Annotated in this window: 49 protein-coding genes, 1 pseudogene and 1 riboswitch (2 of these 51 running past the window's edge); of the genes and pseudogenes, 20 read left to right on the forward strand and 30 right to left on the reverse strand. The window is 70.1% G+C overall.

The genetic code is table 11. From position 1 onward, the window contains the following. Both PH203_RS23085 and rarD read left to right on the forward strand, forming a co-directional pair. Nucleotides 1-679: the 3' portion of an SDR family oxidoreductase gene (locus PH203_RS23085; RefSeq protein WP_289922304.1), read on the forward strand. It extends 176 nt beyond the left edge of the window; 679 of the gene's 855 nt are visible here — the last part of the coding sequence; its start codon lies off the left edge, out of view; the stop codon is at nt 677-679. Between the two features lie 128 nt (nt 680-807). Next, nucleotides 808-1,842, forward strand: coding sequence for an EamA family transporter RarD (rarD, locus tag PH203_RS23090; protein WP_354671256.1), 1,035 nt, complete (start codon nt 808-810; stop codon nt 1,840-1,842). An 80-nt stretch (nt 1,843-1,922) separates the two neighbouring features. Here the strand turns inward: rarD and PH203_RS23095 are convergent. Beyond that, nucleotides 1,923-3,083: pseudogene (locus PH203_RS23095) on the reverse strand (MFS transporter); the annotation flags it as partial. Nucleotides 3,084-3,179: 96 nt separating this feature from the next. Between PH203_RS23095 and PH203_RS23100 the strand changes: the two are divergent. From PH203_RS23100 to PH203_RS23110, 3 genes are all read left to right on the forward strand, one after another. Further along, a complete protein-coding gene (locus PH203_RS23100; RefSeq protein ID WP_289922308.1) occupies nt 3,180-3,686 on the forward strand; it encodes a helix-turn-helix domain-containing protein in 507 nt (168 codons plus the stop codon). A 38-nt stretch (nt 3,687-3,724) separates the two neighbouring features. Beyond that, nucleotides 3,725-4,192: a VOC family protein gene (locus tag PH203_RS23105; RefSeq protein WP_289922310.1), complete on the forward strand. Its 468-nt coding sequence runs from the start codon at nt 3,725-3,727 to the stop codon at nt 4,190-4,192. A 193-nt stretch (nt 4,193-4,385) separates the two neighbouring features. After that, nucleotides 4,386-5,336: a M28 family metallopeptidase gene (locus PH203_RS23110; RefSeq protein WP_289922311.1), complete on the forward strand. Its 951-nt coding sequence runs from the start codon at nt 4,386-4,388 to the stop codon at nt 5,334-5,336. A 90-nt stretch (nt 5,337-5,426) separates the two neighbouring features. On the opposite strand, the gene PH203_RS23115 is transcribed toward PH203_RS23110, so the two are convergent. After that, on the reverse strand, nt 5,427-7,235 hold the full coding sequence (locus PH203_RS23115; protein ID WP_289922312.1) for a tetratricopeptide repeat protein: 1,809 nt from the start codon (nt 7,233-7,235) through the stop codon (nt 5,427-5,429). 218 nt (nt 7,236-7,453) lie between these two features. On the opposite strand from PH203_RS23115, the gene PH203_RS23120 reads away from it, so the two are divergent. Both PH203_RS23120 and PH203_RS23125 read left to right on the forward strand, forming a co-directional pair. Beyond that, entirely contained in the window at nt 7,454-7,978 is a 525-nt protein-coding gene (locus PH203_RS23120) for a DUF6668 family protein (RefSeq protein WP_289922314.1), read from the forward strand. A 90-nt stretch (nt 7,979-8,068) separates the two neighbouring features. Then, nucleotides 8,069-8,653: an NAD(P)H-dependent oxidoreductase gene (locus tag PH203_RS23125; protein WP_289922316.1), complete on the forward strand. Its 585-nt coding sequence runs from the start codon at nt 8,069-8,071 to the stop codon at nt 8,651-8,653. 39 nt (nt 8,654-8,692) lie between these two features. Here the strand turns inward: PH203_RS23125 and PH203_RS23130 are convergent, their stop codons facing one another. From PH203_RS23130 to PH203_RS23150, 5 genes are all read right to left on the reverse strand, one after another. Beyond that, nucleotides 8,693-9,568, reverse strand: a complete 876-nt coding sequence (locus PH203_RS23130) for an ABC transporter permease (RefSeq protein WP_289922318.1) — start codon at nt 9,566-9,568, stop codon at nt 8,693-8,695. Then, entirely contained in the window at nt 9,555-10,565 is a 1,011-nt protein-coding gene (locus tag PH203_RS23135) for an ABC transporter ATP-binding protein (protein ID WP_289922320.1), read from the reverse strand. Before PH203_RS23135 ends, PH203_RS23130 begins: the two co-directional genes overlap by 14 nt. A 33-nt stretch (nt 10,566-10,598) precedes the next feature. Further along, nucleotides 10,599-11,831 carry a sigma-E factor regulatory protein RseB domain-containing protein gene (locus PH203_RS23140; protein WP_289922322.1) on the reverse strand — a complete coding sequence of 411 codons (1,233 nt, stop codon included), beginning with the start codon at nt 11,829-11,831 and terminating at the stop codon, nt 10,599-10,601. Nucleotides 11,832-12,064: 233 nt separating this feature from the next. Next, nucleotides 12,065-13,072: a CHRD domain-containing protein gene (locus PH203_RS23145; protein WP_289922324.1), complete on the reverse strand. Its 1,008-nt coding sequence runs from the start codon at nt 13,070-13,072 to the stop codon at nt 12,065-12,067. A gap of 117 nt (nt 13,073-13,189) precedes the next feature. After that, nucleotides 13,190-14,200, reverse strand: a complete 1,011-nt coding sequence (locus tag PH203_RS23150; RefSeq protein WP_289922326.1) for a polyprenyl synthetase family protein — start codon at nt 14,198-14,200, stop codon at nt 13,190-13,192. Between the two features lie 208 nt (nt 14,201-14,408). On the opposite strand from PH203_RS23150, the gene PH203_RS23155 reads away from it, so the two are divergent. The 3 genes from PH203_RS23155 to PH203_RS23165 all read left to right on the forward strand — a co-directional run bounded on the left by PH203_RS23155 (nt 14,409) and on the right by PH203_RS23165 (nt 18,794). After that, on the forward strand, nt 14,409-15,911 hold the full coding sequence (locus PH203_RS23155; RefSeq protein ID WP_289922327.1) for a peptide MFS transporter: 1,503 nt from the start codon (nt 14,409-14,411) through the stop codon (nt 15,909-15,911). A 28-nt stretch (nt 15,912-15,939) separates the two neighbouring features. Then, nucleotides 15,940-17,958, forward strand: a complete 2,019-nt coding sequence (locus tag PH203_RS23160; RefSeq protein WP_289922328.1) for a CocE/NonD family hydrolase — start codon at nt 15,940-15,942, stop codon at nt 17,956-17,958. Nucleotides 17,959-18,165: 207 nt separating this feature from the next. Continuing rightward, a riboswitch (cyclic di-AMP (ydaO/yuaA leader) is annotated at nt 18,166-18,342 on the forward strand. A gap of 5 nt (nt 18,343-18,347) precedes the next feature. Continuing rightward, nucleotides 18,348-18,794 (forward strand): transglycosylase SLT domain-containing protein, encoded by a 447-nt coding sequence (locus PH203_RS23165; RefSeq protein ID WP_289922329.1) that lies wholly within the window; start codon nt 18,348-18,350, stop codon nt 18,792-18,794. An 18-nt stretch (nt 18,795-18,812) separates the two neighbouring features. Here the strand turns inward: PH203_RS23165 and PH203_RS23170 are convergent, their stop codons facing one another. Further along, nucleotides 18,813-19,625 (reverse strand): HAD family hydrolase, encoded by an 813-nt coding sequence (locus PH203_RS23170; RefSeq protein WP_289922330.1) that lies wholly within the window; start codon nt 19,623-19,625, stop codon nt 18,813-18,815. A gap of 400 nt (nt 19,626-20,025) precedes the next feature. Between PH203_RS23170 and fahA the strand changes: the two genes are divergently transcribed. From fahA to PH203_RS23185, 3 genes are all read left to right on the forward strand, one after another. After that, complete coding sequence (fahA, locus tag PH203_RS23175) at nt 20,026-21,246, forward strand: fumarylacetoacetase (RefSeq protein WP_289922332.1); 1,221 nt, start codon at nt 20,026-20,028, stop codon at nt 21,244-21,246. A 391-nt stretch (nt 21,247-21,637) separates the two neighbouring features. Then, nucleotides 21,638-22,579: a M56 family metallopeptidase gene (locus PH203_RS23180; protein WP_289922333.1), complete on the forward strand. Its 942-nt coding sequence runs from the start codon at nt 21,638-21,640 to the stop codon at nt 22,577-22,579. Nucleotides 22,580-23,144: 565 nt separating this feature from the next. After that, a complete protein-coding gene (locus PH203_RS23185; protein ID WP_354671257.1) occupies nt 23,145-23,537 on the forward strand; it encodes a hypothetical protein in 393 nt (130 codons plus the stop codon). Between the two features lie 133 nt (nt 23,538-23,670). Here PH203_RS23185 and recQ read toward each other — a convergent pair whose 3' ends face one another. Then, on the reverse strand, nt 23,671-25,662 hold the full coding sequence (recQ, locus tag PH203_RS23190; RefSeq protein ID WP_289922474.1) for a DNA helicase RecQ: 1,992 nt from the start codon (nt 25,660-25,662) through the stop codon (nt 23,671-23,673). 240 nt (nt 25,663-25,902) lie between these two features. On the opposite strand from recQ, the gene PH203_RS23195 reads away from it, so the two are divergent. Continuing rightward, nucleotides 25,903-26,487, forward strand: a complete 585-nt coding sequence (locus tag PH203_RS23195) for a hypothetical protein (protein WP_289922334.1) — start codon at nt 25,903-25,905, stop codon at nt 26,485-26,487. Between the two features lie 77 nt (nt 26,488-26,564). Here PH203_RS23195 and nuoN read toward each other — a convergent pair whose 3' ends face one another. Genes nuoN through PH203_RS23265 form a run of 14 tightly spaced genes read right to left on the reverse strand, consistent with a single transcriptional unit; the run spans nt 26,565 to nt 42,660 of the window. Further along, nucleotides 26,565-28,214 carry an NADH-quinone oxidoreductase subunit NuoN gene (gene nuoN, locus PH203_RS23200; RefSeq protein WP_289922335.1) on the reverse strand — a complete coding sequence of 550 codons (1,650 nt, stop codon included), beginning with the start codon at nt 28,212-28,214 and terminating at the stop codon, nt 26,565-26,567. Further along, nucleotides 28,211-29,782 carry an NADH-quinone oxidoreductase subunit M gene (locus PH203_RS23205; protein WP_289922336.1) on the reverse strand — a complete coding sequence of 524 codons (1,572 nt, stop codon included), beginning with the start codon at nt 29,780-29,782 and terminating at the stop codon, nt 28,211-28,213. Before PH203_RS23205 ends, nuoN begins: the two co-directional genes overlap by 4 nt. A 5-nt stretch (nt 29,783-29,787) precedes the next feature. Beyond that, complete coding sequence (nuoL, locus tag PH203_RS23210; protein WP_289922337.1) at nt 29,788-31,752, reverse strand: NADH-quinone oxidoreductase subunit L; 1,965 nt, start codon at nt 31,750-31,752, stop codon at nt 29,788-29,790. 14 nt (nt 31,753-31,766) lie between these two features. Further along, a complete protein-coding gene (gene nuoK / locus PH203_RS23215; protein ID WP_004927567.1) occupies nt 31,767-32,066 on the reverse strand; it encodes an NADH-quinone oxidoreductase subunit NuoK in 300 nt (99 codons plus the stop codon). Next, nucleotides 32,063-32,911: an NADH-quinone oxidoreductase subunit J gene (locus tag PH203_RS23220; protein ID WP_289922338.1), complete on the reverse strand. Its 849-nt coding sequence runs from the start codon at nt 32,909-32,911 to the stop codon at nt 32,063-32,065. The genes nuoK and PH203_RS23220 overlap by 4 nt, the downstream gene beginning before the upstream one ends. Further along, nucleotides 32,908-33,558, reverse strand: a complete 651-nt coding sequence (gene nuoI / locus PH203_RS23225) for an NADH-quinone oxidoreductase subunit NuoI (protein WP_289922341.1) — start codon at nt 33,556-33,558, stop codon at nt 32,908-32,910. The genes PH203_RS23220 and nuoI overlap by 4 nt, the downstream gene beginning before the upstream one ends. Beyond that, nucleotides 33,551-34,918: an NADH-quinone oxidoreductase subunit NuoH gene (gene nuoH / locus PH203_RS23230; RefSeq protein WP_289922342.1), complete on the reverse strand. Its 1,368-nt coding sequence runs from the start codon at nt 34,916-34,918 to the stop codon at nt 33,551-33,553. Before nuoH ends, nuoI begins: the two co-directional genes overlap by 8 nt. Further along, complete coding sequence (locus tag PH203_RS23235; protein ID WP_289922343.1) at nt 34,915-37,419, reverse strand: NADH-quinone oxidoreductase subunit G; 2,505 nt, start codon at nt 37,417-37,419, stop codon at nt 34,915-34,917. Before PH203_RS23235 ends, nuoH begins: the two co-directional genes overlap by 4 nt. Next, nucleotides 37,416-38,768, reverse strand: coding sequence for an NADH-quinone oxidoreductase subunit NuoF (gene nuoF, locus PH203_RS23240; protein WP_289922344.1), 1,353 nt, complete (start codon nt 38,766-38,768; stop codon nt 37,416-37,418). The genes PH203_RS23235 and nuoF overlap by 4 nt, the downstream gene beginning before the upstream one ends. Next, on the reverse strand, nt 38,765-39,652 hold the full coding sequence (gene nuoE / locus PH203_RS23245) for an NADH-quinone oxidoreductase subunit NuoE (RefSeq protein ID WP_289922345.1): 888 nt from the start codon (nt 39,650-39,652) through the stop codon (nt 38,765-38,767). Before nuoE ends, nuoF begins: the two co-directional genes overlap by 4 nt. After that, nucleotides 39,649-40,977, reverse strand: coding sequence for an NADH-quinone oxidoreductase subunit D (locus PH203_RS23250; RefSeq protein WP_289922346.1), 1,329 nt, complete (start codon nt 40,975-40,977; stop codon nt 39,649-39,651). Before PH203_RS23250 ends, nuoE begins: the two co-directional genes overlap by 4 nt. Continuing rightward, a complete protein-coding gene (locus PH203_RS23255; RefSeq protein WP_289922347.1) occupies nt 40,974-41,735 on the reverse strand; it encodes an NADH-quinone oxidoreductase subunit C in 762 nt (253 codons plus the stop codon). Before PH203_RS23255 ends, PH203_RS23250 begins: the two co-directional genes overlap by 4 nt. Further along, entirely contained in the window at nt 41,732-42,286 is a 555-nt protein-coding gene (locus PH203_RS23260; RefSeq protein ID WP_003998928.1) for an NADH-quinone oxidoreductase subunit B, read from the reverse strand. Before PH203_RS23260 ends, PH203_RS23255 begins: the two co-directional genes overlap by 4 nt. A gap of 14 nt (nt 42,287-42,300) precedes the next feature. Continuing rightward, nucleotides 42,301-42,660 (reverse strand): NADH-quinone oxidoreductase subunit A, encoded by a 360-nt coding sequence (locus PH203_RS23265; RefSeq protein WP_007383963.1) that lies wholly within the window; start codon nt 42,658-42,660, stop codon nt 42,301-42,303. Nucleotides 42,661-43,375: 715 nt separating this feature from the next. Here PH203_RS23265 and PH203_RS23270 point away from each other — a divergent pair. Continuing rightward, on the forward strand, nt 43,376-44,197 hold the full coding sequence (locus PH203_RS23270; RefSeq protein ID WP_289922350.1) for a C40 family peptidase: 822 nt from the start codon (nt 43,376-43,378) through the stop codon (nt 44,195-44,197). A gap of 76 nt (nt 44,198-44,273) precedes the next feature. On the opposite strand, the gene PH203_RS23275 is transcribed toward PH203_RS23270, so the two are convergent. After that, nucleotides 44,274-46,115 carry an FAD-dependent oxidoreductase gene (locus PH203_RS23275; protein WP_289922351.1) on the reverse strand — a complete coding sequence of 614 codons (1,842 nt, stop codon included), beginning with the start codon at nt 46,113-46,115 and terminating at the stop codon, nt 44,274-44,276. Between the two features lie 120 nt (nt 46,116-46,235). After that, the gene (locus PH203_RS23280) at nt 46,236-47,537 is read right to left on the reverse strand and encodes a geranylgeranyl reductase family protein (protein ID WP_289922475.1); all 1,302 of its coding nucleotides are present in this window, start codon (nt 47,535-47,537) and stop codon (nt 46,236-46,238) included. A gap of 106 nt (nt 47,538-47,643) precedes the next feature. On the opposite strand from PH203_RS23280, the gene PH203_RS23285 reads away from it, so the two are divergent. Both PH203_RS23285 and PH203_RS23290 read left to right on the forward strand, forming a co-directional pair. After that, nucleotides 47,644-48,150: a GNAT family N-acetyltransferase gene (locus PH203_RS23285; protein ID WP_289922352.1), complete on the forward strand. Its 507-nt coding sequence runs from the start codon at nt 47,644-47,646 to the stop codon at nt 48,148-48,150. Nucleotides 48,151-48,296: 146 nt separating this feature from the next. Continuing rightward, a complete protein-coding gene (locus PH203_RS23290) occupies nt 48,297-48,611 on the forward strand; it encodes a PASTA domain-containing protein (RefSeq protein ID WP_289922354.1) in 315 nt (104 codons plus the stop codon). 89 nt (nt 48,612-48,700) lie between these two features. Here the strand turns inward: PH203_RS23290 and PH203_RS23295 are convergent, their stop codons facing one another. The 5 genes from PH203_RS23295 to PH203_RS23315 form a co-directional block, all read right to left on the reverse strand. Continuing rightward, complete coding sequence (locus tag PH203_RS23295; protein WP_289922355.1) at nt 48,701-49,396, reverse strand: demethylmenaquinone methyltransferase; 696 nt, start codon at nt 49,394-49,396, stop codon at nt 48,701-48,703. 61 nt (nt 49,397-49,457) lie between these two features. Further along, nucleotides 49,458-49,922, reverse strand: coding sequence for a hypothetical protein (locus tag PH203_RS23300; RefSeq protein ID WP_289922357.1), 465 nt, complete (start codon nt 49,920-49,922; stop codon nt 49,458-49,460). A gap of 7 nt (nt 49,923-49,929) precedes the next feature. Next, nucleotides 49,930-51,129: a cyclic dehypoxanthinyl futalosine synthase gene (mqnC, locus tag PH203_RS23305; protein WP_289922359.1), complete on the reverse strand. Its 1,200-nt coding sequence runs from the start codon at nt 51,127-51,129 to the stop codon at nt 49,930-49,932. Between the two features lie 91 nt (nt 51,130-51,220). Next, on the reverse strand, nt 51,221-51,958 hold the full coding sequence (locus tag PH203_RS23310; protein WP_289922360.1) for an A24 family peptidase: 738 nt from the start codon (nt 51,956-51,958) through the stop codon (nt 51,221-51,223). Beyond that, nucleotides 51,955-55,005: a BTAD domain-containing putative transcriptional regulator gene (locus tag PH203_RS23315; protein WP_289922363.1), complete on the reverse strand. Its 3,051-nt coding sequence runs from the start codon at nt 55,003-55,005 to the stop codon at nt 51,955-51,957. The genes PH203_RS23310 and PH203_RS23315 overlap by 4 nt, the downstream gene beginning before the upstream one ends. 522 nt (nt 55,006-55,527) lie before the next feature. Between PH203_RS23315 and PH203_RS23320 the strand changes: the two genes are divergently transcribed. The 3 genes in view from PH203_RS23320 to PH203_RS23330 are tightly spaced (at most 60 nt apart) and all read left to right on the forward strand, a layout consistent with a single transcriptional unit that may run on beyond the window. After that, complete coding sequence (locus PH203_RS23320) at nt 55,528-56,013, forward strand: hypothetical protein (RefSeq protein ID WP_289922364.1); 486 nt, start codon at nt 55,528-55,530, stop codon at nt 56,011-56,013. Further along, the gene (locus PH203_RS23325) at nt 56,001-57,071 is read left to right on the forward strand and encodes a hypothetical protein (RefSeq protein ID WP_289922366.1); all 1,071 of its coding nucleotides are present in this window, start codon (nt 56,001-56,003) and stop codon (nt 57,069-57,071) included. Before PH203_RS23320 ends, PH203_RS23325 begins: the two co-directional genes overlap by 13 nt. 60 nt (nt 57,072-57,131) lie before the next feature. Next, nucleotides 57,132-57,671: the 5' portion of a hypothetical protein gene (locus PH203_RS23330; protein WP_289922367.1), read on the forward strand. It continues 480 nt past the right edge of the window; only the first 540 of its 1,020 coding nucleotides appear in the window; it begins with the start codon at nt 57,132-57,134; the stop codon falls past the right edge of the window.

The following is a 57,671-nucleotide window of genomic DNA, read 5'->3' on the forward strand; positions in this document are numbered from 1 at the left end:
CTTCGACAGCGTCTTCGCCGCCGGCGACAAGGTGCTGCTGATCTCCGGCAACGAGTTCGACAAGGGCCGCGTGGGCCAGCACAAGGTCGTCATCGAGGCCGCCAAGGCCGCCGGTGTCGCCCTGTTCGCCTACACCAGCGGCCCGGGCACCCTGACGGCCGCGCTCGCCGACGACCACCGCGGTACCGAGGAGGCGCTGCTCGCCTCCGGTCTGCCGTACACCCTGCTGCGCAACGGCTGGTACCACGAGAACTACACCGAGAACCTCGCCCCCGTCCTGCAGTACGGCGCCGTCACCCAGGCCGCCGGTGAGGGCCGGGTCTCCTCCGCCTCGCGCGCCGACTACGCGGCCGCCGCCGTCGCCGTACTGACCGGCGAGGGTCACGAGAACCAGACGTACGAGCTCGGCGGCGACGAGGCGTGGAGCTTCGCGGAGTACGCGGCGCAGCTCAGCGAGCAGACCGGCAAGGAGATCGTCTACAACTCGGTCTCGGTCGAGGAGTACACCGGCATCCTGGTCGGCGCCGGGCTGCCCGCGCCGATGGCCGCCGTCTTCGCGGGCGTCGACGCCTCGATAGCCGAGGGTCAGCTGGTCGTCACCTCCGGCGACCTTGCCCGGCTGGCCGGCCGGCCGACGACCCCGCTGTCCGAGGCGATCACGGCCGCACTCAAGGGCTGACACTCCCCCCTGAGGCCTTTGGGTGCCCCAGCCCCCGGCTGTCATGACCGTATGGCGATACGGGCATGACAGCCGGGGGCTCTCGGCGCTACCTTCGTGCGGGCACCATGACGCGCGAAGGAGGGCCCGTGAGCGGGAAGCCGAGGGGCGAGCGGCACATAGGACTGCTGAACGGGTTCGCCGCGTATGGGATGTGGGGGCTGTTCCCCCTGTACTTCCCGTTGCTCAAGCCCGCCGGGCCCGGCGAGGTGCTCGCGCATCGGATGGCCTGGTCCTTCGTCGTCGTGGCGCTCGCGCTGGTCGTCCTGCGGCGGTGGCGGTGGGCCGGGGAGCTGCTGCGGCAGCCACGGCGGCTGGCGCTCGTGACGGTCGCCGCGACCGTGATCGCCGTCAACTGGGGCGTCTACATCTGGGCCGTGAACAACGACCGGGTCGTCGAGGCCTCGCTCGGTTACTTCATCAACCCCCTGGTCACCATCGCGATGGGCGTGCTGCTGCTGAAGGAGCGGCTGCGGCCCGTGCAGTGGGCGGCCGTCGGCGTGGGGGCGGGGGCCGTGGTCGTGCTGGCCGTCGGGTACGGGCGACCGCCCTGGATCTCGCTCATCCTCGCCTTCTCCTTCGCCACCTACGGGCTGGTGAAGAAGAAGGTCAACCTCGGCGGGCTGGAGTCGCTGGCCGCCGAGACCGCCATCCAGTTCCTGCCCGCGCTCGGGTATCTGGCATGGCTCGGGTCCCAGGGCGACGCCACCTTCCTCACCGAGGGCGCCGGGCACACCGTCCTCCTCGCCGGGACCGGACTCGTCACCGCGCTGCCCCTCGTCTGCTTCGGGGCCGCCGCGATCCGCGTGCCGCTCTCCACCCTCGGTCTGCTGCAGTACCTCGCGCCGGTCTTCCAGTTCCTGCTCGGTGTCCTCTACTTCGGCGAGGCCATGCCGCCCGAGCGCTGGGCGGGCTTCGCGCTGGTCTGGCTGGCGCTGTCGCTGCTCACCTGGGACGCCCTGCGTACGGCACGCAGGGCCAGGATGGAGATCAGCAGGCCGGCCGCCACCATCGCGACGGGCACCACAAGCGCCGTTCGAAATGCGGAGAGCGTCTCCTCGGGACCCGTCGATCCGCTCGACGCCGATCCCGTCGCTGCCGATCCGGTCGACGCCAAGCCGTAGACGGCCGTCACCGCCGAGATCCCGATCGCCGAGCCGAACTGCGACGACGTGTGCAGCAGCCCGCTCGCCAGCCCCTGCTCGGCGTCGCCCACCCGCTCGGTCGCCGCGATCGTCAGCGGCCCGTAGGCCAGCGCGAAGGCGGTGCCCGCGACGAACAGTGTCGGCAGCATCGCGAGATACGGCCAGTCCATGCCGACCGGCAGGAAGAGCCCGTACGCCGCCACCGCCAGCACGAACCCGGCGACGACCACGCGCGCGTGCCCGAAGCGGGCCACCAGGCGCGGGGTGAGGGTGGGCGCCAGCACGGCGTCGCAGCCCATGATCACCAGGGCGATCGCGGTCTGGAGCGCCGACCAGCCGCGCAGTTCCTGCAGGTACAGCGTCACCACGAACTGGAAGCCGAAGAAGGCCCCGACGAACAGCAGCATGCCGAGATTGGCCCGCGCCACAGGCCCCTCGCGCAGGATCCCGAGCCGGACCAGCGGGTTCGGGCAACGGCGTTCGACGGCCACGAAGAGCACGGCGAGCACGAGCGCCGCGAGCGCCGACGCCGCCGTGAGCGGCCAGTCGTCCAGGTCGTGTTCCAGTCGTACGACGGTGTAGGCGGCCAGCAGCATGGCGCCGGCGACGGTGATCGCGCCCGGGAGGTCGAAGCCGCGTAGGCCGGTGTGCGCGAGCTGTCCGTCCTGGTGCGGGATCAGCCGTACCGCTGCCGCCAGCAGCGCGGCCGCCATCAGGACCGGGGCGAAGAACACCCAGCGCCAGCCCAGCGAGGTCAGCAGGCCGCCGATCACCAGGCCGAGCGAGAAGCCGCCGGCGGCGGTGCCGGCGTACACGAGGAGGGCCTTGTCGCGTTGCGGGCCCCTCTCGTACGAGGTCGTGATCAGGGACAGGGCGGCCGGGGTCATGAACGCGGCGGCCATTCCGGTGACGAAGCGGGCGACGACCAGCATCCAGCCCTCGGTCGCGAAGCCGCCGAGGCCGGAGAAGGCGAGGAAGACCGCCAGCCAGAGCAGGAACATCCGGCGGCGGCCGAGCAGGTCGGCGGCGCGGCCGCCGAGGAGGGTGAAGCCGGCGTAGCCGAGGACGTAAGAGCTCATCACCCAGGCCGCGGTGTCCGTCGCGAGTCCTAGGTCGGATCTGATCGACGGGATCGCGATCGCCATCATGGCGATGTCGGCGCCCTCCAGGAAGATCGTTCCGCAGAGGACGAGTAACAGCGCCCACGCGCGCGTGCCCATGGCAGTGCTCCAGGGTTGGGGAATGGAGGGTGGTTACGCGGGTGAGGGTCGGTTCCCTCTTGTAACCACCCCCAGCCTCCGGCAGCATCGACGGCCATGGAAGAAGGCACTTCGAAGTCACCCGGTTACTGCGAGAGCACCGTGGACTATGGCGACGCCGATCCCTTCCAATGGGACACCCGCGAGGACTGTCAGGTGAGGCAGATCCTCGACCGCATCGCCGACAAATGGTCCCTCCTCGTCATCGCCCTGCTGGAGAACCGGCGGCTGCGGTTCACCGAACTACGACGGGAGATCGACGGGATCAGCCAGCGCATGCTGACGGTCACCCTGCGGCAACTGGAGCGGGACGGGCTGGTGAAGCGGACCGTGCATCCGGTGGTGCCGCCGCGGGTCGAGTACGAACTGACGCCGCTGGGCGGGACGTTGCACGCGACCATCCAGTCGCTGGTGACGTGGACGGAGACGCATCAGGGGGAGATCGTGGCGGCGCGGGAGGAGTACGACCGGCGGGAGGTACGCGACGGGCAGGAGACGGGTGACCGGCGGGAGGTACGCGACGGGCACGAGACGGGTGACCGGCGGGCGGCCGGGGCCATTTAGGACGGGCGTTGGCCTGGAGAGCCGCTATAAGTGGCCGCATGACTGCATCAGCGCCCGCACCCGTTCACTGGAAACTCGTCATCGACGCCGGCAACCCGCAGGCCCAGGCCGACTTCTGGGCCGCCGCACTGCACTACGAGGTCGAGGACAACGACGCCCTCATCCAGCGCCTGCTGGAGCTCGGCGCCCTCCCCCGCGAGGCCACCGTCGAGTTCCACGCCCGGCTCGCCTTCCGGGACCTGGTCGCCGTACGGCATCCGGACGATCCGTACGACGAGGGCAGTGGGACCGGGCTCGGGCGGCGGCTGCTGTTCCAGCGGGTGCCGGAGGAGAAGTCGGTGAAGAACCGGCTGCATCTGGATCTGCATCCGGGTGAGGGGGAACGGGATGCCGAGGTCGAGCGGCTCACCGGGCTCGGCGCGAGTGTGGTGCGGGAGGTCAAGGAACCCTCGGGGCAGTGGGTCGTGATGACGGACCCGGAGGGCAATGAGTTCTGTGTGCACTAGGGGCGGTCCCGCTCCCAGAGGGACGGTCCGGCCCCGGAGGGACGGTCCGGCCCCGGGAGCGCCGGCCGGTCCGGAATACGAACTCCCTGTCCTGATACCGCTCTTGACGGAGAGTTAGTCACAGCTTCACCATCCAGGCACCCCATTCGCTGTGGAATCCCTGTGATTCCCGAGGAATTCGGAGCCCCCCACCATGAAGCTCTCCGTTTCCGGGCGTGCCTCGACGGCCGGTCTCATCACCGCCGTCATGCTGCTGACCGGCGGATCCATAGCCGGTGCCGCACCCGCGCCCGACGTGAGCATCGCCGCCGCGCCCGACATACCCGTGGCGAACGTCAAGGCCCACCTCACCCAGCTGCAGTCCATCGCCACGGCCAACGGCGGCAACCGGGCGCACGGGCGGGCCGGTTACCGGGCCTCGCTCGACTATGTGAAGGCCAAGCTGGACGCCGCCGGGTACACCACGACCATCCAGCAGTTCACGTCCTCCAGCCGCGTCGGCTACAACCTGATCGCCGACTGGCCGGGCGGTGACACCAACCAGGTCGTCATGGCCGGCTCGCACCTGGACAGCGTCACGTCCGGAGCCGGCATCAACGACAACGGGTCCGGTTCGGCGGCGGTCCTGGAGACCGCGCTCGCCGTGTCGAGAGCCGGGTACCAGCCCACCAAACATCTGCGGTTCGCCTGGTGGGGCGCGGAGGAGCTGGGGCTCGTCGGCTCCCGCTACTACGTCAACAACCTGTCCTCGGCGAACCGCGCGAAGATCAGCGGCTATCTCAACTTCGACATGATCGGCTCGCCCAACCCCGGGTACTTCGTCTACGACGACGACCCGGCGATCGAGAAGACCTTCAAGGACTACTTCACCGGCCTCGGCGTCCCGACGGAGATCGAGACCGAGGGCGACGGCCGCTCCGACCACGCGCCGTTCAAGAGCGCGGGGGTGCCGGTGGGCGGGCTGTTCACGGGGGCGAGCCGTACGAAGACGGCGGCGCAGGCGGCGAAGTGGGGCGGTACGTCGGGCACGGCGTTCGACCGCTGCTACCACTCGTCCTGCGACACGACGTCGAACATCAACGACACGGCGCTGGACCGGAACAGTGACGCGGCGGCGTACGCGGTGTGGGAGCTGTCGTCCTAGAAAGGCCCAGGAGTCCGGGGGCCAGGAGGCCCAGGAGTCCGGGGGGCCAGGAGGCCTGGGACGTCCAGGGGGTCACCTGGCCCGCCGCGGCTAGGAGTTGAGCTTCCGGGCGCGTTCGGCGAGCCGTCCCATCCGCGTCCGGGCGGACTCGAGTTGCTCGGCGTCCTCCACGGCCGGCCCGTCCTCCATCGTCAACTCGGTCCACAGTCCGATGAGTTCGACCCCCATCCGCAGACCCTGCTCCGGGTCGCGTACGGCACGCCAGGCGGTCGCCGCGCTCTGGACGTTGCCGTACGCGGCCTCTGCGTCCCTCGCGCGGTGGCGGATCCGGGCCAGATCGAGCGAGAGCCCGAAGGCGCGGACGGGGTCGTCGGCCAAATAGGCGATGTACGCGGTGAGTTCGAGCAGCCTCAGCACCTCGGGGTGCTCGCCCCCGAGCGCCCGGGACGCCTCGACGACCGTCTCCTCCGCGAGCCGCGCGGCCTCCGCTATCCGCCCCGACTTCACCGCCTCGTTGATCCGCGCCATCGGCCCGGCGAGAAACACACTGCCGCCGCCGTCATAGGCGGTCGCCGGGTCATCTCCGAGCACGGCCTCGGCCACGGCGTCGAACCCGCGTGGCGGAGTGGGCTTGGGGTCGGGGTCGTCGAGACGGGCGCTGGAGTAGTCGACGGCGGGCTTCGGAGCGGGCGCGGCCACGGACAGGGAGGCGGGGGGCGGTACGGGAGCGGGCGTCTGCGTCGAGGCGGGAGCGGTCACGGGCTGCTCCCCGGTTTCCGGCGCCGGTGCGTTTGCCGATGCGTCCGCCGGGTGTACGTCCGTCGCCGGTGCGTCCATCACCGGCGGTGGGCCGAACTGTCCCGTCGGCGGCGCGACCGTCCCCGGCACCGCGTCCGCCACCCACTCCGGTACCGCCCGCAGCCGGAACGTCGGCACGGCGTCCCGCGGCTCCTGCCCCGCCGGGTCCGGCACGGCCCGGATCGGGAAGGTGGGGGGTTCGGGGGTCTGGCGGAGGAGGTGGGTGGGCTTGTCCCGGTGGGGCTGGTCGGGGTGGGGCTGGTCGGCGGGCTCGGGCGTCTCCTCCAGCTGGGCGGGAGGTACGTCGTCCCAGGTCGACTCGGCCGCACCCGGCGTGCCCGACGGGTCGGACGGGGGCGCGGGCCAGGTGGTGCGGGGCGTGACCGAGGACTGCGGTGGCGCGGGGGTTCCCTCCGCGGACTGCGGCGCGAAGGCCCCGTCGGCTCCGGGCGCTCCCGGCCGGGCGGACGACTCCGGCGGCACGGGGCCTCCCACCGCAGGGTGTGGTGGGAAACCCTCGACCGACTCGGCGGCTCCGGGCGTGGAGGGGGCGGGCGTGGAGGGGGCGGGGGCTGCGGGCGCGTGCCGCTGGGCAGCGCCCGGCGCGGAAGCCGCGGCGTCCCCGGCCGCCCCCAGCGCCCCGGAAGCCCCGTGCGCGGAAGCCCTATGCGCTCCATGCACTCCATGCACTCCATGCGCCAAAGCGACAGGCCCGGACGGCAGCTCCGGCCCGGCGGCGGACGCGGCGGGCAGCGCGACGGGTGAGGTCGGGTGCTGCGCCTCGCCCCGCTCCCCCGGCGGAGCCGTCGGTACCGGCTCCGCCGTGAACTGGCTGGCACCGTTGCTCTCGATGCGCAGGGCGACGACATAGCCGATGCGGTCGTCGTGGACGGTGGCGTGGACGGGGTGGCCGGTGGCGACGGCGATGCGCTGGAGGTGGTTCAGGACGGTGTGCTGGATCTCCTCGCCCGGAACGGCCGACACCGGTACGCCGCCCACCGACGCGCCCCCCTCACCGACGAGGACGTCGATCGGGGCCGCCGCGAGTACCGGGGCACCGGCGTCCTTCTGCTCCCGCTTCTCGCGGCTGAGTCGCGACATCGTTCCCTCACTCGGATCCGTCGGGGAGTGGGTGGACGGCGTGTTCATGTTCCATGGTGCCCCCATCGGCCGCCCGCCTCTCACTTCCCCGGCATCAAGAGCCGGTCGTACACGTACTGTTGAGTAGTCTCTCCGCTCGCTCACGGTTCTCACGTCACCGTGGCGTCACAGGCTCGTCCCAGGCCGGCGCGGGGACGCCGAGGAGAAGGAGAGCGTACGTGGAGCAGGGGCAGGGGCAGGGGGCGGTGCGGAGGCAGGGGCCGGAGATCTGGGTCCGTGGGCCGGTCGCCCTCCCGGAAGATCCGCCGGGGGCCGCCGCCCACGCCGTGGCCTCCACCCGCCGCTTCTCCTTCGTCGGTACGCACGGCGGCGCCGGTGTCTCCACCCTCTCCGTCGTCTACGGCGGCCATGACTGCGGCCGCGAGTGGCCCGCCCCCGACGCGCCCCCGTCGGTGCTGCTCGTCGCCCGCACGCACGCCTCCGGCCTCGCGGCCGTCCTGCGCACCCTGGAAGTGTTCCGCCGCGGTGAGGCTCCGCGCGGCCTCGATCTCGACGCCGTCGTGCTCGTCGCGGACGCCCCGGGCCGGCTGCCGAAGCCGCTCGCCCAGCGCATCAAGGTGATCGAGTCGGTGATCGACGTGTACCGCGTGCCCTGGGTCCCCGCCTGGCGCCTGGGCGACCTCAGCGGCCATCCGCCGCGCGAGACCGAGTCCCTGTGCCGCCTCATGGGCCGCTCGCGCTGAGACAGAGATCTACCGAGACAGAGATCTCCCTCGACAGATACTTGCATGCGCATATAATCGGCGTACGAAGTCCATCACCTGGGGGTTTCCATGACACGCCGTTTCCTGTTCGTGCTCGGCAGCAGCCGCACCGACGGCAACACCGAGCTGCTGGCACGCAAGGCGGCCGAGCAACTGGCCGAGGACGTCGAGCAGCAGTGGATCGACCTCGACGAGCACCCGCTGCCCGACTTCGAGGACCTGCGCCACGACAGCGACCACGTCCGCCCGACCGACGGCAACACCGGCCTCCTCCTGGACGCCACGCTCGCGGCGACGGACATCGTGATCGCGTCCCCGCTGTACTGGTACTCCGTGTCCGCGACCACCAAGCGCTACCTCGACTACTGGTCCGGCTGGCTGCGCACCCCCGGCGTCGACTTCAAGGCCACGCTCGCGGGCCGCACACTCTGGGGCGTCACCGCCCTCGCGCACGAGGAGTTCGCGGTCGCCGACCCGCTGATCGGCACCCTCAACAACTCCGCTGCGTACATGGAGATGCACTTCGGCGGCGTCCTCCTCGGCAACGGCAGCAAGCCGGGCGACGTACTGAACGACACGGAGGCACTGGCGCGCGCGAAGACCTTCTTCGCGCAGGAGGCGCCGCTCGCGCGCTTCCCGTACGACATCCGGTGACGGGAGGGCCGTTGAGCACATCCGGCTCCCGCGGAGTGCTCAGGCCGTGATGTCCTTCGCCGCGAACCTCGCCCACGCCGCCGAGCCGAACACCCCCGCGTACAGGGCCTGGAGGCCGAGGTTCTTCTGGAGGTCGTCCCAGTAAACCGGTTCGCGCATGAGGTCGGCGAAGGACAGCCAGTAGTGGGAGAAGAAGTACGGCTGGATCGCATGGAGCTGGGGGATCTGGTCGAGGATCTGGACGGTGATGAGCAGGCCGACCGTCGTCGCCATCGCCGCGATCCCGCTGCCGGTCAGGGTGGACACGAACAGGCCGAGCGCCGCCACTCCGGTCAGTGACGCGGCGACGACCAGGGCGATCAGGAAGGCCCGGCCCAGGCCCTCCGCGAAGCTGATCCTCGTACCGGAGATGGTGACCAGGTCCCCCAGCGGGAAGAGCAGCGCGCCCACCGTCAGTGCCGAGACCGCGACCACGAGGGTGGCGAGCAGGCAGAAGGCCATCACCGTCGCGTACTTGGTGAGAAGCAGACGGGTACGGCCGGCCGGGGCGACGAGGAGATAGCGGAGGGTGCCGGCACTCGACTCGCCGGCGATCGCGTCGCCCGCGACGACACCCACGGCCATGGGGAGGAAGAAGGGAAGCGTCGCGGCGAGGGCCGTGAAGACCAGGAACAGGCCGTTGTTGGTGATCTGCGAGATGAACGCCGGGCCTCCGCCGCCGCCCCCGCCGGAGCCGACGCCGCCGCCGTCGCCGGTCTCGATCTTCACCGCGACACCGACGAGGATCGGTACGGCCGCGAGGACGCCGAGCAGAGCGAGGGTGCGCCAGCGGCGGAGGGTGGTGAGCAGCTCGCTCCGGAACAGTCCGAAGGTCCACAACGGGCTGACTCTGCCCGCCGTTTCAACCTGCGACATCGAAGCCCTCCCCCGTCAGCGCCACGAACGCGTCCTCCAGCGAGGCCCGTTCGACCCCGAAGCCCCGAACCCGGACGCCCGCCTTCACCAACGCGGCGTTCAGATCCGCCAGTTCACGCTCGGGCGGCTCCGCGGTCACCCGGTCCTCGGTGATGACGACGTCCGAGGCGCCCTGCTCCTTCAGCACCCGCGCCGCGTCCCCCGTGTCCGGGGTCGTCACCACCAGCCGTCCCCGCGCCCCCGCCGCCAGCTCCGCCACCGGGCCCTGGGTGATCAGCCGCCCCTGGGCCATCACCGCCGCATGCGTGCAGACCTGCTCGATCTCGTCCAGCAGATGCGAGGAGAGGAAGACGGTCGTACCGTCCGAGGCCAACTCCCGTACCAGGGAACGGATTTCGCGCATTCCCTGGGGGTCGAGCCCGTTGGTCGGCTCGTCGAGGACGAGCAGCTTGCGGGGCTGGAGCAGGGCCGCGGCCAGCCCCAGCCGCTGCTTCATGCCCAGCGAGTACGCCTTCGCCTTCTTGCCCGCGGCGGCCGCGAGGCCCACCCGGTCCAGCGCGGCCGCGACGCGGGCCCGCCGGGTGCGCGGGTCGGCGGTCGGGTCGGCGGCGTCGTAGCGGAGGAGGTTGTCGCGGCCGGAGAGGAAGCCGTAGAGGGCGGGGCCCTCGATGAGCGCACCGACGTGCGGGAGTACCGCGCGGGACGAGCGGGGCATGGGGCGGCCGAGCACCCGTGCCGTGCCGGAGGTGGGCTCGATGAGGCCCATCAGCATGCGGATGGTGGTGGTCTTGCCGGAGCCGTTCGGGCCGAGGAAGCCGAAGACGCTGCCCGTCGGGACGGTCAGGTCGAGACCGTCGACGGCGAGCTGCCCGCCGCGGTAGCGCTTGGTGAGGGCGCGGGTGTGGATGACGCTGTCCTCCACACCGGCGCGCTCCTGTGCACCGGCGCTGTCACCGTCGCCCTCCGGTTGTGACTCCGTGGCGGGCGGCTGGTCCATCGGCTCCCTCGATTCGTCCTGCGCGTACCGCGGTCACTTGGCTTCGTTCGCCGCCTCCACCAGCGCGTCCTTGGTCACCGCACCCACGTACATCTTGCCGTCGTCGGTGATCAGCGCGTTGATCAGCCGGGTCTTGAACACGGTGCCCTCGCCGAACTTGCCGCTCACCTTGTCGCCGAGGGAGTCGAGGAAGCCACCGAAGGCGCCGCCGGCCTCGGAGCCGGAGGGGATGCCCTGGCCGCCGGTGTCGAAGGTGGCGATGGAGTCCCAGCCCTCACCGATGACGTTGAGCCCGCCGGGGCCCTCGGCGCCCTCGAAGCCCTTGGCGAAGTCCTCGTCCGCCTTGCCGCCCTCGGGCAGGGAGTGCTCGAAGTCGCCGTCCTGCTGCTCCTCGGTGACCTTCGCACCCTTGGGCGGCGTGAAGTCGAAGGTGGACGCTGCCGGTCGGGCATAGCTGATCTGGGTGAAGCCCGCGTCGACCACCGCCGCGCCACCGCTCGCCGGGGTCAGCGTGAACTTCAGCGGCAGCCCGGTCTTGGCATCGACGGCCACGGTGATCTGGCCGACGGTGGACCCGGAGTCCTTGGGCTTGATGACGAGCCGGTAGGCGTCGCGCCCTGCGACCTGCGCGGTGCCTTCGACGGTCACGGAGGTCGTGTCGTCGACCGCCTTCAGGGCGTCCTCGGTGAGGTCCTTGGGCGTGGCCGGGACCTCTTCCTCCTTCGAGGAGCCCTTCTCGAAGCTCTCGTCGGTCGTGGCGTGGAAGACCTCGTTGGTCGCGCTGTCGTAGCCCCACACGTCCTTGCCGTTGTGGATGAGGCTGTACTCGGCGGCGTCCTCCAGCAGCGACAGCTTCTGCTTGTCCTCGCCGTCGGCCGCGACCCGCAGCGTGTGCGTACCGGAGGCCAGTTCGGTGAGCTTGGCCGTCGGGTCGGCCGACGAGCCGTCGCCGGACCCCGGACCGCGACCGGAACCGCCGCCGCCCGTCAGGCTGTCCCCCAGGCCGCCGAAGTCCGGCAGCCCCAGATCCGTGGTGATCTTCACGGTGCCGGACAGCTGCTGTACGTCCGACGCGGCGATCTTCTCTATGAGTTGCTGGGCGCTGATCTCCGGTAGGTCGGGGTCGCCGGAGTCGGCGAGCGCCGGGACGAGCCCGATGGTCGCCGCGGCCACACCCACGACCGCGACCGGGACGACGTACCGCGCGGCCTTGCGCCGCCGTGGCCCCAGGTCCTCGGTGCTGTCGTCGGATTCGTACGGTGCCATGTTGTGCCCTACCTCCGTCATAGGCGGCGGCCGATTCCTGAGCGCACGCATCCACCCCGTGCCGCCATTCTCACCCGAATCGGTGAGGATTGGTGTTTTCCGTGGTGTCCATCTGACCAAATTGACCGACTCGAAGCGTCAGCCCACGGAGCCAACTCCGCGTACACCTGGGGTATGACATGACACATCGGCGCCCCCTACGACCCGTAGGGGGCGCCGATGTGTTCACAGGGTCAGCCACGCAGGAACACGTAGTCCGCCTGGTACGGCACCCCGACGATCGTGCCCGGTGTGCAGGAGCCGGCCGGGGCCACACCGCCCACGGTGTTCAGGCGCAGGATCTCGGTGGTGTCGGCGAGCAGGCCGTGGTGCTTGCCGGACTGGGTCGCCTTCAGGTCCAGCTCCGGGATGTTGCCGTCGCCGTTCGGCGTCCGGGAGATGACGGACCCGGTGACCGCGCTGCCGTCCCGCGCGATCCACTGCGGGGTACCGGAGTTGGGCTTCACGAACGAGTGCGCGATCTTGCCGCCGAGCCGCGCGCTGACGTCCCGCTGGGCGAAGGCGTACCCGCCGCCCTCGACCGGCTTGCACTCGTAGATCTGCTTGCCCTTGATGACGGACGCCTGGAAGTTCTTCAGTGCGTCGTGGAAGGCGAACCCCGCGACGGTGACCTTGTGGAGCTGGCCGCGGACGGCTCCGCCGGGGAACTCGGCGGTGTGCAGGTTGGCGTAGAACGCACCGGGGTCGGACTTCAGCGCGTCGAGCAGTGCCGCGTCCTTCACCTTCACGGTGCCGGTGACGCTGTGCCCCTTCGCCTTCTCCAGCAGCTTGGTGAAGTCGACCTTGACGCCGCCGTTGGTGCCCTTGGCGCCCTGGTGGATGTGGAGCAGGGTGGGCTTGCCGGTACCGCGCCAGGTCACGGCCACGGAGACCTTGTCACCCTTGACCTTGATGAACTCCAGTGCGGCGCCGTCCTTGTCGCCCACGGCAGGGCCGCCCTCGACAGGCACCTCGTTGGCCCCGCGAAGACTGGCGGCGAGGATCGTGCCGCCACTCCCTCCGAGGGCACCGCTCTGGCTGACGATGCTCTCGCCGGCGGCGTGGCCCGCGTGGTCGGCGCGGTCACCTCCGGCGGCGAAGGCGGGAATCACCGCGGCGGCGACACCACCGGCGGCGGCCACCGCGACGGCGGTGACGATCAGGCTCTTACGGCGTGCGGAGTACGTCGCTTTGATGCCCATGATTCTTTTGTCTCCCCGTATTGCAGCTGACGCCCCCTGCGTCAGCTTCTGGGTATGAATACGGAGGCGATCTCAAGTTGGACTCAGTCCAGCTTTGTGACGTGCATCACAGGGCCTCTATCCGGCCCGATGCACCACCGCGTCACACAGCTCCATCAGCGCCGCCTTCGAGTCACACTCCGGCAGCGGAGCCAGCGCGGCCCGTGCCTCCTCCGCGTACCGCACGGTGTCCCGCCGGGCCTGCTCCAGCGCGGCATGCCCCCGCAGCGCGGCCAGCGCCTCCGCGTGCCGCGCGTCGTCGGTCAGGTCGGAGTCCAGCAGCTCGCACAGCGCGATGTCCTCCGCGAGGCCCAGCCGGGCGGCGCGTTCCCGCAGCCGCAGCACCGGCATGGTCGGGATGCCCTCACGCAGATCCGTGCCCGGCGTCTTCCCGGACTCATGGGAGTCGGAGGCGATGTCCAGCACGTCGTCCGCGAGCTGGAAGGCGACCCCCAGCCGCTCCCCGTACTGGGTCAGCACGTCGACCACCGTCTCGTCGGCGCCCGACATCATCGCGCCGAACCGGCAGGACACCGCGACCAGCGAACCGGTCTTGCCGCCGAGCACGTCCAAGTAGTGCTCGACCGGATCCCGGCCGTCCACAGGCCCCGCGGTCTCCAGGATCTGCCCGGTCACCAACCGCTCGAACGCCTCGGCCTGGACGCGGACCGCCTCGGGCCCGAGGTCGGCCAGGATGTGGGAGGCGCGGGCGAAGAGGAAGTCACCGGTGAGGACCGCGACCGAGTTGCCCCAGCGGGTGTTGGCGCTGTCGACACCGCGCCGCACGGCGGCCTCGTCCATGACGTCGTCGTGGTACAGCGTCGCGAGGTGGGTCAGCTCGACGACCACCGCGGAGGGCACCACACCTGGCGCATAGGGGTCGCCGAACTGGGCAGTGAGCATCACGAGCAGCGGACGGAAGCGCTTTCCGCCCGCCCGTACGAGGTGCTGTGCGGCCTCCGTGATGAAGGGGACCTCGCTCTTGGTGGCTTCGAGCAAACCCTCCTCGACGGCCGCCAATCCGGCCTGGACATCGGCTTCCAGAGCCTGGTCCCGCACGCTCAGCCCGAACGGCCCGACGACGGTCACGAGGGGTCTCCTGTCTGCTGGTGTCTACTGGCGATTACACGGTTTGTCGATAGGTCGCTGCCATCACTCAAGTCAGCGTATCCGGTCACCTTTCGATCACCGATGCCGCCCACCCGTGACAGCAGGGGCGGTATCGGATCACGACCGGTATGTTTTTGATCACCTGAAAAGAACGGATATCTATCGATTTACACGGAAGTAGTAGAGCGTGTCTCGAACAACCGTTGACGCAGCGCCCGGAAACCAGCCGCCCCCCGAGGACGACACCGCCTTCTTCGGCCAGCCGAAAGGCCTGCTCACGCTCTCCGGTCTGGAGGTCTGGGAGCGTTTCTCGTTCCTGGGCATGCAGGCCATCCTCGTCCTGTACTTCGCCGACTCCGTCGCCCACGAGGGCATGGGCATGTCGGCCGGAACGGCCGCGTCCGTCTCCGCCGCCTACGGCACCCTCGTCTACCTCGTCTCGGTCGCCGGCGGCTGGCTCGCCGACCGCATGCTCGGCTCGTACCGCGCGGTCTTGTGGGGCGGCATCCTGATCGCCTGCGGCCACTACTCGATGGCCGTCCCCACCGCGACCATGACCTGGGTGGGCCTCGGCCTGATCAGCGCCGGCACCGGCCTGCTCAAGCCCAACGTGGCCACCATGGTCGGCAAGCTCTACGCCACCGACGACGACCGCCGGGACGCCGGGTTCGCGCTCTACTACATGGCGATCAACATCGGCGCCTTCGCGGGCCCGCTGGTCACCGGCTGGCTCGGCGACCACAAGGGCTGGCACTGGGGCTTCTCCGCCGCCGCGATCGGCATGACCTTCGGGCTGGTCCAGTACGTCGTGGGCCGGCGTCACCTGGCCGGGCGCAAGCGCTCCGCCGAGTTCGCCCTGGCCCCGGACGCCATGCGCCGGGCCGTCCGCCTGATCATCGCGGGCACCGTCGCCGTCGCCGTGACCGCCGGTCTCCTCGCCGCCGCCGGCCGGCTGACCATGGACCGCTTCGTCGACCTGCTCACCCTTGTCTCGGTGATCGCCCCGGCCGTCTACTTCGCGGTCATGTTCCGCAGCCCTCGGGTCACCGCCGAGGAACGCGGCCGCCTCAGGCCGTACATCGTCCTCTTCCTGGCCTCGACCGTCTTCAACTTCATCCTCTTCCAGGCCTACTCCACGATGATGCTGCTGGCCTCCACGAACGCCGAGACGACCATCCTCGGCTTCGACTTCCCGGCCGGCTGGTACGCCTCCGCGCTCGGCGCCTTCGAGGTCGGGCTCGCGCCCTTCGTGGCCGCGCTGTGGGTCCGCATGGGCCACGGCCAGCCGCACGCCTCCAACAAGATCGCGATCGGGGTCGTACTCGGCGGTCTGTCGTTCCTGCTGATGGTCCTGCCGACGAGTGGCCACGGAAGCGACGACTACCTCATGTCGGCCTGGTGGATCGTCGGTTCCTACTTCCTGCTGGGGCTCGGCGACATCCTCCTGGAGACCTCCGGCATGTCGGCCACCACCAAGCTCGCCCCGGTCGCCTTCTCCAGCCAGACCATGTCCCTCTGGTTCCTGTCCCTCGCCCTCGCCAACGGCATCCAGGCCCAGACGGTGAAGCTCTACGACAACGTCTCGCATCCGGCGTACTTCGGCGTCAACGGCGCGATCGCGGTGGCCGCGGGCCTCGCCGTGATGGCCGCCGCGCCCTGGCTGCGCCGCACGATGCACCCGGTCCACTGAAACCGACGGAGCCACTGGGGTCACGCTCATGCACATCCGTACGTCCTTCCCCTACGAGACGACCCACGAGGACCTGCGCATCCCGCTCCCGGACGGAACGCTCCTGTACGCGCGCGTGTGGCGGCCGCTCACCGAGGAACCGGTACCCGCTCTGCTCGAATACCTGCCGTACCGCCTGACCGACTGGACCGCGCCCCGCGACTTCCAGCGCCATCCCTGGTACGCGGGCCACGGATACGCCTCCGTGCGCGTCGACATCCGCGGGCACGGCAACAGCGAGGGCATGCCGACGGACGAGTACTCGGCGACCGAGCTGGCCGACGGTGTCGAGGTGGTCGACTGGCTGGCGGCGCAACCCTGGTGCGACGGCAGGGTCGGCATGTTCGGCATCTCCTGGGGCGGTTTCAATTCCCTCCAGATCGCGGCCCTCGCGCCCGAGCCGCTCAAGGCGGTCGTCACGGTCTGCTCGACGGACGACCGCTATGACAACGACGTGCACTACATGGGAGGTTCCGTCCTCGCGGTCGACATGCACGCCTGGGCCGCCACCATGCTCGCCTTCGTCGCACGCCCGCCCGATCCGCGGTACGCGGGCCCGGCCTGGCGGGACCTGTGGCTCAAGCGCCTTGAGCGGGTCGACCCGTTCATCCACACCTGGCTGGCCCACCAGACCCGGGACGACTACTGGCGGCACGGCAGCGTGTGCGAGGACTACGGCGCGATCGACGCGGCGGTCCTCGCGGTGGGCGGCTGGCACGACCCGTACCGCGACACGGTCCTGCGCCTGGCCGAGCACCTGCCGCCGGACCGCGTACGAGGACTCATCGGCCCCTGGTCCCACCAGTACCCCGACCGCGGTCTGCCGCCCGGCCCGGCGATCGGCTTCCTCCAGGAGACCCTGCGCTGGTGGGACCACCATCTCAAGGGCATCGACACCGGCGTCATGCGCGAGCCCCTGCTCCGGGCGTACGTCAGCGACTCGCACCGCCCGGCCACGACGTACGACACGCTCCCCGGCCGCTGGGTCGGCGAACCGTCCTGGCCCTCCCCCAACGTCACGACGGTCTCGTACGGCCTTCAGGGCGCCCCCGTGCTGGTCCGTTCGCCGCAGCACACGGGGGTCGACGCGGGCCGTTTCTTCCCGTTCGGGAACGACGCGGACCTGCCGCCGGACCAGCGGGAGGAGGATGCACGCTCGGCCTGTTTCGAGTTCGCGGTGGGTGCGGAGACATGGGTGCTGGGGCGGCCTCGGGTGCGGCTCAGGGTGGCCTCGGAGGTGTCCCGCGGACAGGTGATCGCCCGGCTGTGCGATGTGGCGCCGGACGGGTCGTCGACGCTGGTCACCCGGGGTGTGCTGAATCTGTCGGCGCGGCTCGGGCGGGACCGGGCGGTGCCGTGGGAGCCGGGGGCCACGCAGGAGGTGGTCTTCGAGCTGAACGGGATCGGGCACGCCTTCCCGCCCGGGCACCGGATCCGGCTGGCCGTGTCCTCCGCGTACTGGCCGTGGGTATGGCCGCAGCCCGGGTCGGAGGCGGGGTTCACGCTGGAGCCGGCGGGCAGCTTCCTCGAACTGCCGGTCAGGGCAAGGGAATCGGACGCGTCGATCACCTTCGACGAGCCCGAGCAGTCCGAGCCGCTCGGGGTGACCGGCGGCGTAGCCGCTGCTGGATGGAGCCCGGCCACGCTCGATGAGGCGCGCCCCGAGCGCCTGGTCGTACGCGATGTCGCCAAGGGCGGGTGGCGCCTTGAGGTCGACCCCCGGTACGGCGGCACGCGCGTGTATCCGGACGGTCTGGAGTTCACCGAGGACGCGCTGGAGACGTACACGATCAATGAGGCGGACCCGTTGTCGGCGAGCGCCCGCTCGGAGTGGTCGATCCGGCTGCACCGGCCCGAGGAGGCCTGGGACACGACGGTCCGTACCCGTTCGGAGACCACCTGTGCGGCGGCCGAGTTCCTGACCTCCAACGAGGTGATCTGCACGGAGGGCGGCGAGGTGGTGTTCCACCGGACGTGGGAGAGGCGGATTCCACGGACGGCCGGTTAGCAGTGAGTTGGCATTGATTGACCGTTTTGCCGCTCTTGCGCTCGATGGTGACTTGCCTCACGCCCGCATGCCCGTCACCCCCGGAATCTAGCGGTCCATTTGCCGCGGATCATGCTCAACGGGCGTGATGTGTGAATCCGGTACTTGTTCCGGACATGTGCTCTCGCATACGTTCCCGGCCCAGGGCGGACGCCTAATCCTGCCGCCGCCCCAAGACCGCTCACCCAAGAGAACTTCACGGCAGGAGCGGGGGACCCAGGTAAGTCGCCGGACCGGCCTTTCGAGGACCGGTACGGCTCGGGGTGAAGCCATGCCTTCTCCGGTGTGGCCGGGCATCTCCCGCCCGAACCCGACAGCTCACCTCGCAGGCGCCGGAGAGGAACCTCGTCATGCGCCTGTCCCGCAAACTCGCCGTCACCGGTGCCGCCGTCGCCGCACTCGCCTTCCCCGTCATCGGCGCGACCACCGCCTCCGCGGCCACCCCGAGCGCGGTCTCCGCGACCTCGCTCGGCTACTCCGACACCCTCGACGGCTGGATCCGCGCCTCCCTCCAGGTGATGGCGGACAACGGCATCCCCGGCTCGTACGACGGCATCTACCGCAACATCATCCGCGAGTCCTCGGGCAACCCCTACGCCATCAACAACTGGGACTCCAACGCCGCCGCCGGCACCCCCTCCAAGGGCCTCCTCCAGGTCATCGACCCCACCTTCCTGGCCTACCACGTGGCCAACACCTCGTGGGACCCCTACGACCCGGTCGCCAACATCACCGCGGCCTGCAACTACGCGGCGCAGCGGTACGGGTCGATCGACAATGTGTGGGGCGCGTACTGAGCCCTTCCAGGGGCCCGCTCAGACTTTCGGGAAGAGTCTTTCGAGGACGACGGCGATGCCGTCGTCCTCGTTGGACAAGGTCACCTCGTCGGCCACAGACTTGAGTTCGGGGTGGGCGTTGGCCATGGCCACGCCGTGGGCGGCCCAGTCGAACATGGGGATGTCGTTGGGCATGTCACCGAAGGCGATGGTCTGGGACGGGCCGAGGCCGAGGTGGTCGGCGGCCAGGGCCAGGCCCGTCGCCTTGGTGATGCCGCATGGCTGGAGTTCGACGGTGCCGGGCCCTGACATCGTCACCGTCGCGAGGGAACCGACGACTCCGCGGGCCGTCGCCGCCAACTCGTCGTCGGAGAGGGCCGGGTGGCGGAGCAGGACCTTGCTGATCGGCTCACACCACAGGTCGTCGCGCCGGTCGACCCGGACGGCGGGGAGAGTGGGGTGCGGCATCAGATACCCCGGCTCGATGAGGGTCAGCCCGTCGACGCCGTCCTGGTCGACGGCGGCGTACACCTGACCCACCTCGGCCTCGATCTTGCCGAGCGCGGTCTCGGCCAGTTCCCGGTCCAGGGTGACCGACCAGAGCAGACGGTCCGCACCGGCGTCGTACACCTGCGCGCCCTGCCCGCACACCGCGAGCCCCGTACTGCCCAGGTCGTCGAGCAACGGCCGCACTCTCGGGGCGGGGCGGCCGGTCACCACCAGATGCCGGGCCCCGGCCTGCGCCACCCGCGCGAGCGCGGCGAGCGACCGGTCGGAGAGCGTGTCGTCGCCCCGGAGCAGGGTTCCGTCCAGGTCAGTGGCGATGAGTGAATATGCGGTGGGTACGGCCATGATCAGAGAATACGGATGGAAACCCCCATCGACTCGACGCGAACCGGACGGCTGCACCTTTCACATACGTTGACGTCGGCTCCGGTTGGGCGCTCAAGTGGAATCTCGTACCACCAGTTCGTTGCGTCCAGGGCGGGGCCCTGCAACAGCCGCGCGCGGAACGGGCTTTACACGATGGGGTCAGGCCGCGGATCGCGCCGACCCCGCCCGCAGTCCCCAAAGGACGCCAAGCCGGAATCAATGCCTCCAACCGAGCCCTATATATACATTACGAACTCTTCAGGCCCTCCCGAGGCAGGCAACTCGGCCGTAACGTGTGGCGCGACCACGTGGCACACGCGGTGATGTGGCACACGCAGCGATGCAGCGCACGCAACGATTGAGAGCGAGGCAGCACCCCATGCCCCCCTTCGATCTCCCCGAGGGCGACCCCTTCGGCCCGCACAACCTCCCCTACGGCGTCTTCTCGCTCCGCGGTTCCCCGGGCCGGACGGTCGGGGTCCGGCTCGGCGACCATGTCCTCGACGCGGGCGCCGCGGCCCACGCCCTGGGCTCGCCGTACGCCGCCCTCCTCGCCCGGCCCTCCCTCAACCCGCTGCTCGCCGCGGGCCGCACCGCGTGGTCGGACGTACGGCGGGCGGTCACGGCCTGGGTGACGGTCCCCTCGCACCAGTCGGCCGTCGCGGACTTCCTCCACCCCCTGTCCTCGGTGACCCTCCACCTCCCCTTCGAGGTCGCCGACTACGTCGACTTCTACGCCTCCGAGAACCACGCCCGAAACGTCGGCCAGATCTTCCGCCCCGATGCCGCCGACTCCCTGACCCCCAACTGGAAACACCTCCCGATCGGCTATCACGGCCGCTCGGGCACGGTCGTCGTCTCGGGCACGGATGTCGTACGACCCTCGGGGCAGCGGAAGTCCCCCGCCGACACGGCTCCCGTCTTCGGCCCCTCCGTCCGCCTCGACATCGAGGCCGAGGTCGGCTTCGTCGTCGGCGTGCCCTCGGCGATGGGCTCACCCGTGGTGCTGGGCGACTTCCGCGAGCACGTCTTCGGCCTCTGCCTCCTCAACGACTGGTCCGCGCGCGACATCCAGGCCTGGGAGTACGTCCCCCTCGGCCCGTTCCTCGGCAAGTCGTTCGCCACGTCGGTGTCGGCGTGGATCACTCCGCTGGACGCACTGGACGAGGCGCGGGTGGCCCCGCCGGAGCGGACGCACGAGCTGCTGCCGTACCTGGACGACACCGGCCTCGCCGACGAGCCCGGCGGGTACGACCTCCGGATCTCCGTCGCGATCAACGGGCACGTGGTGTCCGAGCCGCCTTTCTCCACCATGTACTGGACCGCCGCGCAGCAACTGGCCCATATGACGGTCAACGGCGCCTCGCTGCGGACCGGTGATCTGTACGGCTCGGGAACCGTGAGCGGGCCGTCCGAGCGGGAGCGGGGTTCGCTGCTGGAGCTGACGTGGAACGGGCGGGACGCGCTCGAACTCCCGGACGGCAAGCGGACGTTCCTGGAGGACGGGGATGCGGTGACACTGTCGGCGTGGGCGCCTGGGCCGGGTGGGCTGCGGGTGGGGTTGGGGGAGGTTGTGGGGCGGGTGGTTAGTGGGGGGTAGGAGGTCCTAGGGGGAGGGCCCCGGAAGGAAGACCTGGGGGAAGACCCGGGGAGAGGAGGGCGGGGGCGAGCGGGGCGTGAGTGGGTGAGGTGGGGCGGTGAGTGGATGAGATGGGGCGGTGAGTGGGTGAGATGGGGCGGGTGGCCGTAGGGCCCGCGCGCGGGGCGTGAGCGCGGCGAGGGCCGTTGAAGGGGGCCTGCGTGCGCCGTGTCCGTTCTGTCCCCTGACTCCACCCCTCCGGCCCGTCATACTGGCGGCGGGCGACAAGGTGACGTGTCCGCGCCGCGTGGACGCGGTGCGATCCGCTCGCCGCACCACGCCGCCCCGCAGCCTTCTTCATTGCCTTTGGGTGCCCTTCATTGCCCTCCGACCAGGATCCGGAGCCCGTGGGATGACCTTCTGCCTGCTCCTGCTGAGTGCCGTCGCCCTGACGGCCGCCGTGCCGGCGCCCCGCGCGCTGACCCGCGCCACCTGGCCCGAACGGGAACCCGTGGTCGCCCTGTGGGTGTGGCAGTGCCTGGTCGCCACCGTCCTGATGTGCTGTCTGACCGCCCTGGTGCTCGGCGCCGCGGCCGTCTTCCACACGGTCCGCGACCATGTCTTCGCGCCCGCGCCCCCGGCAGTGACCGCGGCGTACGACCTCTCCGCCGCTCCGGCCTGGGCGGCCCTGCTGACCCTGTTGCTGGCCTGCGGTGCCGCCTGGACGACGGCGATGCTCTGCCGGGAACTGATGGAGGCCCGTCGGCGCCGCGACCGGACCCGGGCCCACCTGCGCGAGCGTGCCCCGGAACTGCCCGGCGGGCTGGAGCAGGCCGCGCGCGGTCCGCTCCTGGTGCTGGAGGACGAGTACCCCGACGCCTGGTGGATGCCGGGCAGCCCGCCCCAGCTGGTGGTCACGACCGGCGCGCTGCATCGCCTGACCGACCACCAGCTGGACGCCGTGCTCACCCACGAGCGCGACCACGCCCGGGCCCACCACGACTGGCTGCTCCACCTGTCCACGGCCCTCGCCACCGGCTTCCCCCGCATCCCTCTCTTCGCCCACTTCTGCGACCAGACCCACCGCCTGGTGGAACTGGCGGCCGACGACACGGCCTCCCGCCGCTGCGGCCACATGACGACGGCCTTGGCTCTGATCGAGCTGAACCAGCACCGAGGTGTCCTCTCCTGCTCCTCCAGCCACCGCCTGCTCGGTGAGCGCGTCGACCGCCTCCTGGAACCCCGCCCCCGCCTGCTGCGCAGACAGCGTGCGCTCACGGCGACGGTGGCGGCGCTGGTCCCGCTGCTGCCCCTCCTGATCGTGTTCGGACCGGGGCTGACGGCACTGGCGTAGCCGGCGGAGCGGGTGGGTGCGTGACCGACAGAGCCGGTGGACCGCGTGACCAACAGAGCCGGTGGGCCGCGTGACCGACAGAGCCGGTGGGCGCGGTGACCGTCGCAGCCCGCCCGGCGCGGTGCCGCTCGCAGCCTTCGGCTCGGGTGGCCTGCGGGCCCGGTGGCCTGGGCCCAGTGGCCTGCGGGCCCGGTGGCCTACCGGCACCGCCTCCGGGCGCCGCGACCGGCACAGCTTGCGGGGCTCAGGTGGTGGCGTCTGCGCCGCGTGGGCGTCTGGTCGAACGCCCCGCCCCGCACCTCAAGCGCCCTGCGAACCCAGGTGGCAGATCTGTCGGACCCCGGTGGCAGATCTCCGCCCCGACCTCGCAAACCCCCGGCTCAGCGACTGAGGTCAGGGTCACGATCGCCAAGGCCCTGGCGACGGTGTCCGTGAACCGCCCAGGCCCGCACGCACAGGACTCCCCGAACCCACGGCCCGCAACACCCCGGCCACCTCGCATCGCCCGGACCCCGACCCGGCAGACCCCACCACTCCCCCGGCTCCCGCCCCACCCGAGGCGCTCGTGTCGCACTCTCCGTCCGGGCAGCGCTCACCGGCCTCGTCGACGAACCCGACGCCCTTGTACGCACGGCCGCCTACGGCGCACTCGGCGTCACCGGTTGCCCCGAACCCGCTCGCCGCCCGTGCCGTGACCGCCCTGGCCGACCCCGACTGGCAGGTCAGGTCCGGCGCCGCGACCGCGCTGGCCGCGGCGGTCTCCGACGCCGCCGTCCCCGCCCTCGCCCTCGCCCTCGCCAAGGCCCTCGCGGACCGCCGACGCCGACATGCGCAAGGCCGCGGTCCTGGCCCTGGCCCTGGGCCGCCACGCGCCCACCGAGGACGCCGCGCGGCCCTCGCCACGGGGACGACCGCCTCGGACGCGGACGTCAGGGCGTATGCGTCACGGGCCGTGTGACGGGACCGGAGTCGGCATCGGCATCACAATCGGCGTCGGCGTCGGTCCGTCCGACGTCACAGTCGGCTCCGGCGTCGCAGTGGACGTCGACGTCGGCATCCGTCCGGCGCCGCACCACGGGCGACACTCACCCCTATATCCAGTCCGGCTCCGGCTCCTCATCCATCTCGGGCCAGTCATCCGCACGAGGATCCACCTCGTCCTCGGGGTTCGGCGCCCCCGTGACCGGACCGCCGTCGCCGAGTCCGGCCAGGACCGCCAGCACGCCTTCCCCGTACGTCACCAGCTTCTTCTCGCCGACCCCGCCGACCGTCCCGAGCTGTGCCACCGACGTCGGCCACACGGTCACGATCTCCCGCAGCGTCGCGTCATGGAAGATCACGTACGCCGGGACACCCTGCTCCCGCGCCTGATCCGCACGCCAGGCGCGCAGCGCCTCGAAGGCCGGCAGCAGCGCCTCGGGCAATTCGGCCGCGGCTGCCTTGGCCTTGCCCCGTCCGGAGCTCGACGACCCGGCCCCCGACGCCGACCGCGAGGTCGCGGGCCGCTTCGGCTCCTTCCGCAGCGGAACGTCCCGCTCCCGCCGCAGTACCGCCCCGCTCGCCTCGGTCAGCACGAGCGTCCCGTAGTCCCCTTCGACCGCGAGGAGCCCCTGCGCCAGCAGCTGCCGCACGACACCCCGCCATTCGCCCTCGGACAGCTCCTCACCGATCCCGAACACAGACAGCTGGTCGTGGTCGAACTGGATGACCTTGCCCGTCCGCTTGCCGAGCAGGATGTCGACGATCTGTACCGCGCCGAACTTCTGACCGCGCTCGCGCTGCAGCCGCACCACCGTCGACAGCACCTTCTGCGCGGCGACCGTGCCGTCCATGGTCTCGGGCGGGGTGAGGCAGGTGTCGCAGTTGCCGCAGCCCGCCGGGTCGGGCTCCTGGCCGAAGTAGTTGAGCAGCTGCCCGCGCCGGCACTGGGCGGTCTCGCACAGCGCGAGCATCGCGTCCAGATGGGCGGCGGCCCGGCGGCGGAAGGCCTCGTCGCCCTCGCCGGACTGGATCAGCTTGCGCTGCTGTATGACGTCGTTGAGGCCGTAGGCCATCCAGGCCGTCGACGGCAGTCCGTCGCGTCCCGCACGGCCGGTCTCCTGGTAATACCCCTCGACCGACTTGGGCAGGTCGAGGTGGGCGACGAAGCGGACGTCCGGCTTGTCGATGCCCATGCCGAAGGCGATGGTCGCGCACACGACCAGGCCCTCCTCCCGCAGGAACCGCGACTGGTGTGCCGCACGCGTCCCCGCGTCCAGGCCCGCGTGATACGGCACCGCCTCGATGCCGTTCTTGCTCAGGAACTCCGCCGTCTTCTCCACCGAGTTGCGCGAGAGGCAGTACACGATGCCCGCGTCGCCCTCGTGCTCCTGCCGCAGGAAGCTCAGCAGCTGCTTCTTCGGGTCCGCCTTGGGCACGATCCGGTACTGGATGTTGGGCCGGTCGAAGCTCGCCACGAAGTGCCGGGCCGTCGGCATCTTCAGCCGCTGGGTGATCTCCTGGTGCGTCGCATGCGTGGCCGTCGCCGTGAGCGCGATCCGCGGGACGTCCGGCCAGCGCTCGCCGAGCAGGGAGAGCGACAGATAGTCGGGGCGGAAGTCGTGGCCCCACTGGGACACACAGTGCGCCTCGTCGATCGCGAAGACCGAGATCTTGCCGCGCGAGAGCAGGTCCAGCGTGGAGTCCAGCCGCAACCGCTCCGGCGCCAGATAGAGCAGGTCCAGCTCACCGGCGAGGAACTCGGCCTCCACCACCCGCCGCTCGTCGAAGTCCTGCGTGGAGTTCACGAACCCGGCGCGCACACCGAGCGCCCGCAGCGCGTCCACCTGGTCCTGCATCAGCGCGATCAGGGGCGAGACGACGATGCCCGTACCGGGTCTGACCAGGGCCGGGATCTGGTAGCACAGCGACTTCCCGCCGCCGGTCGGCATGAGGACGACCGCGTCCCCGCCGGCGACCACATGCTCGATGACCGCTTCCTGCTCACCGCGGAAGGCGTCGTACCCGAAGACCCTGTGGAGCGTGGCCAACGCCTCGCTCTCGGCTACCGCTGTCATTGCACCGATCCCGCCCGTCCCACCCATCGCCGTGTCCCCCGTCCGTCGCACCTCGACCACTGCCTCCACGATAGGGGCCCGCACCGACAGCGCCCGAGTTATCCACAGGCCCGCCCCATCACTCTGCGCGCCCACTCGAATGGCCCGCGTCATATGAAGGCCCGGCAGCCACCGGGACAGGCTGCTCGGGCGGGACAGAGGAGGCCCGCCCCGCGGACGGCGCGCCCCGCACAGGCGCGCCCCGCTTCCACTTCAAGGAGCCCCGCCATGCCCTCTCGGCCCCTCAAGGCCGCCGTCGCCGTGGCGATAGCCGGAGCCCTCTCCCTGACCGCGGCACCCGCGCAGGCGGCGCCAGAGCCCGACGACCAGATCTTCTGGGCGGGCCTGGCCAAGACCTACGCGGCCACCGCCGAGTACGCCTACGAGCCGTTCGCGGAGCCGGACGGCTACAAACGCCCGGACACCTGCGCCGAGCTGACCGGGACCGGCGGCATGGGGTACCACTACCTCAACATCGACAACGTCGGCCAGACCGATCCGGTGAAGCCCGCGGCCCTCCTCCACGAGGCCGACAGCACCAGGGAGCGCGACCTCGTCGCGGTGCAGTGGATCGTCGAGAACTCGGGCCCGGGCCCCGCTCCCACGATGTCCGCAGTGACGTTCGCCCCTGCCACGCCGCTGCCGCCGCCCCTGGATCCGAAGAAGACGTACTACACGCTCCACGCGTGGCTCTACAAGGACAACCTCGAGGGCCTGTTCGAGGCCTGGAACCCCGACGTGACCTGCACCCCGAAGGCCCCCACCGAGCCGGACCGGGTCCCCGACCTGGACTACATCGACTGGACCGGCTGAACACACACGAAGGCCCCGGCTCCCACGAAGGGAACCGGGGCCGCCGTACGAGCACCGTCGGTGCGCGCACCGCGCCGTCAGCGCACGAACACCCCCGCCTGATTGGCCAGGTCCAGGAAGTACTGCGGCGCCACGCCGAGCACCAGCGTGACCGCCACGCCGACCCCGATCGCCGCCATCGTCAGCGGCGACGGCACGGCCACGGTCGGTCCCTCGGGCCGCGGCTCGCTGAAGAACATCAGCACGATGACGCGGATGTAGAAGAACGCGGCGATCGCCGACGAGATCACACCGACCACGACCAGCGGCGCGGCCCCGCCCTCCGCCGCCGCCTTGAACACGGCGAACTTCCCGGCGAACCCGGAGGTCAGCGGGATACCGGCGAAGGCCAGCAGGAACACCGCGAACACGGCGGCGACCAGCGGCGAACGGCGGCCGAGACCGGCCCACTTGGACAGATGCGTCGCCTCACCGCCCGCATCGCGTACGAGCGTGACCACCGCGAACGCACCGATCGTCACGAACGAGTACGCGCCCAGGTAGAAGAGGACGGACGAGACACCGTCCGGCGTCGTCGCGATGACACCCGCGAGGATGAACCCGGCGTGCGCGATCGACGAGTACGCCAGCAGCCGCTTGATGTCGGTCTGCGTGATCGCGACGATCGCACCGCCGAGCATGGTGACGATCGCGACGCCCCACATGACCGGCCGCCAGTCCCAGCGCAGGCCCGGCAGGACGACGTACAGGATCCGCAGCAGCGCGCCGAACGCCGCTACCTTCGTCGCCGCCGCCATGAACCCGGTGACCGGCGTCGGCGCACCCTGGTACACGTCCGGCGTCCACATGTGGAACGGGACCGCGCCGACCTTGAACAGCAGGCCCATCACGATCATCGCGGCGCCGATCAGCAGCAGCGCGTCGTTGCCCATGGTGTCCGCGAGCGCCGGGTCGACCGTGCCGACCGTGCCGTCGACGACCTGCGCGATCGTCGCGTACGACACCGAGCCGGCGTACCCGTAGAGCAGCGCGATGCCGAACAGCGTGAACGCGGAGGCGAAGGCGCCGAGCAGGAAGTACTTGACCGCGGCCTCCTGCGACATGAGCCGCTTGCGGCGGGCCAGGGCGCACATCAAGTACAGCGGGAGCGAGAAGACTTCCAGGGCGATGAACAGGGTCAGCAGGTCGTTGGCCGCCGGGAAGATCAGCATGCCCGCGACGGCGAACAGCAGCAGCGGGAACACCTCGGTGGTGGTGAACCCGGCCTTGACCGCGGCTTTTTCGCTGTCGCTGCCCGGCACAGAGGCCGCCTGCGCGGCGAACGAGTCGACCCGGTTGCCGTGCGCCTCCGGGTCCAGCCTCCGCTCGGCGAAGGTGAACAGACCGACCAGGCCCGCCAGCAGGATCGTGCCCTGCAGGAAGAGCGCCGGCCCGTCGACGGCGATGGCGCCCATCGCCGCGATGCCCGCCTTGGTGGTGGCGTATCCGTTCGCCGCGAGCGCGACGACCGCGGCGAAGCCCGCGATCAGCGCCACGGCGGAGACGAACACCTGGGCGTAGTACCGCTGCTTGCGCGGTACCGCCGCCTCGATGAGCACTCCGATGATCGCCGCACCGACGACGATCAACGTGGGTGACAATTGTCCGTATTCGATCTTCGGCGTATCGATCTTCGAGATCGGATCGGCCGCGGTTGTCCACAGGCTGTGGACGGCTGACGCACTCACTTGGCCGCCTCCACCTCGGGCTGGGGGTCCTTCTTCTGTACGTCGGACATGGTCTGCTTGACCGCCGGGTTGACGATGTCCGTGACGGGCTTCGGGTAGACGCCCAGGAAGATCAGCAGTACGACCAGCGGCGCGACCACCACGAGTTCACGCACCCGGAGGTCGGGCATGGTCGCGACCTCGGGCTTCACCGGGCCCGTCATCGTCCGCTGGTAGAGGACGAGGGTGTAGAGCGCGGCGAGCACGATGCCGAAGGTGGCGATGATGCCGATCACCGGGTAGCTCGCGAACGTGCCGACCAGGACCAGGAATTCACTCACGAACGGCGCGAGCCCCGGCAGCGACAGCGTTGCGAGGCCACCGATCAGGAAGGTGCCGGCGAGCACCGGGGCCACCTTCTGCACACCGCCGTAGTCGGCGATGAGCCGCGACCCGCGCCGCGAGATCAGGAACCCGGCGACCAGCATCAACGCGGCGGTGGAAATACCGTGGTTGACCATGTAGAGCGTCGCACCGGACTGGCCCTGGCTGGTCATCGCGAAGATGCCCATGATGATGAAGCCGAAGTGCGAGATCGACGCGTACGCCACCAGCCGCTTGATGTCCCGCTGCCCGACGGCGAGCAGCGCCCCGTAGATGATGCTGATCAGCGCCAGGACGAGGATCGCGGGCGTCGCCCACTTGCTCGCCTCCGGGAACAGCTGGAGGCAGAAGCGGAGCATCGCGAAGGTGCCGACCTTGTCGACGACCGCCGTGATGAGGACGGCGACCGGGGCGGTGGCCTCCCCCATGGCGTTGGGCAGCCAGGTGTGCAGCGGCCACAGCGGCGCCTTCACCGCGAAGGCGAAGAAGAAACCGAGGAACAGCCAGCGTTCGGTGCTGGTCACCATGTCGAGCGAGCCGTTGGCGCGGGCCTCGGCGATCTCCGAGAGGGAGAAGCTCCCGGCGACCACGTAGAGGCCGATCACCGCGGCCAGCATGATCAGGCCGCCGACCAGGTTGTAGAGGAGGAACTTCACGGCGGCGTACGACCGTTGCGTCGACGCCGCCTCTTCACCGTGCTCGTGGGCGCGGTCCCCGAAGCCGCCGATGAGGAAGTACATCGGGATCAGCATGGCTTCGAAGAAGATGTAGAAGAGGAAGACGTCGGTGGCCTCGAAGGAGAGGATCACCATCGCCTCGACGGCCAGGATCAGGGCGAAGAAGCCCTGCGTCGGCCGCCACCTCTTGTTACCGGTCTCCAGCGGGTCGGCGTCGTGCCAGCCCGCGAGGATGATGAACGGGATCAGCAGCGCGGTGAGCGCCACCAGCGCCACCCCGATGCCGTCCACACCCAGCTCGTACCTGACCCCGAAGTCCTTGATCCAGGAGTGGGATTCGGTGAGCTGGTAGCGGTCGCCGTCCGGGTCGAAGCGGACCAGGACGATCGCGGCGAGCACGAGGGTCGCCAGCGAGACGAGCAGCGCGAGCCACTTGGCCGCGGTGCGTCGCGCGGCCGGTACGGCGGCCGTGGCGATCGCACCGATCGCCGGGAGCGCCGCCGTCGCTGTCAGCAGAGGAAAGGACATCGGTATCAGACCGCCCTCATCAGCAGGGTCGCGGCGATCAGCACTGCCGCACCGCCGAACATCGAGACCGCGTACGACCGCGCGAAGCCGTTCTGCAGCTTGCGCATCCGCCCGGAGAGGCCGCCGACCGAGGCCGCCGTGCCGTTGACGACTCCGTCGACCAGGGTGTGGTCGACGTACACCAGGGACCGCGTGAGGTGTTCGCCGCCGCGGACCAGGACGACGTGGTTGAAGTCGTCCTGGAGCAGGTCGCGCCGGGCGGCCCGGGTGAGCAGCGATCCGCGCGGGGCGACGACCGGGACCGGGCGGCGGCCGTACTGCAGGTAGGCGAAGGTGACGCCGATGACCATCACGGCGACCGTGGAAGCGGTGACCGTGGTCGCGCTGATCGGCGCATCGCCGTGGTCGTGCCCGGTGATGGGCTCCAGCCAGTGCAGGAAGCGGTCGCCGATGCCGAAGACGCCGCCCGCGAAGACCGAGCCGAAGGCCAGCACGATCATCGGGATCGTCATGGACTTGGGCGACTCGTGCGGGTGCGGTTCAGCGTGCTCGCCATGGTGCTCGGCGGCGGGCTCCGCGCTCGGCGCCTCGGGCGAGCGGGTGGGCTGGTTGCGCCAGCGCTCCTCCCCGAAGAACGTCATCAGCATCACGCGCGTCATGTAGTACGCCGTGATGGCCGCGCCCAGCAGGGCACAGGCTCCGAGGATCCAGCCCTCGGTGCCGCCCTTGGCGAAGGCCGCCTCGATGATCTTGTCCTTGGAGAAGAAGCCTGACAGACCGGGGAAGCCGATGATGGCGAGGTAGCCGAGGCCGAACGTCACGAAGGTGACCGGCATGTACTTGCGCAGGCCGCCGTACTTCCGCATGTCGACCTCGTCGTTCATGCCGTGCATGACCGAACCGGCCCCGAGGAACAGCCCGGCCTTGAAGAAGCCGTGCGTCACCAGGTGCATGATCGCGAAGACGTAGCCGATGGGGCCGAGACCCGCGGCGAGCACCATGTAGCCGATCTGCGACATGGTGGAGCCGGCCAGCGCCTTCTTGATGTCGTCCTTCGCGCAACCGACGATCGCACCGAACAGGAGCGTGACGGCACCGACGACGGTGACGACCAGCTGCGCGTCGGGGGCGAGGTTGAAGATGTTGGCGGAGCGGACGATCAGGTAGACGCCGGCGGTCACCATGGTCGCGGCGTGGATGAGGGCCGAGACCGGGGTCGGGCCCTCCATCGCGTCGCCGAGCCAGGACTGCAGCGGCACCTGGGCGGACTTGCCGCAGGCCGCGAGGAGCAGCATCAGGGCGATCCCGGTGAGTGTGGCCTCACCGGCGTCGCTCACCATGCCCGGCTCTTCGTGACTGCCGAGGACGGGGCCGAACGCGAAGGTCCCGAACGTCGTGAACATCAGCATGATCGCGATCGACAGGCCCATGTCGCCGACGCGGTTGACCAGGAAGGCCTTCTTCGCGGCGGTCGCGGCACTGGGCTTGTGCTGCCAGAAGCCGATCAGCAGATAGGAGGCGAGACCGACGCCCTCCCAGCCGACGTACAGCAGCAGGTAGTTGTCGGCGAGGACGAGCAGCAGCATCGCCGCGAGGAACAGGTTCAGATAGCCGAAGAAGCGGCGGCGCCGCTCGTCGTGCTCCATGTACCCCACGGAGTACAGGTGGATCAGCGAGCCGACGCCCGTGATCAGCAGCACGAACGTCATCGACAGCTGGTCGAGGCGGAAGGCGATGTCCGCCTGGAAGCCCTCGACCGGGACCCAGCTGAACAGATGGCTCGTCAGGGTCCGGTGTTCGGCGTCCTTGCCGAGCAGGTCGGCGAAGAGGATGGCACCGAACACGAAGGAGGCGCCGGCGAGGGTCGTGCCGATCCAGTGTCCTACGGCGTCCAGTCTCCGGCCGCCGGTGAGCAGGACCGCCGCTCCGAGCAGGGGCGCCGCGATCAGCAGCGCGATCAGGTTCTCCACGATTCAGCGACCCCTTACAGCTTCATCAGGCTGGCGTCGTCGACCGAGGCCGAGTGGCGGGAACGGAACAGGGACACGATGATCGCGAGCCCGACCACGACTTCCGCGGCGGCGACGACCATCGTGAAGAACGCGATGATCTGGCCGTCGAGATTGCCGTGCATCCGGGAGAAGGCGACGAAGGCGAGGTTGCAGGCGTTGAGCATGAGCTCGACGCACATGAACACCACGATCGCGTTGCGCCTGATCAGTACACCGGTGGCGCCGATCGTGAACAACAGGGCCGCGAGGTAGAGGTAGTTGACCGGATTCACTTCGACGCCTCCTCGGCCCGCTTGAGGTTCGCGGGTTCGACCGCGGTGCGCTCCAGGCGCTCCTCCGCGCGCTGCTCCAGCGCCCGGAGGTCGTTGAGCGCCTCGGCCGACACATCACGGATCTGGCCGCGCTCGCGCAGCGTCTTGCTGACCGTGAGCTCGGACGGGGTGCCGTCGGGCAGCAGGCCCGCGATGTCCACGGCGTTGTGCCGGGCGTACACGCCGGGCGCCGGCAGCGGCGGTACGTGCTTGCCCTCGCGCACCCGCTCCTCGGCCAGCTCGCGCTGGGTCTTGGCCCGCTCGGTGCGCTCGCGGTGGGTGAGCACCATGGCGCCGACGGCGGCCGTGATCAGCAGGGCGCCGGTGATCTCGAAGGCGAACACGTACTTGGTGAAGATGAGGGCGGCGAGACCCTCCACGTTGCCGTTCGCGTTCGCCTGCGCCAGGCCGTTGAACTCCGTCAGGGAGGCGTTGCCGATGCCGGCGACCAGCAGGATGCCGAAGCCCAGCCCGCACAGAAGGGCCAGCCAGCGCTGGCCCTTGATGGTCTCCTTCAGGGAGTCCGCGGCCGTGACGCCGACGAGCATCACCACGAACAGGAACAGCATCATGATCGCGCCGGTGTAGACGACGATCTGCACGACGCCCAGGAAGTAGGCGCCGTTGGCGAGGTAGAACACCGCAAGGATGATCATGGTCCCGGCGAGACAGAGCGCGCTGTGCACGGCCTTCTTCATGAAGACGGTGCACAGGGCGCCGATCACCGCGACGGTGCCGAGCACCCAGAACTGGAAGGCCTCGCCGGTGGAGGTGGAGTACGCGGCGAGCTGCGCGGGCGCGGTCATCGGCCGATCACCTTCTCCGACGCCGGCTCGTCCGGGCCGAAGGTGGACGCGGCCTCCTGGACCACCTCGCCCTTGGAGACGGCGACTTGCTGGACGGTGCCGGGCGCGGCCTCCGTCACCAGCCCCCGGTAGTAGTCCTGCTCGTCGGTCCCCGGGTAGATCGCGTGCGGGGAGTCGACCATGCCGTCTTCCAGACCGGCGAGCAGTTGCTCCTTGGTGTAGATCAGGTTCGCGCGGCTGGAGTCGGCGAGCTCGAACTCGTTGGTCATCGTCAACGCGCGCGTGGGGCACGCCTCGATGCACAGACCGCACAGGATGCAGCGGGCGTAGTTGATCTGGTAGACGCGCCCGTACCGCTCGCCCGGCGAGTAGCGCTCCTCGTCGGTGTTGTCCGCGCCCTCGACGTAGATCGCGTCGGCGGGGCAGGCCCAGGCGCACAGCTCGCAGCCGACGCACTTCTCCAGGCCGTCCGGATGGCGGTTGAGCTGGTGCCGTCCGTGGAAACGGGGAGCGGTGGTCTTCTCCTGCTCCGGGTACTGCTCGGTCAGCCGCTTCTTGAACATGGCCTTGAAGGTCACGCCGAAGCCGGCCACGGGGTTCTGGAAGCCAGGCTTTGTCTGCCCGGACTCCTTGGGCTCCTCAGCCATCGGACGCCTCCTTTCCATCCAGAGATCCGTCGTCACTCTGAGTATTCACTCCGCCACTGACAATCAGCTCCCGCTCCCGGCGCGAACGGCGCCTGGGCACGGGCGGCAACTCCTGTCCGGGCAGCGGCGGTACGGGGAATCCGCCGGCCAGCGGGTCGAACCCGGCCGGTTCCTCGACAGGCCGCTCGGCCGTCTTCGTCTTGTCGCGGAAGATGTCGACGACGAAGGAGAGCAGCAGCAGGGCGATGACACCGCCGCCGATGTAGAGGGCGATGTCGGCGAAGTCGTAGTTCTCGTTGCGCAGGGTCCGCACGGTCGCGACGAGCATCAGCCAGACGACGGAGACCGGGATCAGGACCTTCCAGCCGAGCTTCATCAGCTGGTCGTAGCGGACGCGGGGAAGCGTGCCGCGCAGCCAGATGAAGAAGAACAGCAGCAGCTGGACCTTGATCACGAACCAGAGCAGCGGCCACCAGCCGTGGTTCGCGCCCTCCCAGAAGGTGCTGACCGGCCACGGGGCCCGCCAGCCGCCGAGGAAGAGCGTCACGGACACCGCCGAGACCGTCACCATGTTCACGTACTCGGCGAGCATGAACATCGCGAACTTGATCGACGAGTACTCGGTGTTGAAGCCGCCGACCAGGTCACCCTCGGACTCCGGCATGTCGAAGGGGGCGCGGTTGGTCTCGCCCACCATCGTGACGATGTAGATCACGAAGGAGACCGGCAGCAGGATGACGTACCAGCGGTCCTGCTGCGCCTCGACGATCGCCGAGGTCGACATCGAACCGGAGTAGAGGAACACCGAGGCGAACGCGGCGCCCATGGCGATCTCGTACGAGATCATCTGCGCGCAGGAGCGCAGGCCGCCGAGGAGCGGGTAGGTGGATCCGGAACTCCAGCCCGCGAGCACGATGCCGTAGATACCGACCGAGGCGACCGCGAGGATGTAGAGCATCGCGATCGGCAGGTCGGTGAGCTGCATCGCGGTGCGGTGGCCGAAGATCGAGATCTCGTTGCCGGCCGGGCCGAAGGGGATCACCGCGATCGCCATGAAGGCCGGGATGGCCGCGACGATCGGCGCGAGGACGTAGACGACCTTGTCCGCGCGCTTGACGATGACGTCTTCCTTCAGCATCAGCTTGATGCCGTCGGCGAGCGACTGGAGCATGCCCCAGGGGCCGTGCCGGTTGGGGCCGATGCGCAGCTGCATCCAGGCGACGACCTTGCGCTCCCAGACGATGGAGAACAGCACGGTCACCATCAGGAACGCGAAGCAGAAGACGGCCTTGATGACGACGAGCCACCAGGGGTCGGTGCCGAACATCGAGAGGTCTTCCGCCGCGAGGTACGGGCTCATGCCTCCACCTCCTTGGGGGCTTCGGCGACGAGCGTCGCCGGGCCGATGCGGACCAGGGAGCCGGGCACCACTCCGGCGTCGGAGGCGACGCCCCCGCCCGTGGAGTTCAGCGGGAGCCAGACCACACGGTCGGGCATCTCGGTGATCTGCAGCGGGAGTTCGACGGATCCGGCGGGACCGGTCACGGCGAGCACATCGCCGTCCTTGACCCCTGCCTCGGCGGCCGTGGCGGCCGACACGCGCGCGTGGGCCGCGTGTCGCGTCCCGGCGAGCGCCTCGTCACCCTCCTGGAGGCGCCCCTGGTCCAGCAGCAGCCGGTGCCCGGCGAGGACGGCCTCCCCGGCGGCCGGACGCGGCAACTGGGCCGCGGTCTCCAGCGGTTCGGTGGCCCGCGGCCCGTCCCAGGCACCGAGCCGGTCGATCTCGCCGCGCACGGTCCGCAGGTCGGGAAGACCCAGGTGTACGTCCATGGCGTCGGCCAGCATCTGCAGCACGCGCGCGTCGGTGGGCGCGAGGCGGCGGGTCATCTGGTCCGGCTTGAGGGCGGTCTCGAAGAAGCGCACCCGGCCCTCCCAGTTGAGGAAGGTGCCGGCCTTCTCGGCGACCGCGGCGACGGGAAGGACGACGTCCGCGAGCTCGGTGACCTCGCTGGGCCGCAGCTCCAGCGACACCAGGAAGCCGGCCTCGTGAAGTGCTTCACGCGCGCGTGCCGGGTCGGGCAGGTCGGCGACCTCGACGCCTGCGACGAGAAGCGCCTGGAGTTCGCCGGTGGCGGCGGCCTCGACGATCTGTGTGGTGTCCCGGCCGTAGCGGTGCGGGAGTTCGGCGACGCCCCAGGCGGCGGCTACCTCCTCACGCGCGCGCGGGTCGGTCGCCGGACGCCCGCCCGGCAGCAGCGACGGCAGGGCACCGGCCTCGACGGCACCGCGCTCCCCTGCCCGCCGCGGGATCCACGCCAGCCGCGCGCCGGTCGCGGATGCGGCCCGTACGGCGGCCGTCAGTCCGCCCGCCACGGCGGCCAGCCGCTCGCCGACGACGATCACCGCGCCCTCGGCACGCAGCGCCTCGGAGGCCTTCGCCCCGTCCTCGTCCAGGCCGACCCCGCCCGCGAGCGCGTCCAGCCACTCGGTCTCGGTACCGGGGGCGGCGGGAAGCAGCGTGCCGCCGGCCTTCTCCAGGCCGCGCGTCGCGTGCGTGGCCAGCGAGAACACCTTCTGCCCGTGCCCCCGCCAGGCCTTGCGCAGCCTCAGGAAGACGCCGGGCGCCTCCTCCTCGGCCTCGAACCCGACCAGCAGAACGGCGGGCGCCTTCTCCAGCGCGGTGTAGGTGACGCCCGTACCGTCGAGGTCGCGGCCGCGTCCGGCGACCCGCGCGGCGAGGAAGTCGGCCTCCTCACCGCTGTGCACGCGCGTGCGGAAGTCGATGTCGTTGGTGTCGAGCGCCACGCGCGCGAACTTGCTGTACGCGTAGGCGTCCTCGATGGTGAGGCGGCCGCCGGTCAGCACGCCGGTGCGGCCGCGCGAGGCGAGCAGCCCCTGTGCGGCGATCTCCAGCGCCTCGGGCCAGGAGGCCGGGACGAGTTCGCCCTCGGGATTGCGGATCAGCGGCGTCTCCAGGCGGTCGCGCTGCTGCGCGTACCGGAAGCCGAAGCGCCCCTTGTCGCAGATCCACTCCTCGTTGACCTCGGGCTCGTTGGCCGCGAGGCGCCGCATGACCTTGCCGCGCCGATGGTCGGTGCGGGTGGCGCAACCGCCGGAGCAGTGCTCGCACACGCTCGGCGACGACACCAGGTCGAAGGGGCGGGAGCGGAAGCGGTACGCCGCCGAGGTGAGCGCGCCCACCGGGCAGATCTGGATGGTGTTACCGGAGAAGTACGACTCGAAGGGGTCGCCCTCACCGGTGCCGACCTGCTGGAGCGCACCCCGCTCGATCAGCTCGATCATCGGGTCGCCCGCGACCTGGTTGGAGAACCGGGTGCAGCGGGCGCACAGCACGCACCGCTCGCGGTCGAGCAGCACCTGCGTGGAGATCGGCACGGGCTTCTCGTACGTCCGCTTCTTTCCTTCGAAGCGGGACTCGGCCTGGCCGTGCGACATGGCCTGGTTCTGCAGGGGGCACTCGCCGCCCTTGTCGCAGACCGGGCAGTCGAGGGGGTGGTTGATGAGGAGGAGCTCCATCACACCGTGCTGGGCCTTCTCGGCGACCGGCGAGGTGAGGTGGGTCTTCACCACCATTCCGTCGGTGCAGGTAATGGTGCAGGAGGCCATCGGCTTGCGCTGGCCCTCGACCTCGACGATGCACTGGCGGCAGGCGCCGGCCGGGTCGAGCAGAGGGTGGTCGCAAAAGCGCGGGATCTCGATGCCGAGCTGCTCGGCGGCGCGGATGACCAGGGTGCCCTTGGGCACGCTGATCTCCACACCGTCGATCGTCAGCGAGACGAGATCCTCCGGCGGGACCGCCGCCTCGCCCCCTCCCGAGGGAGCGTTGGTGGTCACCGTCATGCGTTCACCTCCGTGCGGGAGTCGGCCCAGACCGTGGACTTGGCCGGGTCGAAGGGGCAGCCGCGGCCCGTGATGTGCTGCTCGTACTCCTCGCGGAAGTACTTGAGCGAGGAGAAGATCGGCGAGGCGGCGCCGTCGCCGAGGGCGCAGAAGGACTTGCCGTTGATGTTGTCGGCGATGTCGTTCAGCTTGTCGAGGTCGGACATGACGCCCTTGCCGGCCTCGATGTCGCGCAGCAACTGCACGAGCCAGTACGTGCCTTCGCGGCAGGGTGTGCACTTGCCGCAGGACTCGTGGGCGTAGAACTCGGTCCAGCGGGTGACGGCGCGGACGACGCAGGTCGTCTCGTCGAAGCACTGCAGGGCCTTGGTGCCGAGCATGGAACCCGCGGCACCGACTCCCTCGTAGTCGAGGGGGACGTCGAGGTGCTCCTCGGTGAACATCGGCGTCGAAGAGCCGCCCGGCGTCCAGAACTTGAGCCGGTGGCCCGGCCGCATGCCGCCGCTCATTTCAAGGAGCTGGCGGAGCGTGATGCCGAGCGGGGCCTCGTACTGGCCGGGGCTGGCGACATGGCCGCTGAGCGAGTAGAGCGTGAAGCCCGGGGACTTCTCGCTGCCCATCGACCTGAACCAGTCTTTTCCTTTTTGCAGGATCGCGGGAACCGACGCGATCGACTCGACGTTATTCACCACAGTCGGGCACGCATAGAGGCCCGCGACGGCAGGGAAAGGGGGACGGAGCCGCGGTTGACCCCGGCGGCCTTCGAGCGAGTCGAGCAGTGCGGTCTCCTCACCGCAGATGTACGCGCCTGCGCCCGCGTGCACGGTGAGTTCCAGGTTGAGCCCGCTGCCCAGGATGTTCTCGCCGAGGTAGCCCGCCTCATAAGCCTCGCGCACGGCCTCGTGCAACCGCCGCAGTACTGGGACGACTTCACCCCGCAGATAGATGAAGGCATGCGACGACCTGATGGCATAACACGCGATGACAATGCCCTCGATGAGGCTGTGCGGGTTCGCGAACAGGAGCGGGATGTCCTTACAGGTCCCCGGCTCCGATTCGTCGGCGTTGACAACTAGATAGTGCGGCTTTCCATCACCCTGGGGAATGAACTGCCATTTCATTCCCGTGGGGAATCCCGCGCCGCCGCGGCCGCGCAGACCGGAGTCCTTGACGTACGCGATCAGGTCGTCCGGCGACATGGCGAGCGCCTTGCGGAGCCCCTCGTACCCTTCGTGCCTCCTGTAGACGTCCAGAGACCAGGACTTGTCCTCGTCCCAGAAGGCCGACAGCACGGGTGCGAGCAGCTTCTCGGGGCTGTTGTTCTTGAGTTCGGGTGCCAAGGTCATCACTCCCCCTCCTCGGCGGCGGGCCCTGCCGGATGGGCTGGGTCGGAGGCCGATGTGTCCTGTGGCGCATCGTGTGAGCTCAGATGCTCGGTCGGCGACGGCTCGTGCACGGCGTCGTCCTGCGGCTCCCGGTCCTGCGGCTCGTCGTGCGGACCGCCGTCGCGCGGATGGACCACGCGCGCGGGTGCGGCCTCTCCCCTGGCCAGGCGGAGGCCCACCAGCGACGCGGGTCCCGCACCGCCGCTTGCCTCGACGGCCCCTGGCCGCTCGTCGGGGAAGCCGGCGAGGATCCGCGCGGTCTCCTTGAAGGTGCACAGCGGCGCCCCGCGCGTGGGCTCGACCGGTCGTCCCGCGCGCAGGTCGTCGACGAGACGCTTGGCGCTGCCCGGGGTCTGGTTGTCGAAGAACTCCCAGTTGACCATCACGACGGGTGCGAAGTCGCAGGCCGCGTTGCACTCGATGTGCTCCAGCGTGACCTTGCCGTCGTCGGTGGTCTCGCCGTTGCCGACACCGAGGTGCTCCTGCAGCTCCTCGAAGATCGCGTCGCCGCCCATCACCGCGCACAGCGTGTTGGTGCAGACGCCCACCTGGTAGTCGCCGCTCGGCTTGCGCCGGTACATGGTGTAGAAGGTGGCGACCGCGGTGACCTCGGCCGTGGTCAGGCCGAGCACGTCCGCGCAGAACTGCATCCCGGTGCGCGTGACGTGGCCCTCCTCCGACTGCACGAGATGCAGCAACGGAAGGAGCGCGGAGCGGGAGTCGGGGTAGCGGGCGATGACCTCGCGCGCGTCCGCCTCCAGACGGGCCCGGACGTCGTCCGGGTAGGCGGGCGCGGGCAGTTCGGGCATGCCCAGGCTGACGCCCCGCTCGGAAGAAGAGGTGGTCACCGGTCGACGCCTCCCATCACGGGGTCGATGGATGCGACGGCGACGATGACGTCGGCGACCTGGCCGCCCTCGCACATCGCCGCCATGGCCTGCAGGTTGGTGAAGGACGGGTCCCGGAAGTGGACCCGGAAGGGGCGGGTGCCGCCGTCGGACACGGCGTGCACCCCGAGTTCGCCCTTGGGTGACTCGACGGCCGCGTACGCCTGTCCCGGCGGGACGCGGAAGCCCTCGGTGACCAGCTTGAAGTGGTGGATCAGGGCCTCCATGGAGGTGCCCATGATCTTCTTGATGTGGTCGAGGGAGTTGCCGAGCCCGTCGGGGCCGAGGGCGAGCTGGGCGGGCCAGGCGATCTTCTTGTCGGCGACCATGACCGGGCCGGGCTGGAGCCTGTCCAGGCACTGCTCGACGATGCGCAGCGACTGGCGCATCTCCTCCAGGCGGATGAGGAAGCGGCCGTAGGAGTCGCAGGTGTCGGCGGTCGGGACCTCGAAGTCGTAGGTCTCGTAGCCCGAGTACGGCTGCGTCTTGCGCAGGTCGTGCGGGAGGCCGGTGGAGCGCAGGATCGGGCCGGTGGCGCCGAGGGCCATGCAGCCGGCCAGGTCGAGATAGCCGACGTCCTGCATACGCGCCTTGAAGATGGGGTTCCCGGTGGCGAGCTTGTCGTACTCCGGGAGGTTCTTCTTCATCTTCTTCACGAACTCGCGGATCTGGTCCACCGCGCCGGGCGGCAGGTCCTGGGCGAGTCCGCCGGGGCGGATGTACGCGTGGTTCATCCTGAGGCCCGTGATGAGCTCGTAGATGTCGAGAATCATTTCACGATCACGGAATCCGTAGATCATGATCGTGGTGGCGCCGAGTTCCATGCCGCCGGTGGCGATGCAGACCAGGTGCGAGGAGAGCCGGTTCAGCTCCATCAGGAGCACCCGGATGATCTTGGCCCGCTCGGTGATCTGGTCCTCGATGCCGAGGAGCTTCTCGACGGCGAGACAGTAGGCGGTCTCGTTGAAGAAGGACGTCAGGTAGTCCATGCGCGTCACGAACGTGGTGCCCTGCGTCCACGTGCGGAACTCGAGGTTCTTCTCGATGCCGGTGTGGAGGTAGCCGATGCCGCAGCGGGCCTCGGTGACCGTCTCGCCGTCGATCTCCAGGATCAGGCGGAGCACTCCGTGGGTGGAGGGGTGCTGGGGGCCCATGTTGAGGACGATGCGCTCGTCGTCGGCGCGGGCCGCGGCCTGGACGACCTCGTCCCAGTCGCCACCGGTGACCGTGTAGACGGTGCCTTCGGTGGTCTCCCTCGCCGAGGCGGATGCGTGCGATGTGCTCACGAGTACGACCTCCGCTGGTCCGGAGCCGGGATCTGGGCGCCCTTGTACTCGACGGGGATGCCGCCGAGGGGGTAGTCCTTGCGCTGCGGGTGGCCCTGCCAGTCGTCCGGCATCATGATCCGCGTCAGGGCCGGGTGACCGTCGAAGACGATCCCGAAGAAGTCGTAGGTCTCGCGCTCGTGCCAGTCGTTGGTCGGGTACACCGACACCAGCGACGGGATCTTCGGGTCGCTGTCCGGGGCGCTGACCTCCAGGCGGATCAGCCGGTTGTGGGTGATCGAGCGCAGGTGGTAGACGGCGTGCAGCTCGCGTCCCTTGTCGTGCGGGTAGTGCACTCCGCTGACGCCGGTGCAGAGCTCGAAGCGCAGGGCCGGGTCGTCGCGCAGGGTGCGGGCGACGCGGAGCAGGTGCTCGCGCTCGATGTGGAAGGTGAGCTCGCCGCGGTCGACGACCGTCTTCTCGATGGCGTTGTCGGGGAGCAGTCCCTGCTCCTCCAGCGCGCCCTCCAGCTCGTCGGCGACCTCGTCGAACCAACCGCCGTAGGGGCGTGTGGCCGCCCCCGGAAGCCGGATGGAGCGGACCAGGCCGCCGTAGCCGGAGGTGTCGCCGCCCTTGTCGGCGCCGAACATGCCGCGCTGGACGCGGATCTCCTCGCCGCCCTGACCGCGCTGGCCGGGGAGGTTGGAGGCGGAGAGGTCCTTCTCGGGGTTGACCCCGTTCGACCCGTTCGCCCCGTTGGTGCCGTTCGCGTCACTCACCGCAGCAGCCCCTTCATCTCGATCGTGGGCAGGGCCTTGAGCGCCGCTTCCTCCGCCTCGCGAGCCGCCTCCTCGGCGTTCACGCCGAGCTTGGAGGTCTGGATCTTCTGGTGGAGCTTGAGGATGGCGTCCATCAGCATCTCGGGCCGCGGCGGGCAGCCGGGCAGATAAATGTCGACGGGGACGATGTGGTCGACGCCCTGGACGATCGCGTAGTTGTTGAACATGCCGCCCGAGGAGGCACAGACCCCCATGGAGATGACCCACTTGGGGTTCGGCATCTGGTCGTAGACCTGCCGCAGCACCGGTGCCATCTTCTGACTGACCCGACCGGCGACGATCATGAGGTCGGCCTGGCGGGGTGAGCCGCGGAAGACCTCCATGCCGAAGCGGGCCAGGTCGTAGCGTCCGGCGCCGGTGGTCATCATCTCGATGGCACAGCAGGCGAGGCCGAAGGTGGCCGGGAAGACGGACGCCTTGCGCACCCAGCCCGCGGCCTGCTCGACGGTGGTCAGCAGGAAACCGCTCGGCAGCTTTTCTTCGAGTCCCATGAGTTAAAGGCCCCTCAGTCCCATTCCAGGCCGCCGCGCCGCCATACGTACGCGTACGCGACGAAGACGGTGAGCACGAAGAGCAGCATCTCCACGAGCCCGAAAACACCCAGGGCGTCGAAGGTGACGGCCCAGGGGTAGAGGAAGACGATCTCGATGTCGAAGACGATGAAGAGCATCGCCGTCAGGTAGTACTTGATGGGGAAACGCCCGCCGCCGGCCGGCGTGGGGGTCGGTTCGATCCCGCACTCGTAGGCCTCGAGCTTGGCCCGGTTGTACCGCTTCGGACCGATCAGCGTGGCCATGACCACGGAGAAGATCGCAAAGCCTGCCCCGAGGGCTCCCAGTACGAGGATGGGCGCATACGCGTTCACCGCTCCTCGCTCCTCTCAGTCGGCACTGACTGCTGGCGATGGCATCAGGCCCACCACCCGCCTCACGTGTCCCGCGAGTCCCGCCCGTCCCGGCGAAGATCGCGAACATGTGAAGCAGGTCACAAGCCCAACTGCCCCGCATCTTATGCCCGCCGGTCTGTGATCTGCGACACGGGGTATTGCACAAGCTTTGTGATCTCCACCACCTGACGAAGGATCATGAAGTCGGATGAGCGGTGATCTTCGTACGTGAAGCGTCCGAGCGATCACCAGAGGTGACATTTTGGCTCGTCGGCGCAGCTGAGAGTGGGCGTCTCAATATCAAGAGACTTCCCTTGCATGCAAATTGGTGCTGGACGTGACCGCTTGGTAGTGCGCCGCATTCACACATCAGAAGGAGCCCCGAGGAGGGGTGTGGACGCGTGCACGCGTTCACGAGCGGGTGAGGGAGAGGTGCATGCGCGTGACGCAGGCGCCCCCGTAACCGTTGCGTGACCTCCGCCACATCGATGAGAGCCCGATGAGAAGGGGGCTTGGCCACCCGTCCCAACCGGTGGTAGGTGCGGGGCAATTCGGACGTAACAGCGAAAGCACGTGATCACGGCCGTGTTGGGCGACGTCCACAATGTCCGTTACGGCGTCAATAAAGAAGAGCCGGGCGTGAATTCGGGGCTTCCGTTGAACAACTGTGGCGCAGGACACGTTTCTTGAAGGTATGGAGGAGCCCCTGATACCGGTTGTTCTCATGTCCCACACCGCTCACATACGCAGCCACCGGAAACCCCGCCGCAGCGCGACGACTTCGATCGCCGTGCGCGCCGGAGTTGCCGGTGGCGTACTCAGCATGGCGGCCGCGGGCGCGTCGGCCACGGCGTTCGCCGCCGAGTCGACGACGCAGACCCTCGAACTGCCCACCCTGACGGCCGACCTGGCCGCCCAGGTCGCTCAGTCCGCGGACGCCACTCAGCAGGCCGCCGCGAACTACGAGCTCCAGGCCGAGCGTGACGCGGCCGCAGCCGCTGCCGCCGCGGAGGCCAAGAAGGACCTCGCTGAGGCGAAGAAGAAGGCCGAGGCGAAGAAGAAGGCCGAGGAGGCCCGCAAGGCCGCCGCGGAGGCCGCAGCCTCGCGTTCCTCGGAGCGGACCACCCTCACCGCGACCACGACCGCCTCGGCGCCCGCCAGCGGCAGCGTCGCGACCGTCATCGCCTTCCTCAAGGCACAGGTGGGCGACGCCTACGTCCTGGGCGCGACCGGTCCCAACGCGTGGGACTGCTCCAGCCTGGTGCAGGCGGCGTTCAAGCAGGTCGGCGTCGAGCTGCCGCGCGTCTCGCAGGACCAGTCGATGGCCGGCACCGACATCCCGCTCTCCCAGATCCAGGTCGGCGACGTCCTGTACTGGGGCGGCAAGGGCTCCGCGTACCACGTGGGCGTCTACATCGGCGGCGGCCAGTACCTGGACGCGGCCAACCCGTCCAAGGGCGTTGTCATCCAGGACCTGTCGGGCTACCCGGCCTCGGGCGCGGTGCGCGTACTCTGAGGCGACAGGGTTTCCAGAAGGGCCGCAGCCGCTCGGGGGCTGCGGCCCTTCTGCCTGTCCCTGTCCCAGCCTGCCCCTATCCCAGATCGAAGGTGTTCGGCAGCCCCAGCCGGTAGCGCACCTCGTCGATCCGTTTCAGTGGCTCCAGCTCCGGCGGACGGAACAGCTCCCGGATCTCACACCGCTCGGCGTCCGAATTGTCCGCGTCCAGCAGTGCGTTGACGGCCAGCCGCGCGGACTCGTTGGCGCCTTCCATGGTGGCCAGGTCGACGTCCGTGCGGACGTAGTCGCCCGCGAGGAAGAAGTTCGGCACCTTTGTGCGGGCCGTGGGGCGGTTGTAGAGGGTGCCCGTGGGGTGGATGAGGAGTTGTTCGCGGTTGCGCGGCTCCGGGCCGCCCAGGCCCGTCACGGCCGGGTCCATGAACCAGCCGAGCCGGTCCTCGTCGACAAGGGTCGTCTTGCCGGCGTCGTTGAGGCCGTCCTTCAGCTGGGCCCAGAGTTCGGCGACGACCTCCTCCCTCGTGCATTCCTTGGCCGTCTTGCCGTACAGGATGCCGGGTTTGTCCCACTCGGAGATGATCGCGGAGAGACAGTCGAGGGCCCGGCCGTCGCCGTAGTCGCGCGCGAAGTCCCGTCCGGGCCAGAACTGCGCCTGGCCGACGGCCGTCACCGACCAGGGTGAGTCGAGGCAGTTGACGTGGCCGTGGACGACGGGGGTGGGGGTGCGGAGGTAGAACATCACGCCGGTCATCCAGTCGGTCTGCAGCGCGTCGCAACGCGCGAGCTGCGGATCGGCCGCGCGCAGGGCCGGGCCCCAGGTCACGCGCGCGTGCTCGACCGGGAGCGCGCAGACGTAGTGGTCGGCGGTGACGGTCCGTTCGTCGCCGCCGTCGCGGGCCGAGACGCGGACGCCGGTCACCCGGCCGCCGGCGTACAGGACGTCATGGGCCTGCGTGCCGAGGACGAACTCCACGCCCAGGGAGCGCAGATGAACCTCCCAGGGGTCGATCCAGGCCTCGCTGGTGGGGGCGTCGAGAACGCGGTCGACGTCGGAGTCGGCGCCGTCCATGCCGCGGCCGAGGAGGCCCCACAGGATCAGGGCCTCGATGATCACGCGCCCCACCGTCCTGGTGGACGCGACCTCCGCGCGGGTGGCGACGAGGTTGCGGGTCTGGCCGATGCCCAGCACCGTCTGGTACTCCGCGCTCATGTCCTCGGCACGGATGAAGTCCCACCAGGAGGTCTTCTCCCACTGGTCCTCGCGGCGGGCGTCGCAGCTGGTGAGGTGGACCAGGACCCGGTCGGCGAAGTAGGCGGCCTCGTGGGCGGGGAGGTTGGTCGCGAGGTCCAGGACGGAGAGGATCTGGTCGCGGATCCAGAGCGGGGTGAGGTCACCGGGAGCGGGCGGGGTGGTGGCACGGCGCAACGGGAAATGCAGGTCGGGACGTCCGTCCGCGCGGGCGAACAGTTCCTCGGTCGCGTTGCGGAGGCGGTCGCGGACGCCACCGGCGCTGCCGGGGACCGGGATGCGGCGCATCGTGTCCGGGAGGTTCCGGTAGAAGCCGGGGAAGAAGCGGAAGCCGTGCTCGGCGGGGAGATCGGCACGGCCGCCGGTCGCGGTGCCGGGGACGGGCATCGAGCGGGCCTTGCCGCCGAGGGCGTCGTAGTACTCGTAGACGGTGACGGCGTAGCCGCGTTCGACGAGTTCATGGGCGGCGCTGAGGCCGGAGACCCCGCCGCCGAGGACGGCGACCCGCTTGCCGGGAGCGGCGTGCGCGCTCCCGGCGGGCCATAACGCGAGCGCGCCGGCCGCTCCCCCGGCACCGGCGAGGGCGGCTCCGCCCGTACCGGCCAGGAAGCGTCTGCGGGTGGGGCCCTGGGGCTGCCGCAAGGGGTGCCCTGTGTGTTCTGTTGTCATGGGCACCGGAGGGTAGGGAGGGGCCCCGGAGGCCGGAACCCCCGGTGGCCCATCACCCACAGCATCCACACAACAGGATCGGGCACCGCACCCGGCAACCGCCGTGGAGGGAAGGCCGGTTCAGGCCTTCGGCGCCACCTTGCTCAGCCCGTTGATGATCCGGTCCATCGCGTCGCCGCCCGTCGGGTCGGTCAGGTTGGCGAGCATCTTCAGGGTGAACTTCATGAGCAGCGGATGGGTCAGGCCGCGCTGGGTCGCGATCTTCATGACCTTCGGGTTGCCGATGAGCTTCACGAAGGCGCGGCCGAGCGTGTAGTAGCCGCCGTAGGTGTCCTTGAGGACCTGCGGGTAGCGCTGGAGGGCCAGTTCGCGGCTCGCGGGGGTCGGGCGGGCGTGGGCCTGGACGATGACGTCGGCGGCGATCTGGCCGGACTCCATGGCGTAGGCGATGCCCTCGCCGTTGAAGGGGTTCACCATGCCGCCGGCGTCACCGACGAGGAGGAGGCCCTTGGTGTAGTGGGGCTGGCGGTTGAAGGCCATGGGGAGGGCGGCGCCGCGGATGGGGCCGGTCATGTTCTCCGGCGTGTAGCCCCACTCCTGAGGCATCGAGGCGCACCAGGCCTTCAGCACCTCGCGCCAGTCGAGCTCCTTGAAGGAGTCGGAGGTGTTCAGGACACCGAGGCCGACGTTCGACGTGCCGTCGCCCATGCCGAAGATCCAGCCGTAGCCCGGCAGGAGACGGGGCTCGGGGCCGCGGCGGTCCCACAGCTCCAGCCAGGACTCCAGGTAGTCGTCCTCGTGGCGCGGCGACTCGAAGTACGTGCGGACGGCGACGCCCATGGGGCGGTCCTCGCGGCGGTGCAGGCCCATCGCCAGGGAGAGGCGGGTGGAGTTGCCGTCGGCGGCGACCACCAGGGGCGCGTGGAAGGTGACCTCGCGCTTCTCACCGGAGTCGCCCAGCTTCGCGTGCACGCCGGTGATGCGGCCGGTGCGCTCGTCGATGATCGGGGCGCCGACATTGCACTGCTCGTACAGCCGCGCGCCCGCCTTCTGCGCCTGCCGGGCCAGCTGCTCGTCGAAGTCGTCGCGCTTGCGGACGAGTCCGTAGTCCGGGTAGGAGGCGAGATCCGGCCAGTCCAGCTGCAGCCGGACACCGCCGCCGATGATCCGGAGGCCCTTGTTGCGCAGCCAGCCGGCCTCCTCGGAGATGTCGATGCCCATGGACACCAGCTGTTTGGTGGCACGTGGGGTGAGACCGTCGCCGCAGACCTTCTCACGCGGGAACGCGGTCTTCTCCAGGAGAAGCACGTCGAGTCCGGCCTTGGCGAGGTAGTACGCGGTCGTGGAGCCGGCCGGCCCCGCGCCGACGACGATGACGTCGGCGGTGTTCTCGGACAGGGGCTCGGAGTGGGGCTCGGTCACGGCGGTCACGGCGGGATCTCCCCAAGTTCGAAATCTGCGTGCCGACCGGCACTGGACATGGGCAGTCTATTCAGCACGATTGATCACCTGGCTGAAGGGCTGCCCCGTGAACCGAGCTCTCCCCGTAGTACGGCTGCGTGTCCCCACCGACGAGGACGCCGTCGCCTGGCACCGGATCTTCGACGACCCGGAGGTGATGGAGTTCCACGGCGGCAAGGGCGCCGAGCTGTACGTCTACGAGGAACTCACCGCCCGTCAGCGCCGGCACGACGCCGAGCTGGGTTTCTGTCTGTGGACCATGGTCGATGAGAACGGGCAGGTCATCGGGTTCACCGGCGCCCAGCCGTGGCCGCGGGACTGGGGTCCCAAGGGCGAGATCGAGATCGGCTGGCGGCTGGGGCGCGCGTACTGGGGCAAGGGGTACGCCACCGCCGCCGCGCAGATGACGCTCGAACGCCTGCGGGCGGCGGGCGTGGAGAAGGTCGTGGCGATGGTCAGACCCGGCAATGAGCGGTCGGTCGCGGTCACCCGGAAGCTGGGTATGGAGCTGGCGGAGACCTTCCCGCATCCGCAGTTCCAGGAGGACGCGCTGTGCTTCCGGCTGGCCCTGTAGCGGAGGAGCTCGATCCGCATTTATCACGCACAGTGATAATCGGCTACAGAAAAACACTCAGCGCTTCCGGGTAGCACCCCAGTGCGGTTACCCTGCCAGTACCGCTGGGGGTGACATCTGTGCGAATAACACCCAAAACGCCTGAAGTGCGCGTACCACGGCTTGTCGGGCTGATGGCCGTGGACGCGCGCGAGACGGCGCAGGCGCAGGGCCTGTTCCTCAATGCGCCGGACCGGAAGGACTTCCACCTCACCGTCGTCGACTACGTCGTACGCCAGTACCCGCAGCCCGGAGCCGAGGTGCCGCGGGAATCGATGGTCTACGTGTGGTTCGACTTCGGTCCGGGTGAAGGCGGCGGAGGCATGCGCGAGCCGCGCGTGCCGAGGCCGTCGGGTGGCGGACTGCAGCGTGAGATGGACGAGCCGGGAGATCCGTGCACCGTCGGGCTCGGCCCGCCCTGACCGTCAGCACACCGGGAGCCTTCGGCCCGCCCGGGTTTTGAGCTCACCCTAGCTTTGAGCTCGCCCGAGCTTTGAGCTCGCCCGGGCCTTCAGCTCGCCTTGAACCCCCGGTGCAGGGCCACGACCCCGCCCGTCAGGTTCCGCCACGCCACCTTCGACCAGCCGGCCTTCTGCAGGTGCCCGGCCAGTGCGGGCTGGTCGGGCCAGGCGCGGATGGACTCGGCGAGGTAGACGTAGGCGTCGGGGTTGGAGGAGACCGCGCGGGCGACCGGCGGCAGGGCGCGCATCAGGTACTCGGTGTAGACCGTACGGAAGGGCGCCCAGGTCGGGTGCGAGAACTCGCAGATCACGACCCGTCCGCCGGGCTTGGTCACCCGGTGCATCTCGCGCAGGGCCGCGTCGAAGTCCTGGACGTTGCGCAGCCCGAAGGAGATGGTGACCGCGTCGAAGGTGTCGTCCTGGAAGGGCAGCTTCGTCGCGTCGCCCGCCGTCAGCGGCAGCCACGGGTGGTTCTTCTTGCCGACCTTGAGCATGCCCAGCGAGAAGTCGCAGGGGACGACGTAGGCACCGGTCTGCGCGAAGGGCAGCGACGAGGTCGCCGTACCCGCCGCCAGGTCCAGGATCTTCTGCGCGGGCCGGGCGTCGACCGCCTTCGCGACCTCCTTGCGCCACGCCCGGTCCTGGCCGAGCGAGAGCACGTCGTTCGTCAGGTCGTACCGTTCCGCCACGTCGTCGAACATCGAGGCGACTTCGTGCGGCTGCTTGTTCAGGGAAGCGCGGGTCACCCGGCCATTCTTGCAGTACGCCCCCCGAAGGCCCGGTCAGGGCCCGCTCAGGGGAGGAGAACTAGCGCCGGCGGTGGACCAGCCGGCCCCCGAGGACCGTCGCGATGCACTCGCCGTTCTCGTCGAAGACGGCCAGGTCCGCGCGGCCGGCGCCGATCCTGGCGTACGGGCGGCTAACAGGCATCGTCGGCGGTACCACGACGATGTCGTTCCGGGCGGCGGCGGCCCGCAGTTCGGGGGTGCTCGCGTGTTCCTCCAGCACGGCCGTCGCCCCCAGTTTCAGCACCGCGTGCAGACGCTCCCGCGGTGTCGGCGCCTCCGGGAGCGGGCCCTGGTGGAGGAGGGCGGGACCGAGGATGCCGGGCCAGCGGCGCACCCGGGCATCCGGATACTGCTCCTGGACCTCGGCCAGCGTCCCCATGCCGACGACACGGTCGGCCTCCACGGCGACGGCACCGTCCGGCACGGGTTCGAACTCCTCGTCCCACCCGTACCGGAGCGCGTCGGCCGCGTGAATCGTACGCACCGGCACGTCAGTTGGACGCGAGGATCTTCAGCTCGGGATGTGCCGTGCCGCCCTCGATCGCCGTGGACGAGATGTGGGACATCACACGGTTGTCGACGGGGTCGTTCGCCGGGTCCTCGTGGACGACGAGGTGCTCGTACGTCGTGGTGCGCTGGGCCGGGACCCGCCCCGCCGTACGGATCATGTCGATCATTTCCTGGAGGTTGGAGCGGTGCTTCGCGCCGGCCGCCGAGACGACGTTCTCCTCCAGCATGACCGAGCCGAGGTCGTCCGCGCCGTAGTGCAGCGTGAGCTGGCCCGCGTCCTGGCCGGTGGTGAGCCAGGAGCCCTGGATGTGGGCGATGTTGTCCATGAAGAGCCGGGCGATCGCGATCATCCGCAGGTACTCGAGGATCGTGGCCTGGGTACGGCCCTTGAGGTGGTTGTTCATCGGCTGGTAGAGGTACGGGATGAAGGCCCGGAAGCCGCCCGTCCGGTCCTGTACGTCACGGATCATCCGCAGATGCTCGATCCGCTCGGCGTTGGTCTCGCCGGTGCCCATCAGCATCGTCGACGTCGACTCCACGCCCAGCTTGTGCGCGGTCTCCATGATCTCCAGCCAGCGCTCGCCGGACTCCTTCAGCGGCGCGATGGCCTTGCGGGGGCGCTCGGGGAGCAGCTCGGCTCCGGCGCCCGCGAAGGAGTCGAGGCCTGCGGCGTGGATCCGCTGGATCGCCTCGTCCACGGTGACCTTCGAGATCCGCGCCATGTGCTCGACCTCGGACGCGCCGAGGGAGTGGATGACGAGCTGCGGGAACGCCTTCTTGATGGCCGCGAAGTGCTTCTCGTAGTACTCCACGCCGTAGTCCGGGTGGTGCCCGCCCTGGAACATGATCTGCGTGCCGCCGAGTTCGACGGTCTCCGCGCAGCGGCGCAGGATGTCGTCGAGGTCGCGGGTCCAGCCCTTGTCCTTGGCGGTGGGCGGGGCGTAGAAGGCGCAGAACTTGCACGCCGTGACGCACACGTTGGTGTAGTTGATGTTCCGCTCGATGATGTACGTCGCGATGTGCTCGGTCCCCGCGTACCGACGGCGTCGTACGGCGTCGGCGGCCGCGCCCAGCGCGTGCAGCGGGGCGTCGCGGTAGAGGTCGAGCGCCTCCTCCGGAGTGATCCGCCCACCGGCGGCGGCGCGGTCGAGGACGGACTGAAGGTCGGCCTTCTCGGTCACCGGGGCGTCCCTTTCGTCAAGGGTTGTGGACAGAGTTATCCGTATGGGACGGACCCCGTCAGCCTACGCCAGCACCTGTGCGGCACCGACGTCAGGCCGCGTATGCCCCGACCAGCAGCCCCACGAACGCCCCCATGATCAGGAACGGCCCGAACGGGATCGCCGTCTTGCGCCCCGCCTTCCGCGCGACGACCAGCGCACCGCCGTACAGCGCCCCGAGGAGGAAGCCGGCGAAGGTGCCCAGCATGACCGTCGGCCAGCCGTACCAGCCGAGGAGCGCCCCGATCCCGAGCGACAGCTTCACATCGCCGAAGCCCATGCCGGCCGGGTTGATGAGGAACAGCACGAAGTAGCCCCCGCCGAGCGCAAGCGCGCCCAACGCGGCGTGCGGCCAGTCCCCGGTGTGCTCCGGCACGAACGACAGCGCGCCGAGGAGCAGGAGGGCGGCGGCCGCGAAGGGGAGCGTGAGGGGGTCGGGCAGCCGCTGGACGCGCAGGTCGACGACCGCGAGGAGTACGCCGACGGGAGCGAGCAGCAGCCAGACGCCGATCTCGGGCCGGGTGCCGGTGGCGGCGGCGAGGGCGGCGCAGAGCAGGGCGGTGACGACGGGGAGAAGGACCCCCTGGCCGTCGTACGGCTGTGCTGGTGCGCACTCGCCGCAGCGGGCCCGGCCGATCCAGCCCCGGATGCGATGGCCCTCGGGGCAGGCCTTCCGCCACTCCTCCCCCGCCGGGACGGAGAACCGGTACGCGGCCCGCGGAAGGAACGCGCCCGCCGCCGCGCCCCAGAGCGCGGCGGCGAGGACGAGGAGCGGGGTCGGGTCGGTCATCCCACGGCCGCGACGCCGTTGCGCCACGTCGGGAGGAGCTCGTCGAGGAGGGCCTCGGTGCGGGGCGGGAGGCCGCGGGCGCCGCTGCGGCCGATGAGGTCCGCGGCGAGGGCCTGGAGGCGGGCGGTGTCGCCGGTGGCATGGGTGGCGCGCAGGAGTTCGTGCCAGAGGCGCTCGTCGCCGGGGGCGGAGTTGAGAGCGGCGCCCAGGGCCTCGATGGCCTTCTCCGCGCGGTCCTTGACGAGGTGGAACTCGGACAGCGCGAGCCCGATGTCCGCGACGAGCAGCGGGAGCTGGGCGTCGATGATCTCGTGGGTGAGCCAGCGGTAGCGGCCCTCGGGACGGTCGGCGAGGAGCGGTCCCCGCACCAGCACGAGTGCGTCGGTGAGCAGCCGCCCGCGCACGGCACGGCTGTCGACACCGCGGCCCTGCGTGGCCTCGTGGTAGAGGGAGCGCAGCACGTCGAGGTCGGAGACGACGGACTTGGCGAGGGTGAGGCGTCCGGTCCGGTCGGTCTTGAGCCTCGGGGTGCCGTCGGGCTCGGTGCCGAGCCAGGCGCGGAGCCGGTCAAGGAGGGCCTCGCGGACATCGTCCGTCACGCCGCGCGGCCAGAGCGCGGAGGCCAGCACGCGCGGGTGCACGCCCTCGCGGTGCAGCAGAAGCAGGGCGAGTGCCTCATGGAGGAGCGCGCTCCGGTCGCCGTCGGGAGTGTCGAGGCCGATGATCTCGTACGGCCCCACGAGCCGTGCGTACACGGCCGGGCGTCCCTGCTCGCTGATGTCGACGAGGAACGGCGGTGCGGTGGCCGGTCCCTGCGGTTCGCGCTCGGGGTCGGACTCGACGAACAGCTCGACGACCGCGCGCTGGAGCGGCACGGGCAGGAGCTGGGCGTCGAGTTCGAGGCCGAGCAGCGGGGCGAGCAGCTTGCCCTCGCCGGTGACCTCCATCTCCCAGGCGGCGCCGGGCAGATCGCCGCTCTCGGTGCCGACGAGGTAGCCGATGCCGAGGCGGCCGGCGTCGGCGGCGAGTTCGGCGAGCTTCATCGCGTCGTCGGCGGAGGGCTCGGCGGCCAGGAGCACGAGGTGCGGGGCCCAGCGGGTGTGCTGGGCGGGCCCGGTGCGGCCGGTGAGTACGGAGTCGTGGCCGGCGGCGCCCAGGGCCCCGCGCCGCTGCCGGGTCTCGGCCTCCATGGTCTCGACGAGGTCGTCGATGCCGTCGAGGTGGCGGAGCCGGTTGGGGGCGAGCGGGGTGAGGTCTTCGCCGAAGCCGACGAGGGTGATGGTCATGCGGTCCGACCAGCCGTTGGTGGCCAGTTCGGCGGCGACGGACGCGAACACGGCGGCGCGGTCGGCCTCGCGGCCGCTCAAGGAGACGATGCCGGGCACGGCCTCCAGGTTGAGCAGCAGCCGGGAGTCGTCCATGGTGCCGAGGCTGACGAGCCCGGGGTACGGAGCCGCGGCGTCGACGTCCTCGTACCGCTCGGCGTCGGTGCGGGCGAGCATCCAGAACGTCTGGTCCTGGCCGAGCTGCCAGGGGGCGGGCGGGTTGCCGGACGGCTGGGCGAGCTGGAGGTGCAGGTCGCCGTTGTTGCTGAGCCAGGTGGCGTAGACGGTGGGCAGCGGCCGCGACTCGGCGGCGAGCGAGGCGGCGAGTCCGCGCAGGGACCGGTCCAGCAGTCGTACGCCCTCGGGGTCGGCGCCCACGAGCAGCGCGTCCTGCGCATCGGCGGCGTCGCCGGTCGGCGTGGGCGGCTCCATGCCGCGCCGGCCGCCGACGGCACCGAACGCCGACTGCCACAGGGCCTGCCGGCGACGGCGGCCGAGGGCGCCGAGGAGACCGGCGGCGAGAAGGGGGGCGCCGATGAGGGCCTGCGGGAGGCCGAAGGCGTCGGACGCGGCCGAGGTTCCGGTGGCGTGCTGCTGGTGCTCCTGGTGGCCGCCGGTCTGCTGGTCGGGGGCGGGGCGCTGGTCGGGGAGGGAGACCTGGGCGGCGCCGCCCTGCGCTCCACCGCCCTGTGCGTGATCGCCGCCCTGGGCGTGACCGCCGCCCCCGCCGGCCTGGTCGCCGCCGGCCTTGGCGTAGTCGTGCAGCTGCTGCTGGGCGGCGGAGCCACCCGCCTCGGGCATCTCGACGAGATCCCCACCGCGCGCGTCGCCCGGCATCTCCATGATCCAGCCGGGCCGGATCAGGCTCGCCTCGGACAGCTTGGAGCCGTCCGGCTGCACGCGGTCCTTGTTGAGGTCGAAGATCTCCTTGTACCGGCGTCCGTCACCGAGGTGCCGCTCGGCGATCTCCCACAGCGAGTCGTGGTGACGGCCCTCGGGCGGCTGGATCCGGTAGTACTTCGTGTCGTCGGCCTTCGAGGAACCCCCTTGGGCCTCGGCGTGGGAGGCGGCGTCGGCCGCCTGCTCGGCAAGGGCGGCGGCGGTGCTGGCCGCCTGCTCCTGCTGCTGGGCGAAGAGCCCGCCGCCGGGGGTCTGCTGGGCGGCGGCGACGGTTCCGCGCTGGTTCTCGTCGAAGGCGTGCCCCAGCTGGGACAGGCCCGGGGTGAGGCTGGCGGCGGTGGCACCGACGAGGAGCAGCGCGGCGACCAGCTGCCGGGCGAGGACCTGGCTCGGACCGGCGCCGGGGACGCGGCCGGGGACGCCGACTCCGGAGACGGCGGCCTTTATCTCCACGAGCACGCAGGCGGTGAACTGCGCCCAGGCGAGCCAGACGATGACGGTGAGGATGTGGAGGAAGGTGCCGGTGGTGATCGGCTCCTGCAGCCAGTCGAGGCTCGGCACCCCGTTCGGCAACGGCCATCCGACCGTGACGGCGAGCGCCCCCGGCACTCCGACCACCAGCACGAGCAGCGCGACGAACGCGAGGAACGCCTTGACGAAGTCGCCGAACGAACGCCGCCGGATCCGCACGGCCTGCGGGGTGCGGTTCCTCGGGGTCGCGGAGGCGGTCGTGGCGGCGGTCGTGGCGGCGGTCGTGGCGGCGGTCGTGGCGGTCGTGTTTCCCGTCGAGCTTGACGAGCTTGAACTGCGGCGTCGTGCCATGGCGGGTGTCCTGGGTGGTGTGTGGAGGGAGTGGGTGACGGAGTGAGTGAGGGTGTCCTGAGGGGTGTCCTGAGGAGTGTGCTGAGCCTACAGAGATCTTAGATACGCCGTCGAAGGTCGGGCAGGGGCCTGTGGACAACCTCAGATCAATTCCTCACGACCCGCCAGAAATGCCGGAGTTGCCCACACTGCAGCCCTCCATGAACAACGGCGTTCGCAATCGCCACGCGATACCCTCACGCTCCCCACACAACCCCCCGCAGGCAGTTAAAGGCCCCTTACCTGCCCCTGATAACTTCGTTCCCCGTTGCACACGCCGACCTCCGGGGGAGATCCATCGTGGCCCGCCGCGCCCTGCCTGTCACTGCCGCCGCGTTCGCCATGTCGGCGGCGCTTCTGCTCGCCGGGTGCGGTGGGGGTGACGACTCGTCGTCTGACGACATCAAGGGGGCGGACACGGCTTCGGGGAGTCCTTCGGCTTCGGGTTCCGCCTCGGCGTCGCCCGCGGCGGACAGACCTGATGTGAGCCTCCCCAAGGACCTGGACCTGGTCTTCGACTTCGAGAAGCCGTCGGACGCGGGCAACGCGGCGGCACTCGCGGACGCGGAGAACTACATCCGCGCGCTGAACCACGGCATCACCCAGCAGGCCCCCGACGACCCCGCCTATCAGTACTACTCCGCCGGGGACGCGGCCCGGTACGCGAACTCCCAGATCAAGGAGTACGTGAAGGGCGGCTGGACGCTCACCGGCCAGGACCGCTACTACCGCGCGGAGACCAGCGCGGCCGGTGACTCGGACAAGGTGAAGCTCGTGACCGTCGCCTTCTGCGAGGACGCCTCCAAGGTGTACGGCAAGGAAGTGAAGAGCGGAAAGGTCCTGCGCACCGAGGAAAGCCCGGACGATTTCCTCAAGTTCAGCATCGTCATGGCGTCCGCGAAGGGCTCGCCGGTGTGGCGTGCCCAGCAGATCACCGTCACGGAGAAGGCGACGGAATGCCAGGAGTGATCCCCTCACGACGGGCGAGCTGGATCCTGGCCCTCACCACGGGGGCTCTCGTCTGGACCACGGGCACCGCGTACGCCGGAAAGCCCGTGCCCGGCGGCCATGACACCACGCAGGGCGGCGCCGACGGGAAGACCCTGCTGGCCTCCGCCGGCCAGTCCCGGATCAAGGTCACCCAGATCAGCGGCCCCACCGGCGGCAAGCGCGGCGCCGTCGCCTCCGTGGACGCCGACTGGAAGCCCCCGGCGTGCTGGTACGAGCCGGTCTTCACGCCCGCGACACTGAAGGACTTCTCGGAGACCAACGGGGTCGGTGACGTCGGGATCCACGAGTACTGGGCCGGAAAAGAGCTCTGGACGGACTATTACCGGGACGAGAAGTCCACGATCAACTACTTCGAGGACGGCGCCACCGTCGAGGGGTACAAGAACTACAACCTCGGCCAGGACGGCTACTTCTGGCGCAGCGTCGCCCCGGACATCTCCGACCCGGACTCCTGGGACTGCACCCGCGTCATGTTCTGGCAGCCCGCGGGCCAGATCCCGAAGATCGCCCACGCGCCCACCCCGGAGACGCTGGCCGACTACGCCTACGACAAGATCGAGGTCCCCGACACCGCGATCGAGCTGAAGCCCGCCACCAAGTCCACGGTGAACCTGCCCACTTGGGTCTGGCTCGACAAGGGCACCTTCCAGGACGTCAAGGTCCGCGCCGAACTCCCGAACACAGGCCTGTGGGCGGAGACGACGGCCAAGCCGGTCGCCCTGCATCTGGCCCCCGGTACGGAGGACGCGGAGACGTACCCCGCCTCCGGCGACTGCACGATCAACGACGACGGCTCGATCGGAACGCCGTACGCGAAGGGCGACGCCGAGAAGACGCCGCCCTGCGGCATCCGTTACCTGAAGGCCACCAACGGCACGCCGTACCACCTGTCGGCCTCCGTGACCTGGCAGATCACCTGGGAGGGCTCGGACGGCACCGGCGGCGACCTCCCCGACGGGACGTTCGAGACGACGCAGGACATGACCGTCCAGGAGATCCAGGCGATCAACCGCTGACACGCGCGCCCGGGCCCGCACCGCCGACTCACCACCATCACAAGAGAAGAGAGAGCCCTGATGACGTCCCGCCCCCGCCCCCCGTACGGACGCCGCCTGACCGCAACCGCGCTCGGCATGGCCACGGCGCTCACCCTCACCGCCTGCGGCGGAGGCAAGGCGTCCGACGGCGCGAACGGTGAGGGGTCCGCGAGCGCCGCACCCCAGGGCGTGGTGACCGAGAAGGCCGCCGCCGCGGTGATGGACAAGTACGAGAAGGTCAACAACAAGGCCAACGCGGCTCTGGACGAGAAGCTCCTGGGTACGGTCGAGGGCGGCCAGGTCTACGCGATGGACAAGGCGACCTACACCCTCGTCCCGACCTTCTCGGCGAAGGACCGGAAGGCCTACGGCAAGCCCTTCTCCTACCAGGACCGCCAGTACGTGATCCCGGAGAAGGGAACCGGCGACTGGTTCGCCGTCCGGGCCAGCTCCAGCGAGAACGCGAAGAGTTCCGTACTGCTGGTCTTCGACAAGGTGGACGGGACGTACAAGATGGTGCTGTCCCTGTGGGCCGACAGCGGCGAACCGTTCCCGGAACTCGCCGTCGGTCAGGGCGGC

The sequence above is a fragment of the Streptomyces sp. S.PB5 genome (genome assembly GCF_030403745.1).
In the GTDB taxonomy this organism is placed as follows: domain Bacteria; phylum Actinomycetota; class Actinomycetes; order Streptomycetales; family Streptomycetaceae; genus Streptomyces.

What these genes read in the sequence shown, in the direction of transcription:
- PH203_RS23100 (WP_289922308.1), top strand. Translation starts at nt 3,180, where the DNA reads ATGGAAGAAGGCACTTCGAAGTCACCCGGTTACTGCGAGAGCACCGTG.
- PH203_RS23105 (WP_289922310.1), top strand. Translation starts at nt 3,725, where the DNA reads ATGACTGCATCAGCGCCCGCACCCGTTCACTGGAAACTCGTCATCGAC.
- PH203_RS23110 (WP_289922311.1), top strand. Translation starts at nt 4,386, where the DNA reads ATGAAGCTCTCCGTTTCCGGGCGTGCCTCGACGGCCGGTCTCATCACC.
- PH203_RS23115 (WP_289922312.1), bottom strand. Translation starts at nt 7,235, where the DNA reads ATGTCGCGACTCAGCCGCGAGAAGCGGGAGCAGAAGGACGCCGGTGCC.
- PH203_RS23125 (WP_289922316.1), top strand. Translation starts at nt 8,069, where the DNA reads ATGACACGCCGTTTCCTGTTCGTGCTCGGCAGCAGCCGCACCGACGGC.
- PH203_RS23130 (WP_289922318.1), bottom strand. Translation starts at nt 9,568, where the DNA reads ATGTCGCAGGTTGAAACGGCGGGCAGAGTCAGCCCGTTGTGGACCTTC.
- PH203_RS23135 (WP_289922320.1), bottom strand. Translation starts at nt 10,565, where the DNA reads ATGGACCAGCCGCCCGCCACGGAGTCACAACCGGAGGGCGACGGTGAC.
- PH203_RS23140 (WP_289922322.1), bottom strand. Translation starts at nt 11,831, where the DNA reads ATGGCACCGTACGAATCCGACGACAGCACCGAGGACCTGGGGCCACGG.
- PH203_RS23145 (WP_289922324.1), bottom strand. Translation starts at nt 13,072, where the DNA reads ATGGGCATCAAAGCGACGTACTCCGCACGCCGTAAGAGCCTGATCGTC.
- PH203_RS23160 (WP_289922328.1), top strand. Translation starts at nt 15,940, where the DNA reads ATGCACATCCGTACGTCCTTCCCCTACGAGACGACCCACGAGGACCTG.
- PH203_RS23165 (WP_289922329.1), top strand. Translation starts at nt 18,348, where the DNA reads ATGCGCCTGTCCCGCAAACTCGCCGTCACCGGTGCCGCCGTCGCCGCA.
- PH203_RS23170 (WP_289922330.1), bottom strand. Translation starts at nt 19,625, where the DNA reads ATGGCCGTACCCACCGCATATTCACTCATCGCCACTGACCTGGACGGA.
- fahA (WP_289922332.1), top strand. Translation starts at nt 20,026, where the DNA reads ATGCCCCCCTTCGATCTCCCCGAGGGCGACCCCTTCGGCCCGCACAAC.
- PH203_RS23180 (WP_289922333.1), top strand. Translation starts at nt 21,638, where the DNA reads ATGACCTTCTGCCTGCTCCTGCTGAGTGCCGTCGCCCTGACGGCCGCC.
- recQ (WP_289922474.1), bottom strand. Translation starts at nt 25,662, where the DNA reads ATGGGTGGGACGGGCGGGATCGGTGCAATGACAGCGGTAGCCGAGAGC.
- PH203_RS23195 (WP_289922334.1), top strand. Translation starts at nt 25,903, where the DNA reads ATGCCCTCTCGGCCCCTCAAGGCCGCCGTCGCCGTGGCGATAGCCGGA.
- PH203_RS23205 (WP_289922336.1), bottom strand. Translation starts at nt 29,782, where the DNA reads ATGTCCTTTCCTCTGCTGACAGCGACGGCGGCGCTCCCGGCGATCGGT.
- PH203_RS23220 (WP_289922338.1), bottom strand. Translation starts at nt 32,911, where the DNA reads ATGACCGCGCCCGCGCAGCTCGCCGCGTACTCCACCTCCACCGGCGAG.
- nuoI (WP_289922341.1), bottom strand. Translation starts at nt 33,558, where the DNA reads ATGGCTGAGGAGCCCAAGGAGTCCGGGCAGACAAAGCCTGGCTTCCAG.
- nuoH (WP_289922342.1), bottom strand. Translation starts at nt 34,918, where the DNA reads ATGAGCCCGTACCTCGCGGCGGAAGACCTCTCGATGTTCGGCACCGAC.
- PH203_RS23235 (WP_289922343.1), bottom strand. Translation starts at nt 37,419, where the DNA reads ATGACGGTGACCACCAACGCTCCCTCGGGAGGGGGCGAGGCGGCGGTC.
- PH203_RS23260 (WP_003998928.1), bottom strand. Translation starts at nt 42,286, where the DNA reads ATGGGACTCGAAGAAAAGCTGCCGAGCGGTTTCCTGCTGACCACCGTC.
- PH203_RS23270 (WP_289922350.1), top strand. Translation starts at nt 43,376, where the DNA reads ATGGAGGAGCCCCTGATACCGGTTGTTCTCATGTCCCACACCGCTCAC.
- PH203_RS23275 (WP_289922351.1), bottom strand. Translation starts at nt 46,115, where the DNA reads ATGACAACAGAACACACAGGGCACCCCTTGCGGCAGCCCCAGGGCCCC.
- PH203_RS23310 (WP_289922360.1), bottom strand. Translation starts at nt 51,958, where the DNA reads ATGACCGACCCGACCCCGCTCCTCGTCCTCGCCGCCGCGCTCTGGGGC.
- PH203_RS23315 (WP_289922363.1), bottom strand. Translation starts at nt 55,005, where the DNA reads ATGGCACGACGCCGCAGTTCAAGCTCGTCAAGCTCGACGGGAAACACG.
- PH203_RS23325 (WP_289922366.1), top strand. Translation starts at nt 56,001, where the DNA reads ATGCCAGGAGTGATCCCCTCACGACGGGCGAGCTGGATCCTGGCCCTC.